The sequence below is a fragment of the Denitrobacterium detoxificans genome (assembly GCF_001643775.1).
Classification (GTDB): domain Bacteria; phylum Actinomycetota; class Coriobacteriia; order Coriobacteriales; family Eggerthellaceae; genus Denitrobacterium; species Denitrobacterium detoxificans.
The window spans coordinates 57,672-115,342 of sequence record NZ_CP011402.1; the positions used below are offsets into that span (position 1 = coordinate 57,672).

31 protein-coding genes (2 of these 31 cut by a window edge) are annotated in these 57,671 nt (G+C 61.1%); 17 read left to right on the forward strand and 14 right to left on the reverse strand.

Annotated features, from left to right (window positions below):
• Positions 1–15,325 carry the final stretch of a BspA family leucine-rich repeat surface protein gene (locus AAY81_RS10325; RefSeq protein ID WP_066659853.1) on the forward strand. Its footprint begins 30,197 nt before the window's first position, so the window shows 15,325 of its 45,522 coding nt (coding positions 30,198–45,522); its start codon lies off the left edge, out of view; the stop codon is at positions 15,323–15,325.
• A 370-nt stretch (positions 15,326–15,695) separates the two neighbouring features.
• On the opposite strand, the gene AAY81_RS00120 is transcribed toward AAY81_RS10325, so the two are convergent.
• Complete coding sequence (locus AAY81_RS00120) at positions 15,696–15,884, reverse strand: 4Fe-4S binding protein (protein WP_066659855.1); 189 nt, start codon at positions 15,882–15,884, stop codon at positions 15,696–15,698.
• 452 nt (positions 15,885–16,336) lie between these two features.
• Here AAY81_RS00120 and dnaK point away from each other — a divergent pair, with 452 nt between their 5' ends.
• The 10 genes from dnaK (at position 16,337) to AAY81_RS00165 (ending at position 27,691) form a co-directional block, all read left to right on the forward strand.
• Positions 16,337–18,247 (forward strand): molecular chaperone DnaK, encoded by a 1,911-nt coding sequence (dnaK, locus tag AAY81_RS00125; protein ID WP_066659856.1) that lies wholly within the window; start codon positions 16,337–16,339, stop codon positions 18,245–18,247.
• Between the two features lie 2 nt (positions 18,248–18,249).
• A complete protein-coding gene (locus AAY81_RS00130; RefSeq protein ID WP_066659857.1) occupies positions 18,250–18,867 on the forward strand; it encodes a nucleotide exchange factor GrpE in 618 nt (205 codons plus the stop codon).
• Between the two features lie 423 nt (positions 18,868–19,290).
• Complete coding sequence (locus AAY81_RS00135; RefSeq protein WP_066659863.1) at positions 19,291–20,217, forward strand: DnaJ C-terminal domain-containing protein; 927 nt, start codon at positions 19,291–19,293, stop codon at positions 20,215–20,217.
• On the forward strand, positions 20,217–20,594 hold the full coding sequence (locus AAY81_RS00140) for a heat shock protein transcriptional repressor HspR (protein WP_143117297.1): 378 nt from the start codon (positions 20,217–20,219) through the stop codon (positions 20,592–20,594). The genes AAY81_RS00135 and AAY81_RS00140 overlap by 1 nt, the downstream gene beginning before the upstream one ends.
• Positions 20,595–20,713: 119 nt before the next feature.
• Positions 20,714–23,356, forward strand: coding sequence for an ATP-dependent chaperone ClpB (gene clpB, locus AAY81_RS00145; RefSeq protein ID WP_066659869.1), 2,643 nt, complete (start codon positions 20,714–20,716; stop codon positions 23,354–23,356).
• Positions 23,357–23,491: 135 nt separating this feature from the next.
• Positions 23,492–23,629 (forward strand): hypothetical protein, encoded by a 138-nt coding sequence (locus AAY81_RS10330; protein WP_156501468.1) that lies wholly within the window; start codon positions 23,492–23,494, stop codon positions 23,627–23,629.
• Between the two features lie 3 nt (positions 23,630–23,632).
• Complete coding sequence (locus AAY81_RS00150) at positions 23,633–25,165, forward strand: TrkH family potassium uptake protein (protein ID WP_066659875.1); 1,533 nt, start codon at positions 23,633–23,635, stop codon at positions 25,163–25,165.
• Positions 25,165–25,767, forward strand: a complete 603-nt coding sequence (locus AAY81_RS00155; RefSeq protein WP_066659878.1) for a hypothetical protein — start codon at positions 25,165–25,167, stop codon at positions 25,765–25,767. Before AAY81_RS00150 ends, AAY81_RS00155 begins: the two co-directional genes overlap by 1 nt.
• Positions 25,767–26,735 (forward strand): ribosome small subunit-dependent GTPase A, encoded by a 969-nt coding sequence (rsgA, locus tag AAY81_RS00160; RefSeq protein ID WP_066659880.1) that lies wholly within the window; start codon positions 25,767–25,769, stop codon positions 26,733–26,735. Before AAY81_RS00155 ends, rsgA begins: the two co-directional genes overlap by 1 nt.
• A 116-nt stretch (positions 26,736–26,851) precedes the next feature.
• The gene (locus AAY81_RS00165; protein ID WP_066659882.1) at positions 26,852–27,691 is read left to right on the forward strand and encodes an amidohydrolase family protein; all 840 of its coding nucleotides are present in this window, start codon (positions 26,852–26,854) and stop codon (positions 27,689–27,691) included.
• 474 nt (positions 27,692–28,165) lie between these two features.
• Here the strand turns inward: AAY81_RS00165 and AAY81_RS00170 are convergent, their stop codons facing one another.
• The 5 genes from AAY81_RS00170 to AAY81_RS00190 form a co-directional block, all read right to left on the reverse strand.
• Entirely contained in the window at positions 28,166–31,558 is a 3,393-nt protein-coding gene (locus AAY81_RS00170) for a UvrD-helicase domain-containing protein (protein WP_169815763.1), read from the reverse strand.
• 6 nt (positions 31,559–31,564) lie between these two features.
• Positions 31,565–34,408 carry a PD-(D/E)XK nuclease family protein gene (locus AAY81_RS00175; RefSeq protein WP_066659890.1) on the reverse strand — a complete coding sequence of 948 codons (2,844 nt, stop codon included), beginning with the start codon at positions 34,406–34,408 and terminating at the stop codon, positions 31,565–31,567.
• Between the two features lie 908 nt (positions 34,409–35,316).
• Positions 35,317–36,294: a zinc-binding dehydrogenase gene (locus AAY81_RS00180; RefSeq protein WP_143117299.1), complete on the reverse strand. Its 978-nt coding sequence runs from the start codon at positions 36,292–36,294 to the stop codon at positions 35,317–35,319.
• 50 nt (positions 36,295–36,344) lie between these two features.
• Positions 36,345–37,409 carry a radical SAM/SPASM domain protein, ACGX system gene (gene acgM / locus AAY81_RS00185; RefSeq protein ID WP_066659892.1) on the reverse strand — a complete coding sequence of 355 codons (1,065 nt, stop codon included), beginning with the start codon at positions 37,407–37,409 and terminating at the stop codon, positions 36,345–36,347.
• A gap of 63 nt (positions 37,410–37,472) precedes the next feature.
• Complete coding sequence (locus tag AAY81_RS00190; RefSeq protein WP_066659895.1) at positions 37,473–37,664, reverse strand: hypothetical protein; 192 nt, start codon at positions 37,662–37,664, stop codon at positions 37,473–37,475.
• Positions 37,665–37,802: 138 nt separating this feature from the next.
• Between AAY81_RS00190 and AAY81_RS00195 the strand changes: the two genes are divergently transcribed.
• Both AAY81_RS00195 and mscL read left to right on the forward strand, forming a co-directional pair.
• Positions 37,803–38,141, forward strand: coding sequence for a winged helix-turn-helix transcriptional regulator (locus tag AAY81_RS00195; RefSeq protein ID WP_240480595.1), 339 nt, complete (start codon positions 37,803–37,805; stop codon positions 38,139–38,141).
• Positions 38,142–38,253: 112 nt separating this feature from the next.
• On the forward strand, positions 38,254–38,676 hold the full coding sequence (gene mscL / locus AAY81_RS00200; protein WP_066659901.1) for a large conductance mechanosensitive channel protein MscL: 423 nt from the start codon (positions 38,254–38,256) through the stop codon (positions 38,674–38,676).
• A gap of 74 nt (positions 38,677–38,750) precedes the next feature.
• Here the strand turns inward: mscL and AAY81_RS00205 are convergent, their stop codons facing one another.
• Together AAY81_RS00205 and AAY81_RS00210 are read right to left on the reverse strand one after the other, a co-directional pair.
• A complete protein-coding gene (locus tag AAY81_RS00205) occupies positions 38,751–39,383 on the reverse strand; it encodes an IMPACT family protein (protein ID WP_066659903.1) in 633 nt (210 codons plus the stop codon).
• Positions 39,384–39,397: 14 nt separating this feature from the next.
• A complete protein-coding gene (locus AAY81_RS00210; RefSeq protein ID WP_066659906.1) occupies positions 39,398–40,573 on the reverse strand; it encodes an iron-containing alcohol dehydrogenase in 1,176 nt (391 codons plus the stop codon).
• A 248-nt stretch (positions 40,574–40,821) separates the two neighbouring features.
• On the opposite strand from AAY81_RS00210, the gene AAY81_RS00215 reads away from it, so the two are divergent.
• Positions 40,822–42,954, forward strand: a complete 2,133-nt coding sequence (locus AAY81_RS00215; protein ID WP_066659909.1) for a DUF7657 domain-containing protein — start codon at positions 40,822–40,824, stop codon at positions 42,952–42,954.
• A 3-nt stretch (positions 42,955–42,957) separates the two neighbouring features.
• Here AAY81_RS00215 and AAY81_RS00220 read toward each other — a convergent pair whose 3' ends face one another.
• The 4 genes from AAY81_RS00220 to AAY81_RS00235 all read right to left on the reverse strand — a co-directional run bounded on the left by AAY81_RS00220 (position 42,958) and on the right by AAY81_RS00235 (position 47,895).
• Positions 42,958–43,374: a PaaI family thioesterase gene (locus AAY81_RS00220; RefSeq protein ID WP_066659911.1), complete on the reverse strand. Its 417-nt coding sequence runs from the start codon at positions 43,372–43,374 to the stop codon at positions 42,958–42,960.
• Positions 43,375–43,407: 33 nt separating this feature from the next.
• On the reverse strand, positions 43,408–43,848 hold the full coding sequence (locus AAY81_RS00225; protein WP_066659914.1) for a MarR family winged helix-turn-helix transcriptional regulator: 441 nt from the start codon (positions 43,846–43,848) through the stop codon (positions 43,408–43,410).
• 91 nt (positions 43,849–43,939) lie between these two features.
• Positions 43,940–46,735: an AAA family ATPase gene (locus AAY81_RS00230; protein ID WP_066659917.1), complete on the reverse strand. Its 2,796-nt coding sequence runs from the start codon at positions 46,733–46,735 to the stop codon at positions 43,940–43,942.
• Positions 46,732–47,895: an exonuclease SbcCD subunit D gene (locus AAY81_RS00235; RefSeq protein ID WP_066659919.1), complete on the reverse strand. Its 1,164-nt coding sequence runs from the start codon at positions 47,893–47,895 to the stop codon at positions 46,732–46,734. Before AAY81_RS00235 ends, AAY81_RS00230 begins: the two co-directional genes overlap by 4 nt.
• Positions 47,896–48,069: 174 nt before the next feature.
• On the opposite strand from AAY81_RS00235, the gene AAY81_RS00240 reads away from it, so the two are divergent.
• The gene (locus AAY81_RS00240; protein ID WP_066659921.1) at positions 48,070–51,465 is read left to right on the forward strand and encodes an ABC transporter ATP-binding protein/permease; all 3,396 of its coding nucleotides are present in this window, start codon (positions 48,070–48,072) and stop codon (positions 51,463–51,465) included.
• A gap of 806 nt (positions 51,466–52,271) precedes the next feature.
• Complete coding sequence (locus tag AAY81_RS00245) at positions 52,272–53,579, forward strand: trigger factor (protein ID WP_066659928.1); 1,308 nt, start codon at positions 52,272–52,274, stop codon at positions 53,577–53,579.
• Between the two features lie 220 nt (positions 53,580–53,799).
• On the opposite strand, the gene AAY81_RS00250 is transcribed toward AAY81_RS00245, so the two are convergent.
• Together AAY81_RS00250 and AAY81_RS00255 are read right to left on the reverse strand one after the other, a co-directional pair.
• Positions 53,800–54,600: a MerR family transcriptional regulator gene (locus AAY81_RS00250; protein WP_066659931.1), complete on the reverse strand. Its 801-nt coding sequence runs from the start codon at positions 54,598–54,600 to the stop codon at positions 53,800–53,802.
• A gap of 125 nt (positions 54,601–54,725) precedes the next feature.
• Entirely contained in the window at positions 54,726–55,949 is a 1,224-nt protein-coding gene (locus AAY81_RS00255) for an MFS transporter (protein WP_066659933.1), read from the reverse strand.
• 324 nt (positions 55,950–56,273) lie between these two features.
• On the opposite strand from AAY81_RS00255, the gene AAY81_RS00260 reads away from it, so the two are divergent.
• Positions 56,274–57,671, forward strand: partial view of an FAD-binding protein gene (locus AAY81_RS00260; RefSeq protein ID WP_066659936.1) — the 5' portion only. It continues 306 nt past the right edge of the window; 1,398 of the gene's 1,704 nt are visible here — the first part of the coding sequence; it begins with the start codon at positions 56,274–56,276; its stop codon lies off the right edge, out of view.

Here is a 57,671-nt window from a genome sequence, read left to right on the forward strand (position 1 = left end):
GAGCCAGAGCGGCAGGTCGTTCACCACCGTGGCACGCGGCACGGTTACGGGCGATGGCAACCTGGTGCTGGAGATCTACCTGCACGCCATCGTGTACGATCTGACGTACGATCCCGGCAGCGGCACGTGGACGGGTGCGGGCGCGCGCGTGCCTGAAGTCCAGTATGGCTACACCGTCACGCCGCTCCCCGTGGCAAACGATGCCACGCGTTCCGGCTACACGCTGGTGGGCTGGACCACTACGGAGTCTGCGAGCGTGACCTATACCAGCTCGAAGACGGGTGCGAGCGTTACCAAGGCGGTTACCACGAACACCGCTTCGGGCGACGAGGCGCTGGCCATCTACGCGCTGCTCTCCGGCGATGCCGCAACGTATGGCTTCTATGCGGTGGGCGGCCAGTTCACCATGCCGCATGCCGACACCACGCTCTATGCGGTCTGGATGCCCAACCTGGTCAATTACACGATTTACCGTTACGCACTCAATGCCGAGAAGACTGGCATTGCCAGCACGCTCACGCAGGAAACGCGCCAGGCACGCGTGGATACCTGGGTGAGCGCCACGGGCACCGACACCACGTACAGTGGCTACCATTACTACGAGAACAACCTTACCGATCCGTTCAGCCTGAACGTTACGCAGATTCAGGTGAACGCGGGCGGCACGGGCACGGATGCCCTGAAGCTCTTCTTCACGCAGGATGCCGATACGGCCTACACCATCATGTATTGGAAGATTACGGGCGAGGGCACGCGTGAGGCGCTGAACGTCGTCTACGATTCCGCCACGGGCACGTGGGGCAATGCGCTGGTGCGCACGGGTTACGCCGACACCACGGTGAATGTTTCCGAGGACGGCACCAATACCGCTACGTACTACTACGACAACCAGGTGGTTGCCGACGACTCCGCCACGTATGGCACGCTGGGCTACAAGTTCAGCAAGAGCTACAACGACGGCACGTACGCCACGCGCTACGAGGGCATCGTGAACGCCGCTGGCACGCTCGTGCTGAATCTGTATTACGAGGCCATGTCCCGTTCGCTCGTGTACGACCTGGGTAGCGACGGCCAGTGGACCGACGGCGACAAGACGCCCACCCCGGGCCCGAATTCCGAAGCCGTGATTACCCTCGCCGGCAGCAACGACGTGTACCGCTACGGCTACACGTTCATGGGCTGGTCGCGCACCTCCGGCGCCACCACGGCCGATGACGACCTGCTGGCCACGGGCACGCTTTCTTTCACCATGCCCACCGCTGAAACCACCACGCTCTACGCGGTGTGGGCGCCTTCCGATTCCACCTACGTCGTGGAGTACTGGAAGCTGCGCGGCGACGGCACGCTGGAGCATGTGACGTCCGAGGATGCCACGGCTACGGGCACGACCGGCACCACGGCGAACGTGAAATCGCCCGTCGACTACACCGCGCATGTCATCGCCGGCTATGAATACGCCGCGAGCATTTCCTACAACGGCTCCACGCTGTACTCCTACGGCGAGCCGGGCAATACCGACGACGGCATCATTACCGGCCACTCGGCCAACGCCACCACGGGCGTGCTGCACGTGAAGCTGTACTACACCGCTTCGAGTACCGCCTACACGGTGGAGCGCTGGGTCGTCACGGGCGATGGCACGCTGCTTCCCGTGAAGGCCGACGGCACCGTTGATTACAACTGGAACGGCACCGATGACGTGAGCTCCTACTGGATGAGCCACTCCAGCTACACCGATGCCAACGCCAACGCGCAGGCGAACAACGATTCCGCCACGGTTGGCTGGGATGCCGCCACGCATACCTACTACACGGCCGACGACGTGGCCATTACCGGTTACGAGTTCGCGCCTCATGGCACGTACGTCTCGAAGGGCGACGCGGCCGAGACCAAGTACTACACCGAGGCCATTGGCACCATTTCCGCTACGGGCGACCCGCTGGTGCTGAAGCTGTACTACCGCGCCATCAGCATGCGCCTGACGTTCGACAAGGGCACGGGCGATGCGTACTCGTGGTATCCGAACGAAGATCCCTCGGGCGACCATATGGCTGGCGACTCGGTGACGCTGCCCACCGCCAACCAGACGCGTCGCACGGGCTACACGCTGCGCGGTTGGGTGGAGCTGCCTACGGCGGCCAACCCCGATGACTACACCATCCAGGTGACCTACGGCTCCGAGACGCGTACTTTCAAGGCGTCCGATATCACCTCGCTCATGGGCAATTGGGCCATCGAGTTCCTGAAGCTCGTTCAGAGCGGCGATAATGGCCAGTACCTGGTGTTCACCTATGGCGGTGCTTCCGTGAATCTGCCGTACTACACGGCCGCTTCCGTGATTAGCATGCCTACGGTTCCCACCACGATGTACGCCGCATGGGAGCCCAACCAGCGCACGTCCTACGTGGTTGAGTACTACAAGCACAAGGGCGACGGTACGATGGTGAAGGTCGACACCGAGACGTACTACGGCTACACCGACACCACGGCCACGTTCGACCCGAGCACTGCCGCCAACAAGTACGATGGCTACCATCAGTACTCCACCACGCCCGACGAAGAGGGCTACAAGCTGGATGCCGATGGCTACGTGCTCGACACCACGGGCGCGCGCATCACCGATGGCACCAACCCGTACCAGCAGATCCTGGAGGGCAACATCTCGGCCACCACTACGCTGGCCCTGAAGCTCTTCTACGAAGCCGACTTGGTGCACTACGTAGTGCGTTGGTACAAGTGGACGGGCGCCGAAACGTTGGTTCGCGAGTACCAGGAAGTGCGCAGCGGCAAGGTGGACAGCCAGGTAGACGTGCTGCCCGGCGACAAGACGCTCACGAAGGACGTCGACAAGGGCTATGACTTCACGTCATATGCGTGGAGCTCTACCTTCACGTACACCGACGAAGATGGCGTGACGTCGAAGAACATCCTTTCGGCCACCGTGGGCACCACGCCTCTGGGCTCCGTCACGGTGAACGGCGTAGATGTTGACTACTACACCGAGCTGGCCCTGTACTACGTCTCTCAGGAAATCACGCTTACGCTGGAGATTGGCGCGGGCAGCTGGTACAACCCGTCGTACGCTTCGCAGAACGTGCGTGCCGACTACCCGAACTACCCGCTTCCCGGATCCGACGTGCTCGAGCGCGCTGGCTACGAATTCAAGGGCTGGACGGCAGTTTCCGACTACACGTTTGCTGCCGACGCGGCTAACTATGCTGCCCAGACCTTCACCGTGAATACGGCGGAGGGCAGCATTTCCCGCGCGGTCTACGAGGCCCTGAACGCTGCTGGTGCCATTATCACTGGCACTTTCAACCTGGGTACCGAGAACACGACGCTCTATGCGGTCTGGTACGCGCTTGACACGACGCCTTACACCGTGCGCCACGTGCGTGTCGATGGCAACGGTAACGAGAAGACGGTCATCGTCGATACCTTCACGGGCATCACCGACGACACCGCCGTTGCGGAAGTCTACACGAGCAATTCGGGCACTACCGCCGCCAACTACCCGTCCTTCGTGGGATGGACGTACGGCGACGTGGTCACCGTTGCTGGCGTTACCAAGACCAGCGGCAACAACCAGTCTGGCACGTGGGCTCCGGGCACCGGCAAGATCGTGGCTGGCAACCCGAAGCTGATCATCACGCTCTACTACGCGCCCAACGGCTACACGTTCACGCTGGATGCGGGCACGGCCTGGTCGACGCTTCCCGCAACGTGGACCGACGGCACCACGGGCAACAAGGTCGATACCGACCATGCCACTGAATACAATGCCACGCTTCCTGGCACCACCGCGGTCGATCGTCCCGGCTACACGCTGGTGGGTTGGACCACCGATGCCGCTGCGGCAACCGAGCGTGCGGGCCAGGCGGCGATTACCTACGCCGATAGCCTGGGCGACCTGCTGCTTGCACCGGGTTCCATCTACAAGCTTCCCGCCAATGCCGAGAACGCCATCACGCTGTATGCGGTGTACAAGCCCATCGCCGACACGCCGTACGTGGTCGAGCACTATAAGGTTGTCAAGGATGCCAATGGCAACATCATCATTACGAAGGTGAACACGGATAACCTGACCGGCACCACCGACACCACCGCTACCGCAACCGCCCACAACGTGAACACCGAAGCGGCTTGGGCTGGCTATACGCTGGTGGGGGACAATGCCTCTATCTACGGCTTCGCGGATGCCGACTTCGCTGGCTACACGGTGAAGGTGAACGGCACGGTTGATGCTTCGCCCACGGCGGCGGCGTACACTACGCACCTGTCTGGCAACATCAGCAAGGCCGAGCCTCTGGTGCTGAAGCTGTTCTACGTGGCCAACGACACCACGACATTCACCATCGAGCGCTGGTATCTCGATCCCACGGGCCAGTACACCACCAAGATCGGCACCGACGTCGTGGGCCAGGCTACCACTGACACTTCGATTACCCTGAATGCCGAAGGCGACATCGTGACCGGATCCCATGCGGGCTACTCGATCACGGGTGGCTATGCGGTCATCGCCGGCTACAAGATGAAGAACGACCTGACGGTTGGCACGTACAGCACGGCCTACGCCACGGCAGCTACCACCACGGTTACCATCACGGGCAACGGCCTGGCCAAGTTCGTGCTCCTGTACGCGCCCGACGTGGCCACCTTCAACGTGGAGTACTGGAAGTACACGGGCGACGGCAACATCGTTCCCCTGAATGCCTTCACCGTGAACGGCTCTACCACCAACACGATCGTCGTTTCCGGCGAGGACATCCTGACCAGCTACACGGCCATCGTGAACCGCGGTCAGAGCGAAGTCGCCGGCGAGGGCACGGGCTCGGTGTACCGCCACCTGAATTACGCGGCGGGCGAGAGCTACGCTCCTTCCGGCAGCTACACCATCGACTACAGCGCGTTCGTCGGCTACACCTTCAACGCCTCCTTCAACAAGCGTGGCGCCAACGGCGTAACCAAGGCGACGGTCTTCACGGGCGTTATCGCCGCCGATGGCAGCCTGACGCTGGTCCTGGTGTACGAGGCCGATAACCTGCAGCTCAACTTCGACCTTGGCACGTACGGCAACAAGGCCACGACTTCCACGTACGCGATGCCCTCCACCGTGAAGGCCGAGAGCACCGTGACGCTGCCCGTGGCTGCCGACGTTACGCGCGATGGCTATAGGCTGGCGGGCTGGACCACCGAGGCAACCTACACGTTCACCAGCGGCACGTATGCTGGCGAGACCCTTACCGTGGCCGATGCCAAGGGATATCGCGCCAACGCGTTGAAGGATGCGCTCTCTGCGGCGGGCCTGCTGTACACCACCACGTTCCCCATGGGCGTGGAGGCCGACACGCTGTATGCGGTCTGGGTGACCACCAATGACACCGACTACTCCGTGGCCGTCTATCGCATCAAGGGCGACGGCACCATGGAATACACGGGCACGAAGGTCTACCACGACGGCGTGGCCGACGAGACCGTTTCCCCGGCACAGAGCCCCGTGGGCACGTATGATGGTTCGCTGACTGGTGCCAACATGGAAGGCGACACCTACAAGGTCATCGGCTACACCTGGATCGCTCCCGGCACTAATGTGGGCGACTACGGCACGGGCATGCCCACCGAAACCGACGGCACCAAGGTCGTGGCTGCCGATGGCTCGACCGTCCTGAACTTTATCTTCACCGCAACGCAGGTGAGCTACTATGTGGCGCGCTACCGCGTCGACGGCGACGGAAAGACCTACCTGGTGGATGCTTCCGGCAACGACGTCATCCATAACGGCAACACCGTTACCGTGGAAGACGTTACGGCCGACCTGGATACCTACAAGGGCTACCTGATCGCCTACACCGGCTACGCCGATGCTGCCGTGAACGTGACGGCTGGCGTGGCTTGGGTGTACGACACCTCCACGAAGCCGTATACGTACAAGAGCGACGACAACCAGGATAACGTCGACGTCCAGGGCGGCACGCCCAACGCCACGTACAGCCCCACGTACGAGGGAACGACCGCAACGGGTTCCGTCGAGCGTGACGCCACGTCCGTCTTCTCGCTGTTCTACGTACCCAGCACCTTCACCGTGAAGGTTATGCCGAACAACGGCACCTGGGCTACGGGTTCGGGCGCCTACGATGGCGATGGCAAGCTCTCCTTCGCCGACGACGTATGGCAGGGCCGCCTGGCTTCCGGCACGTCGCTCGTGGTGCCCACCGCCACGCAGCTTACGCGCGCGGGCTACATGCTCGATGGCTTCACCACCGAAATCGGCGGCGACGTGGTTGTCGTGGCTGGTGGCACGTACTCCACGCCCATCGGCGCCATCACCCTGTATGCTCACTGGGCTGCGCTTCCCAGCTACTACAAGGTCAATCACGTGAAGATCCACGGCGACGGCAGCACCGAGGTCGTGTGGAGCTACCGCACCACCGGCGATACGGGCACCACGGCTCAGGAGGCTGCAAAGCCCGCCAACGATACCACCGCGAATGCCAAGGACCAGGAGAGCGGCACCAAGGTCTTCAACTGGAACGGCTACGACTTCCTGGCCGACACCGCTTCGTTCACCTACCGTGACGAAAACGGCGTGCTGCATACGGTGACCACGACGCAGAACGCGGAAATCACCGCCGACGGCGGCCTGGTGCTGAACCTGTACTACACGCCGCGCACCGACACCACGTACTTCGTGGAGCGTTGGCTGCTGAACGGCGACGGCACGCTTTCGCCGCTCGATGCCAATGGCAACGTCATGCGCGACCCGGCTACGGGCCTGCTCATTGTGACCACGCCTGAGGCCGTGGCCGCCGACCCGACCCTGTGGGAGACGTATCGCAAGCTGCATACCGGCCGTACCGACGCGATGGTCTATGCCGATGGCGTGGTGCCCGCGGATGCCAGCCAGGGCGCGGTGCCTTCCACCGAGACGCTGGGCTACAACCTGGTGAACGACGCCATCGACATCGAGGGCTACATCTATCTGGGTCATAACCAGAGCCATACTATCGAGGGCAAGACGGTTACCACGACCTCGCGCGACAACCTGAACGGCGACGGCACGCTGGTCCTGCGCCTGTTCTACTACGCCGACACGCTCGTGCTCACCTACGAGTCCGGCTCGCTTTCGCCCAACGGCACGTTCACGCAGAACCATGCCGCGGACGACACCTTCGCGCTTCCCACGGAGTCCACCGTGAAGCGCACGGGCTACGAGCTGGTTGGCTGGACGACGCTGCAGAGCGTGACCGTGAATGGCCAGACGATTGACGTGAACGAAGCTACCGGCAAGAACGCCTTCGACATCATCACGTACCTGAATAGCCAGAACGCGCTCATCACCGCCACCTACGGCAAGGTCTACTTCCTGGATGGCGCGACGTACCTGATGCCCACCACGAACCGCACGCTGTACGCGGTGTGGAGCCCGATTCTGATCGACTACACGGTGGTCGTGAAGAAGGTAACGGGCGAGGGCGAAGTGGTGCAGGTTTCTTCGAACGTGTATCAGACGTGGGCCGACACCATCGTCCACGCCGATAGCGCTCCCGTGAGCGGCGCCGATGCCTATGGTTACCTGAACAGCACGGGTGTTACCAGCCGCGATGGCGCAGCCGATGCCACGCCTTCCATCGCGAACGCCATTACGGGCTACACGTACCTGGCTCACGGCCTGAATGCCTACGGCGTGGAGGGCTGGAACGTCACCATCGACGGCGGCGACGTTACCACCTACGCATGGGATTACGTGGGATACGTGAGCGGTGGCATTACCTACACGCTGTTCTACCTGGCCGACGAGGTGAAGATTACCCTGAACACCGGCGCTGGCTCCTGGGATACCACCACCGCCACGGGTGCTAGCTGGAACGGGACGAACCCGAAGACCTACCGCGTCGAGCAGGAAATTCAGCTGCCTGCCTACAATACCGTGACGCGTGCGGGCTACACGCTGGTTGGCTGGGCGCGCAGCAGCGATGGCGCTTCCGCGACGGGTCGCGCTTCGCAGACCACGGCTGCTACGCTGGCCGCCATCACGGGCGACGAATTCTACGCGGGTGGCGCGCACTGGACGCTGGTAGCCACGTGGAACGGCAGCGCGTACGTATATGCCACCGACATCGCCTACCTGGTGCCTTCCGCCAACCAGACGCTCTACGCGGTCTGGCGTGCCAACGACGACACGACCTATTTCGTCGACCATATCCGCTTCGACGGTAACGGTACCGAGAAGGAGACCATCACCGATACCCTTACCGGCATTACCGACGAGGTCTACCCGCTCACGCAGTACACGAGCGCCTCGGGTGTGAATTCGGCGAACTACTCCGCGTTCGTGGGCTACACCTTCAATCCGAGCTTCAGGGATGCTCTGAACGTCCTGCACACGAGCACGCTTACGCCCACCGATGCGATTACCGGCAACGGACTCATGCGCTACACGCTGTATTATCGTGCTGACGACCTGACGCTCGAGCTTGATCCGGGTGCGGGCGCATGGGGCACTACCGACTACAGCTCGACCACGCACCAGGCTGAGTCGGCCTTCAACCTGCCCACAAACAATGACGTGAGCCGCGCTGGCTACACGCTCGTTGGCTGGAGCACCGATCCTTCGGGCAAGGCTGCCACTGCCGATGCTTCCCAGAGCATCGCCGATGCCCTGGCGCTGATTACGGGTAACACGCCGCAGAACGGCGGCGCGAACTACACGCGCGTTGCCACCACGCCCGATGGCATCACCTACACGTTCTATACGCCGGGCTACACCATGCCCACCACGAGTCAGAAGCTCTACGCAGTATGGCGCGCCAATAACAACAGCCTGAACTTCGTGGCTGGCACCTACGCCACGCCCGCGGAGGGCCAGGGCACTTCGGCGCTGCACTCCACCGATTCGCAGTTCACGCTGCCCACGGGCGACGCGTTCACGCGCGGTGGCTACACGCTCGTTGGTTGGACGACGTATCCCACCTACAACGGTGAGTCGGTAAACGAGAGCACGGGCGTTGCATCGCAGAACATGGCCGACGCCATTGATGACGTAACGGGCGGCACGGCTGCTGGTGGCGCGTACTTCACCTTGGCCAACGGAACGGCCCTGTATCAGATGCCCACCAACCGCAGCGTTACCCTCTACGCGGTATGGCGCGCCAATAGCGACACCGAATACTACGTGTATCGCTACAAGGTGACGGGCGATGGCGTGCTCGTTCCCATCGACGAGAATGGCAACGAGGTCGTTGACGGCCAGAACAAGATCACGCACGTGGGTGTTACTGACGAGCATGCCGATGCCGAGGGCAACAACGACGTGCCCAACGCGCATGTGACCAATGACAACACCAACGTGGATGGCTACACGTACCTCTCGCACGGCAACAGCGTCACCGACGCCGACAACGTGCCCCACACCACCAGCTCTTCCGGCAGCATTTCCGGCGACCCCGCCAATCCGCTGAAGATGTACCTGTACTACGAGGCGAACGAGAATACGCTCAGGCTGGTCCTGGGTGGCACGACCGACGCTCCCGCCAGCTGGAAGTCCGGCAGCGAGGGCAAGGCCGTTACCACGCACACCACGCAGAGCACCACGGTGCTTCCCACCAATGCCGACGTCCTGCGTCCCGGCTACACGCTGGTTGGCTGGGCAACCGATGCGGCTGGATCCACGGCCGAGGGTCTGGCTTCCCAGGAAACCGCCAACCGCCTCGCCTCTGCCACGGGCAATGACTTCGCCCATGGTGGCGCGAACTGGACGCTCGTTGCCACGTGGGATCCCGTGAACAAGACGTACGTCTTCGTGGATGCCGACGATGTCGAATACCTGATGCCCACGCTTTCCGAGCGCGTGCTTTACGCGGTCTGGCGTGCGAATGACGATTCGCCCTATACCGTGAATCGCTATTACGTGGATGGCAATGGCGTGATTCATCCCATCGAGACGCTCACGCATTACGGCGTGACGGGCGAGGTGGCCATCGCCGACGCTGCTACGCTTGATCCGACCAAGCCGTGGTACACGCAGGATAACGACAGCATCACCGGCTACGAGTACCTGACCAACGGCATGTCGCGCACGGTGTCTCATACCGACGATTCCGTAACCACGGCTGTCGACACTACGGTAACCACCACGTCGCGTCTGAAGATTAAGCTGGCCGCCGATGGCAGCATCCTCACGGTGCTCGACCTGTACTACGTGCCCGTCACCAAGACGATCACGTTCGACAAGGGCAACGGCACCTGGGCTGCGGGTGGCGACAAGAGCGGCACCTACGGCACCGATGAGGAATTCCTCACGCCTGGCGCTGATGCCATCAGCCGCGAGGGCTATGAATTCATCGGCTGGTCCGCCGAGCCCACGGTAACGCCTGCGGGCGGCAGCCCGATCTACGTGCACACCAGCACGGGCGACGACTCGCGCACGGCCGCCGACCTGGCAGTCGGCCTGGTCTATGATGCCGCAAAGGCCGCCGAGTTCGGCGTGGCCTACACTGCGAAGGGCGGCGCCTACCTGGTGCCCACCACCAACCAGAACATCACGCTGTACGCAGTGTGGAAGGCCATCGTGAACACCATTACCTATGAGGGTGGTTCTGGTACGTGGGCCAGCGGCGTTGATACCAGCGTCCAGCATTCCACCGACGACGTGTACAACCTGCCCACGGGCAGCGATATCACGCGCGAGGGCTACACGCTGGTTGGCTGGACGACCGAACCTACCGTGACGCCTGCTGGCGGCACCCCCATTTCCGTGAACACCAGCACGGGTGAGGATTCGCGCACGGCGGCAACGCTCGCTCAGAACCTGAATTCCGACGCAACGCTGATTCCGGACTTCGGGGCTCGCGGCAAGGCCTTCACCGCCGCGGGTGCGGCATTCTCGACGCCTACGAACAATAACGTTACGCTCTACGCCGTCTGGCGCGCCAATGACGTTACCTATACCGTTGAGTACTGGGTCATCCTGGAAGATGGTACCGCCATCCAGATGAAGATCGGCCCGGACGGCAAGACCCCCGTGGTCGACCGCGATGCCAATGGTTTGATCGTCCGCACGCATTCCGGTACGTACGCTACCGACAATCGCGTAACGTACACGCAGGGCGTGCCCCATGAGACGGCGAAGGCTGACTTCACTGGCACGGATACCCTGCCTTACACGAACAACGACATCAAGACGGTTGCTGGTTACCAGTACATCGTCCACAACGATAGCTACAAGGGCTACACCACCGTGGCTCAGGGCGAGATTCTGGCCGACGGCACGTTGCACCTGGTGCTGTACTACAAGCCCGCCATGGAAACCGATGGCACCTTCACCAACGAGCTCGAACTGGTGGGTGGCAGTGATTCCAGCTGGGCTGGTAGCAAGACCTATCATTACTCCAGCGACTCCTCGCACGTGCTGCCCAACGGCACGGGCGCCGACGCCATTACGCGTGACGGCTACACGCTGGTTGGCTGGACCACGCAGCCCACGGTGAACGTTTCCGGTTCTGCGGTTTCGGTTACCGAGTCCACGGGCTGGGCAAGCCGCTCCGCCGCAGCAATCGCCGCCGCGCTCACCGGCCGCGCAAGCGACACGGGCGCCGTGTTCACCGCAGCCAACGGCACGTACGTGATGCCCACCAACGCCAAGGTCACCCTGTACGCCGTATGGCAGGCCAACACCGACACGCCGTACTACGTGGAGCGTTGGATCATCACCGGCGATGGCGTGGCCATTCCCCTGAAGCAGGACGGCACCATCGATCGCGATGCGTCTAAGAACGTCGTTTCCCACGATGCCGCATGGGCGGTCACGCAGCGCCTTGCCTACGCCGGCACCACCGATGAGGAAGCCTGGGCCGATGCTCTCGATTCTTCGGTCACGTACCGCCATGCCGACAACCTGGCCGTCGAGGGCTACACCTATGTGACGCGCGGCAATAGCTACCTGGGCTACACCACGGTGGCACGTCACAACCTGGACGGCGATGGCAACATGGTCCTGGTGCTCTACTATCAGCCCGTCACCATTTCCGTTACGCTCGTCGAGGGCAGCGGTTCGTGGAGCCCCTCCACCGACACGTGGTCCGGCACCTACAAGACCGACCAGACCTTCGACCTGCCCAGCAACAGCGACATGACGCGCACCGGCTACACGCTGGTGGGTTGGACCACCATTCCCACGCAGGGTGGCGTGAACGTGGGTACAAGCCAGGGCATTCCGTCGCGTACGGCTGCCGATGCCGCCGCGGCCCTGGCGGGCAACATCGCCACCACCACGGGCGCCGAATTCATCGCCGCAGGCGGCACGTACACGGTGCCTAGTGCATCGCCCGTTACCCTGTACGCGGTGTGGAAGGCCGACAATGATACTCCGTACTACGTGGAGCGCTGGGTCATCACCGGCGATGGCGTGGCCATCGCCCTGAACCAGGACGGCACGGTTCCCTATGGCACCGATGGTAATCCCGTCGAGCATGCCGAGGGTTCCGCGTGGGTCGTCGCGAATCGCCTTGCCTATGCGGGCATCACCGACGAAGAGGCATGGGCCGACGAGCTCGATGCTGCGACCACGTATCGTCATGCTGACAACATTGCCGTTGCAGGCTATAGCTTCATCGCCAACGGTTCCGCCTTCACCGCTCCCGGCGGCAAGGTATACGCATCGTTTACGCGTGACGATATCGCCCCCGATGGCACGTTGGTGCTGAAGCTGTACTACGCGTATGGCAACCTGACCACGTACGAAGTGAAGCATTGGCGCATCACCGGCGACGGCACCATCAAGGAGCTCATCACCGACGCTGACATCCAGGGCGTTGACGCAACCGTGGGCGCATCCGATACCACGCATACAGCGACGGTTCTTACCGATGATGAGAACGAGTCGCGTCCTGGCTACGCGTACAACGAGGACTTCGTTGGGTACGAGTTCGTGGGTACTGCCGTTGACGCGGAGGGCAATGTGTACACGAGCGTCACGAGTGGCAACATCGCCCACGACGGCAGCCTGGTGCTGAACCTGTACTACAGGGCCAAGACCACCATTGAGCTCATTCTCGATCCGGGTGCTGGCACGTGGGTCAACCATAACGCCGATGCCGATGGCGTCGAGCAGGCCGATGGCACGAAGAAGAGCAACCATTCCAGCGAGTCTTCCTTCCGCCTGCCGGGCGTGAACGATGTCCATCGCGATGGCTACTACTTCATCGGCTGGTCCAACGTGCCCGATGGCTCGCGTACGATTGGCAATATCTCGCAGACCACGGCCGACGGCCTAGACGATGCGGCCGACAACTTCCATGGCGCGGGCATCGATACGAAGACCGGCATGGGCGGTTCTTCCACGAACGGTACCTGGCTGATTGTCTTCGCCGACAGCAGCGCCGAGGGTGGTTACACCTACACCAATCCGACGTTGTACTTCATCTCGCCCGATGGCATGTTCCTGATGCCCACCACCTCCACCATCCTCTACGCGGTGTGGGCGGCACGTAACGACGTGGATTACGAAGTGAGCCACTACCTGGTAGACGTGAATGGCATCGCCCATGAGGTTATCGCCGACCAGGAGCATCCGAACCCGGCGGCCAATGCGACCACCGATGAAGAGGTTTCTAGCACGGCGAAGCCTGATGGCTACTATCCTGGCTACACCTACGTGCCTGGCTACGCTACGCCGGTCCTGGATGAGGATGGCAAGCAGAAGCTCGACGAGTACGGCAATCCGATCTACACGTTCGTGGTTGACGCCGATGGCAACAACGTGGGCACGGGCCTCGAGGCTGCGAACCTGAATGGCGACGGCAGCACGCACCTGCGCTTCTTCTACGTGGCCAACAGCGATACCAAGTACTACGTGGAGCGCTGGGTCATCGACGGCGACGGCAATCTGGTTCCCGTGGCGGCCGACGGCACCATTCCGCATGACGAGAACGGCGCAATCATCATCAACGATGAGGCGTGGGCGGAAACGCAGCGCATCGAGCATGAGGGCACCACCGACGACGAGGCGTGGGCCGACGAAGACGTTGAGGGCTACACGTATCGCAACGCCGACAATGTGGATATCCCGGGCTACGAGTACGTGCCCCATGGCCAGGTGGTCACCGATGCCGAGGGCAACGAGTACGTGACCGTGGCGCGCGCGATTATCGCCGGTGACGGCACCATGGTGCTGCGTCTGTACTACAAGGCCATCAGCAACGAATTCATCCTCGACCCGAACAAGGGCATCTGGACCGATCCCGATGCCGAGCCTGCCGAGGAGGAAGAGCCTCCCGCTGACGAGACTATCGAGGAGAAGGCGGCTCGCGAAGAGGCTGCGGCCATCGCCAAGGCTGGCGGTACGGTGCCCATCGATAGCGACTATCGCAAGCCTATCGTTACCAACCCCGATACCGACAGCGTTATCAAGCTGCCCACGGCCGAGGATATCTCGCGCAATGGCTACACGCTGACTGGCTGGGAAGACGCGGATGGCAGGATTTGGGATCCGGGCTACCTGTACACGATTCCCGCCAACGGCGGCACGCTTACGGCGGTCTGGACGCCCATTACGTACCACATCACCTTCGACCCGAACGATCCGGTTGCCCAGGGCAAGATGGATGACATCGAGTACACGTACGGCGAAGAAGACTTCAAGCTCCCCGAAGAGGGCTTCACGCGCCGCAACGGCACGTTCCTGGGCTGGGCGCTGCACGAGGGTGCCACGGTACCCGACTTCACGCCCGAGCAGCTCATGGAGGCTCTGCTTGAGGCTCAGAAGTCTGGCAAGCTGCCTTCCGATGCCACCATCGACGACCCGAATACGGCGATGTTCCTGCTCGCCGCGATGGCCGGTACCGGCACGGACATTACGCTCTACGGCGTATGGGATGTGGAAACGCATACCGCCTCGCTGGGTGGTGGCACCGTTGTTATCACGGGCTACGACGATGATGGCAACCCGATTTACCAGGGCACCTACGATGGCGGTAACGTCACGCTGCATACGCATGATATCGAGCCCGGCTTCACGCTCTCGCGCGATGACGTGACGATTGACGTCCACGACGGCTGGTACCTGAAGGGCTGGTACGTCACGCAGAACGGCGTGACCACCTACTACGAGGATCCCGACGCGATCTTCAACATCACCATGGATGCCGACACCATCTTTGAGCCGGTGTTTGGCAACTACGCGGCGGAGGCCGGCTACGCGGGCTACGGCTACGGCGACGTGCTTCCGCGCACGGGCGATGCTAATTTCGCTTGGTTGATTATCCTGATGGCGACCGCGTTGGCGCTGCTGTGCATCGCGCGTCGCAAGATCACCCGAAGGGATGGGTGATTATCTCGATCGGTCGCGTTCGTGTCACCCATAGCGAACGAGGACCATATATACAGTGGCGTCCGTCTCCTTTAACGGCCCCGGTGACGGACGCCACGCCCTTCCTTTCGGAAGGGGGCACCCAGAGCCATGGCGCCAGGTGCCTTGCCCCGCATTATAGTGGCCCCCAAGCCGCGGGTCGAGGTGCCTGGCTCCATGGCTCTGCCTATGCTGTGTGGCAGGGGGCGGGTGACAGGGGGACGTACCTGCTGTCACCTGAAAACGAAGGTGACAGCAGGTACGTCCCCCTGTCACCCGCTGCCCCCTGTCCTGGGCATAAAAAAGAGCCCTTGCGGGCTCTCCCTTGCCAGATTGGCTATGCCGTGGCGCGCTAGTCTTCCGAAATCTCGGTGATAGCGCCCATGGGGCACTCTTCCAGGCATTCGCCGCATGCGATGCAGGAATCTTCGTTGGCGACTTCCACCGCGCCGCCGTTTACCTCCAGAACGCCCTGGGGGCAGGCATCTACGCAGATGCCGCAACCGATGCAATCATCCGTGCTGATAAGGGGACGTGCCATGATGGCCTCCTTCTATTCATAGGTCCCTAACCCATGTCTGCTTTCTCCATGCGCCCAAAATAGCATGACTCCGTTTCTTTGCAAGGCAATTTTGAAAAAAAGCCCTATGTGGCTTTGATTGGCGGTGAAGTGGAACCAAAACCCCCGCATTACGTAACATGCCTGTGAGCAGGTACATTTATGAAAATGGGCATAACGGGGGTTCTGTGTCGCAAAAGTTACGGAATGGTTGCGACTAAGGTCTTGTGAGATCTTGGGGCGCATGCCCACGATGTCTTTGCCCAGCTCAGAGGTGGTATAAATATTTCTTACCGCTCTGTTTTAGGAAATTTGACAGAGGGAGACTTAGATTTTATAGTGCCGTTATGCAAAGAAAGCTTGCCAGCGCCCGCATCGGCATCTCGCAAACTCGGGCCGGGCAGCGCAGCAAGTACAAGGAAAGGAACAGCATTATGGCAAAGATCATCGGCATCGACTTGGGTACTACCAATTCGGCCATGGCCGTCATGGAGGGCTCCGAGCCCGAAATCCTGGTCAACGCCGAAGGCGACCGCACCACGCCTTCCGTGGTCGGTTTCCGCAAGGACGGCGAGCGCGTGGTTGGCAAGGCCGCCAAGAACCAGGCCGTTACCAACCCCGAAAACACCGTTTCCAGCGTGAAGCGCTTCATCGGCCGTAGCTTCAGCGAAACCGGCGAAGAGCAGAAGACCGTTTCCTACACCGTGAAGAACGGCAAGGACGGCCGCGCCGTCGTCGACATCGACAACAAGGATTACATGGCCGAGGAAATCTCCGCTATGGTGCTCCAGAAGCTGAAGAGCGACGCCGAGAAGCAGGTGGGCAGCCCCATCACGCAGGCCGTAATCACCGTTCCCGCGTACTTCAACGACGCTCAGCGCCAGGCTACCAAGGACGCAGGCAAGATCGCCGGCCTGGAAGTCATGCGCATCATCAACGAGCCTACGGCTGCTGCTCTGGCCTACGGTCTCGACAAGACGAACAAGGACGAAAAGGTCCTGGTATTCGACCTGGGCGGCGGCACGTTCGACGTGTCCGTGCTCGAGCTGGGCGACGGCGTCTTCGAGGTGTGCTCCACCGCTGGCGATAACCACCTGGGCGGCGACGACTGGGATCAGCGCATTATCGACTGGATGGCCGACAAGTTCCAGCAGGAAAACGGCATCGACCTGCGTGGCGACAAGATGGCCCTGCAGCGCCTGAAGGAAGCTGCCGAAAAGGCCAAGATCGAGCTTTCCAGCACCACGCAGACCAACATCAACCTGCCCTTCATCACGGCAGATGCCACGGGCCCGAAGCACCTGGACTACACGCTCACGCGTGCCGAGTTCGAGCGCATCACGCATGACCTGCTCGAGCGCTGCAAGCAGCCTGTCCAGCGCGCCCTTACCGACGCTGGCCTTTCCACGGGCGATGTGAATGAGGTTCTGCTGGTTGGCGGCTCCTCTCGTATGCCCGCTGTGCAGGAACTGGTGAAGACGATTACGGGCAAGCAGCCCAACATGAGCGTGAACCCCGACGAGGTAGTTGCCATGGGCGCTGCCGTTCAGGGTGGCGTTCTGGCTGGCGACGTTGAAGGCATCCTGCTGCTCGACGTTACCCCGCTGTCCCTGGGCGTTGAAACCATGGGCGGCATCATGACCAAGATGATCGAGCGCAACACCACCATTCCTACCCGCAAGACGGAAATCTACTCCACCGCCGCCGACAACCAGACGAGCGTTGAGATTCACGTCCTGCAGGGCGAGCGCGAGATGGCTGCCGACAACAAGACGCTCGGCAAGTTCCAGCTCTCTGGCATTCCGGCTGCCCGCCGCGGCATTCCCCAGATCGAGGTTACGTTCGACATCGACGCCAACGGCATCGTGAACGTTTCCGCAAAGGACCTGGGCACGGGCAAGCAGCAGCAGATCACCATTTCCGGTAGCACCGCCCTTTCCGATGACGAAGTCGATCGCATGGTGAAGGACGCCGAGAGCCATGCCGAGGAAGACGCCAAGCGCAAGGAAGAAGTAGAAGCTCGCAACAACTGCGACTCCCTGGTGAACGCCACCGAGCAGACGCTGCGCGACCTGGGCGACAAGGTTCCTGCCGATACCAAGCAGGCTGCCGAAGACGCCGTGAAGGAAGCCAAGGAAGCCCTGGCTGGCACCGACATTGAAGCCGTGAAGACTGCTACCGAGAAGATGCAGCAGGCTGGCTACAAGCTGTCCGAGGTCGTCTACAGCCAGCAGCAGGCTGGCGCCGACGCTGCCGCGGGCGCTCAGGGTGCCGCCGCCAACAACGATGGCCCCATCGAAGCCGATTACGAGGTCGTCGACGACAACAAGAACGAAGGTAAGTAAACATGGAAGAGGCCAAGGACAACACCAGCGAGGTCGCCTCGGAAGAGGAAACCACCGCCCAGCCCGAAGCTGCTTCCATCCCGTCCGACGCCGAGGCCGCTACGGCGGCCCCGGCCGACGCCCCCAGCGACGACGCAGAGCCTTCTGCCGAAGACGCCCTTGCCGCCGCGCAGGCTGAAGTGGCCGAGTGGAAAGACAAGTACATGCGCCTGCATGCGGAATGGGACACCTACCGCCGTCGCATGAACGAGCAGCGCGAAGAAGAGAAGAAGCGCGCATGCGAAGGCATCGTGAGCGGGCTCATCCCCGTGCTCGACGACTTCGAGCGCAGCATCGACTACGCTGCCAACAATGGCGAAGCTGGCCTGCTCGATGGCGTGCAGAAGGTGCACACCAAGTTCGCCGACGTGCTTGCCAAGGCTGGCGTGGAAGTGATCGACCCGGTTGGCCAGGCGTTTAACGCGCTCGAGGCCCAGGCCGTCGCCACGGTGCCGAACCCCGAAGTGCCCGACGAGACCGTGCAAGAGGTCTACCAGAAGGGCTACAAGATGGGCGTGAAGGTGATTAGGCCAGCAATGGTGACGGTGGCTACTGGCGGGCCTGCGCGCGAGAAGGAGTAATCCGCTCCCGCTCGTCCGCGGGGGTGGGTCCCGGGCCCTTCCGGGACGCCCCGCTCCGCTGCTCGCGTGGTTTCGGCCCCGCACGGGCCGAAACCTACGCTCGTGCGCTGCGCTGCTTCATGTTTTTACTTGCGCTTGGCTGAGCCAAGCGCGGGGGTTGGTGTTCAGAGGGTCCCGGAAGGGCCCGGGACCAACCCCCGCTACGGGGAACAACCCGGATTCTCTCGCGGAGGCCCTCCGGTGAGGGAAGGAATCCGGGGCTGCTCGTGAGGTGACTCACGGGCGGATGCGCTTCGCTGTCCGCCTTGATGCGAGCGGGTTTTGCTTGCAGGGTCGTGGGTTTGACTTACGGGCGAAGGCGCTGCGCTGTTCGCCCTGATGGAAGTTTTGGTTTGGTTGCGTATTTGAAAGAGGTGAAACGTTATGGCAACTCCGGATTACTACAAGACGCTGGGCGTTTCACGGAACGCATCGGCCGACGAGATTAAGAAGGCGTATCGCAAGCTGGCTCGCAAGGAGCATCCCGATGCCGGCGGCGATGAAGAGAAGTTCAAGCAGATCAACGAAGCCTACGAGGTGCTGGGCGACGAGAAGAAGCGCAAGCTGTACGACCAGTATGGAACGGGCGATGCCAATAAGATTCCCCATGGCTGGGGCGGTGGCAATCCGTTCGGTGGTGGCGCAGGTGCCGGGTTTGGCAGCTGGGCCGACATTCTGGAAAGCATTCGTCGCGGCGAAGGCGCATTCGGCGGCTCGTGGGATTTCGGCGACTTTGGCGGCGCGCAGCGCGCCCCGCGTCCCATGAAGGGCCGCGATATCAACGTCACGTTGAAAGTCACGTTCGATGAGGCCTTTGCCGGATGTGAGAAGCGCGTGAGCGTGCGCGTTCCCGGTCGCGAGGGTACGCAGACCTTCACCTGCAAGGTGCCTGCGGGCGCCGTGGAAGGATCGCGTCTGCGCTTCCGTGGCCAGGGCGAACCGGGCTCCAACGGCGGTGCCGCAGGTGATTTGCTGGTAACCACGCACATCGAGCCGCACGAGCTGTACACGCGTGACGACGCCAACGTGCTCATGGACCTGCCCGTTACCTTTGGCGAGGCCGCCCTGGGCGCATCGGTCGACATTCCCGCTCCCAATGGCAGCAAGGTTCGCGTGAAGGTTCCCGCTGGCGTGCAGGAAGGCACGGTGCTGAAGGTGCGTGGCGCGGGCGCTCCCCGCGTGCAAAGCGCCGAATCGGGCGATTTGCTCCTCACCGTGCACGTGAAGGTGCCGCGCGATCTGAACGACGAGCAGCGCAAGGCCATCGAGGCATATGAATCGGCAACGGAAGAGCAGGTGAGAACATGGTAATGGACGATCGTGATCGCCCCCTGTACATGATTTCCGTGGCAGCTGAGCTTGCCGGCGTGCATCCGCAGACGCTGCGTTCGTACGAGCAGAAGGGCCTGGTAACGCCCAAGCGCACCAGCGGCAACACGCGCATGTACTCGCAAGCCGACATCGAACGGCTCGAGCTCATCAACGAGCTCACCGGCGAGGGAATCAACCTGGCTGGCGTCATTCGCATCCTCGACCTGCAGGGCCGCGTCGCCGAACGCGACGAGGAACTCGATTCCCTGCACAAGAAGGTGCGCCGCCTGGCCGACCGCGTGCACGAGCTGGAAACGCGCGAGAGCGTTACGTCGCTCGTGGTCGCGCAGACCAACTCGCTTCGCCGTCTTCCCTGACCATGACGACCAAACGGGCCCCGTTCCGTTTGGTCGATTCTTTAGCACCCTTTTATTGCCCGTGCATTCTGCTACCGGGCACATCCCTCATCACAGCAACCTCGAAGGAGGTATAGACCATGAACATGGGAAATCTTCAGAAGCTGGCCATCACGGCGCAGGAGGCGCTGCAGAACGCGATGTCCATTGCCAGCGACGCCGGTTCGGCGCAAGCCGAGCCTATCCACATGCTGAAGGCGCTTCTGGAATCGCAGGAGAATAACCTGAATGCCATCGTGAAGCGTATCGGCGCCGATGCGGGGCAGCTTCTGCGTAACGTGAACGACAAGATCGCTGCCATGCCGAAGGTAAGCGGCGGCGGCATGATGGGCATTTCCGGCGCCCCGAGCATGCAACTCATGAACGTGCTCGACGAGGCCGTGAAGACTGCCGAAAAGATGGGCGACACGTACGCCACCAGCGAGCACTTGCTCATTGCCCTGGCAAGCGACAAGGGCGACGCGGGCAAGATCCTGAATGCCGCGGGCGTTACGCGCAAGAACATCGAAGAGGCCTACGAGGACCTGCGTGGTGATACGCGCGTTACCGACCAGACCGAAAAGGCCCAGTTCGAAGCGCTGGAAAAGTATGGCCAGAACCTTACGCAGCAAGCGCGCGAGGGCAAGCTCGACCCGGTTATTGGCCGTTCCGAGGAAATCCGCCGTACCGTGCAGGTGCTTTCCCGCCGCACGAAGAACAACCCCGTGCTCATTGGCGAGCCGGGCGTTGGCAAGACGGCTATCGTGGAGGGCCTGGCCCAGCGTATCGTCGCGGGCGACGTGCCCAGCAGCCTGCGCGACCGTGATATCATCGCGCTCGATTTGGGCTCGATGATGGCCGGCGCCAAGTACCGCGGCGAATTCGAAGACCGCCTGAAGGCGGTGCTGCGCGAGGTGAAGGACTCCGACGGTCGCATCATCCTGTTCATCGACGAGCTGCACACCATTGTAGGCGCAGGTAGCACGGGCGATAGCTCGCTCGATGCCGGCAATATGCTCAAGCCCGCCCTGGCACGCGGCGAACTGCATGCCATCGGTGCCACCACGCTCGACGAGTATCGCAAGTACATCGAGAAGGACGCTGCCCTCGAGCGCCGTTTCCAGCCAGTCGTCATCGGCGAGCCCACGGTGGAAGACACCATTGCCATCCTGCGTGGCCTGAAGGAGAAGTACGAGATTCACCACGGCGTGCGCATTACCGACAGCGCCTTAGTGGCAGCGGCGAACCTTTCCAATCGCTACATCTCCGACCGTTTTCTGCCCGACAAGGCCATCGACCTCATGGACGAGGCGGCAAGCCGCCTGCGCATCGAAATCGATAGCATGCCGGAAGACATCGACCTGGCTAATCGCAAGCTCACCCAGATGCAGATCGAGGAGCAGGCGCTTCTGAAGGAAGACGACGCGGCGAGCCGCGAGCGCCTGGCGGCGTTGCAGCGCGAGATTGCCGCGGCGCGTGAGGACCTCGACGCTCGCAAGGCCGAATGGCGTAACGAGAAGGACGTCATCGTGCACGTGCAGGAGCTGAAGACCCGCATCGACGATGCCCATGCCGAAGAGGAGCGCGCCACGCGCGAGGGAAACCTGTCCCTGGCCAGCGAGATTCGCTTCGCCCGCATTCCTCAGCTTCAGAAGGAGCTGGCTGCCGCCGAGCAGGAGCTCAACGAGAAGCAGGCGAGCGGCGCCATCCTGAAGGAAGAGGTAACCGACGAGGAAATCGCCGAGGTGGTTTCCGCCTGGACGAACATTCCCGTCTCGAAGATGATGCAGGGCGAAATGGCAAAGCTTGCTGACTTGGAAGATAGCCTGCATCAGCGCGTGGTGGGGCAGGACGAGGCCGTGGCCGCCGTGGCAGGCGCCATTCGTCGCAATCGCGCGGGCCTTTCCGATCCCGACCGTCCCATCGGCAGCTTCCTGTTCCTGGGCCCCACGGGCGTGGGCAAGACGGAGCTGGCGAAGGCCCTGGCAGAATACCTGTTCGACACCGAGCGCGCCATGATCCGCATCGACATGAGCGAATACATGGAGAAGTTCAGCGTGCAGCGCCTGATTGGCGCACCTCCGGGATACGTTGGCTACGACGAGGGCGGCCAGCTGACCGAAGCGGTGCGCCGTCGCCCCTATAGCGTCATCCTGCTCGACGAGATCGAGAAGGCCCATCCCGATGTCTTCAACATCCTGTTGCAGGTGCTCGACGATGGCCGCCTTACCGATGGCCAGGGCCGCGTGGTGAACTTCAAGAACGCCATCATCATCATGACGAGCAACGTGGGTAGCCAGTTCATTCGCGAATTTGCGGAGCATGGCGACGAGAAGCAGATGCAGCAGGCCATCGACGGCGCGCTGCGTGGAACGTTCCGCCCCGAATTCCTGAACCGCATCGACGATACGGTGATCTTCAACGCGCTGTCGCTGGGCAGCATCGAGCCCATCGTAAACCTGCAGTTGGAAGACGTGCGTGCCCGCCTTGCGGAACGTCGCATCCACCTGGTGGTAACGCCGGCGGCCATGCAGCAGCTCAGCCTGGATGGCTACGACCCCGTGTTTGGCGCGCGTCCGCTGAAGCGCCTTATTCAGAAGGAGATCGTGGACCGCATTGCCAACGAGATGGTGCGCGGCAACGTGATGGAGGGCGCAAAGGTCACCATCGACCTGAACGACGAGCTGCGTTACGCTGCCACCGTCGAAAACCCCGATCCCGAGCCTCCGCGCTTGGAGGCCTAGGCGTCGCTCTGCCTGCTCTGCAATGGGGTGGGCGCCCGACCGAAATAAGCGTTTCCCAAGGACCAGACGGCTTACGTGGCCGTCTGGTCTTATTCTCTCCACATCCTTGGCATCGATTCGCGATAGAATGCCAGCATGCGAAAGATTCAGCGCGAACAGGTAACTGGTATGGGGACGTCCGTTATGGGCGTATGTATCCTTGTGCTGTCCACGCTGTGCTTTGTGGTGGTGCTGGGCATCATCGTGGTAGCGGTCAAGTTTGTCATCGGATAGGACATGTGGCAGCGCTATACATTCTATGACTTCCGCGTAATCGCCCATTACCTGGGCGTATTGCTTACGTTGGTGGGCATCGGCATGATCGTGCCGCTTGTGGTGGCGTTCGCGACTAAGGAATGGGAACCGGCTCATCGCTATCTGTTCTCGGTGGGCTTGGCGCTCACGCTTGGTTCCGCGCTGCGCATGGCGCGTATCGAACCCGGTCGCTTGAATAGGCAGCAGGCCATCGCAATCACGAGCTTCGCATGGCTCGCCGCGGCCCTTATGGGTGCGGTTCCGCTGGTCATGAGCAATCACTACGGTTCGTATCTCGACGCGCTCTTCGACGCCATGGCGCTGTTTACCACTACGGGTGCGTCTATTGTTTCCCAGCCCGACCATCTGTCCTATGCCGATAGCATCTGGCGCCTGGTCACCATGTATTCGGGTGGTTTGGGCCTGGTGGTCGTTGCCATGTCGTTTGGCGTATTTGGCGCGGTAACCGATTCTAGCCTGTACGACTCGGAAGGCCACAGCGAGCATGTGCTGCCCAACGTGGTGCAGACGGCTCAGTTCACCATCAAGCTATCGCTTGCCGTTATTGGCGCGGCGTCTGTCGTGCTCATCGCTTGCATGCTGGCACATGGCATGACGCTTGCACGTTCGCTGTTCCATGGCGTGTTCATGGCCGTTTCCAGCTTTATGACCGTGGGCCTTTCTCCCAATAGCACCAACGTGGCGTATTACCACAGCGTCGTCATCGAAGTGGTGCTCATGGTGCTCATGCTGCTGGGCTCCATCAACTTTAGCCTTCAGAGCGAGGTGATCAAGGGCCGCATCGAGGCGTTTCTGCATGACATGGAAATTCGCTCGGGTGCGCTGTGGATCATGATCATGCTCGCCATCTTCGCTGCGAGCATTGCCGGCGTGGCATTGCTCAGCAATGCGCCCACCATGTTGCGCATGGGCTTGTTTACGTTCGTTTCCGCGTCTACCACTGCGGGCTTCGCAACGCTTACGAGTAATCAGCTCAATGCGGTGTTTCCTTCGGGCGCACTGTTGGTGCTGGCCATCGCCATGGCCATCGGTGGCTCTTCGGGGTCCACGTCGGGCGGTATCAAGTTGCGTCGTATCGTGATCATCGGCAAGTCCGCAATCGAAACGATGAAGATCACGGCTTCGCCCGATTCCGCGCGCATTCAGACGAGCTATTACCACATTGGCCGCATGCGTCTGGGCGCGGCCGAGGTGAAGGAAGCCATGACGGTATTCATCATGTTCGTATTGGTGTATATCGTGGGTGCCCTTGCGGGCATCGCCCTGGGCTACGATGCCGTTGATGCGCTTATGGAAAGCATCGCCATGGCCAGCAACGGCGGCATGTCGGCGGGCATTACCAGTGCTGGCATGCCCATTGCGCTGAAGGTCATCTACATCGCCGAAATGTGGGCGGGCCGTCTGGAATTCGTAACGCTGCTGGCCGTGGGCATTAAGATTCTGGTGTCGTGCAAGCCGCGCCTGGCGTCTCGTGCGCAGAAGGGGGACCGTTGATGAGCGACAAGCTGAAACGTGCGCTTGCTCTGGTGGTTGCCGCTGTCATCACGTTCGTCCTTATGAGCGTTCCTACTTGGGCGCAGGCATGGGCCGTGGATGGCAGCGACGAGGGCGACAACCTTATCAACACCCAGCAGATGCCCGACAACTCGTTCCTGTACGACACGAGCATTTACGACCTGGTGAATGGCGATGCCTCACTCGATAGCACTACGGTGCAAGTTGTTGGCGAGGTCGTGGGCGACGCAGTGAACGACACCGGTACCGAATACGCTTGGATTACGCTTTCCAGCCAGGATGCCTCGCGCGAGGGGACCATCTCCGTGCGCATAAAGGAAAGCGATCTGGACCTTATCGACGTGTACGGCGGCTACGATTCCACCGGAACGACGCTGCAGGTGCAGGGCGAGTTCCATATTGCCTGCACCGAGCACGAGGGCTCGCAGGACATTCACGCCACTACCGTGAAGGCGCTGAAGGCTGGAAGCATTACGCACGACGTGCTCAATCTGAATGACTTCATTCCCGGCATAGTGCTCTGCGGCGTTGGCGTCGTGCTCATGGGTGCGTACTACTATCTGCGAGAAAGGCGGCGGTAATGCGCCTAAAGGCACGGGTAGTGCAGCTCGACCGGGGCTTTCCCCTGGTGCGTACCGAAGATGGCGCTCAGTTTCGCTGCAAGCATGCCACGGCGCTCGTGAAGGGCAAGAAGCATCGCGCCGTCATTGGCGACGAGGTCATGGTGGAAGCCGATGAAGCGGCAGATATCGCGCAGATCCTGGAAATCCTTCCGCGCCGTTGCTCGCTTGTGCGCAAGGATCCCGCCGAGCGCTCGCTGCCGCAGACGCTTGCGGCCAATTTCGACGTGGTTGTCGTGGCCCATCCTCTATTCGAGCTGAATATCCGCAGGTTGGAACGTGAGTTGGTGCTTGCGCACGAGACGGGTGCGCGCGTGGTGGTGGCGCTTACCAAGGCCGATTTGGCTCAGGATGAGGCGCAGCTTCGCGATACCACCGAGCTCGTGCGTGCTATTGCCACCAATGACGACACCGTGCTCGTGGTGTCCGAATTCGATGCGCCCAGCGTTGAGGCGCTTCGTGCGTGCATTCCCGCAGATTGCACGGCCGTGCTCATCGGTCGTTCGGGCGTGGGGAAGTCTAGCTTGGTGAACTTGCTGGCGGGCAGCGAGGTGCAGCAGACCACTGCCGTGCGCGAGACTGACGGCAAAGGTCGTCATACCACGGTGAACCGCAGCATGGTGGCCGTGCGCGATGGTGGGTGGGTCGTTGACATGCCCGGCGTGCGTGGCTTGGGCCTTTGGAACGCCGATGCGGGCATCGCAGCGGCTTTCCCCGATATCGACAAGGCGGCAATGGAGTGCCGCTTCCGCGATTGCAAGCATGGGGCCGAGCCTGGCTGCGCCGTGCGCGAAGCGGTCGAAGCGGGCCGGATTCCGCCGCAGCGTCTTGAATCGTACCTGCGTCTCACGGAAGAGAACGAGCAGCAGAAACAGCGCAACGAAGAGGCCAGCCGCATTCGCTCGCGCGGTGGCCGTCGCAAGAGATAAGTCCTTTTTCGTTAACTGGCTATTATTTGCATCCATTACGGAGGGCCTGCCTTGTGGTGTTGCGGGTCACTATCGCGTGGTAAAGTAATCGTCGAAACCACGGTGAAAGGATTCCCATGACCATCACGGCACTCGACGGTTCGGTGTATAGGGTTGCCGATGCGCACGCCCACGTCTACAAGGAGAAGATTGCCTCCAAGGCCTCCACGGCCATCGGGGCGTTCTACCGCACCGACATGTATGAGAGCGTGCCCACCGCGTCGAACCTGCTGACGAAGGCGGGCGCCCTGGGCGTCGAGAAGTTTCTCATTTTCAGCGTGGCGACTACGGTGAAACAGGTAAGCAGCATCAACCACTTCATTGCGGATGAGGTTGCCAGCGCCCCCGATAGCTTTTTGGGCTTGGGAACCGCTCATCCGGATATGCCCGATTTCGGAGTGCTCTTCGATGAGCTGGACGAACTGGGCTTGAAGGGCATCAAGCTGCATCCTGATATGCAGTATTTCAACATCGACGACCCGCGCATGATGCCGTTGTACCGCGAGGCTGCGAAGCGCGGGTTGGTCATGTTGCTGCACGTGGGCGACGAGCGTTACGACTACAGTGCGCCCGAGCGCCTGATGCGCGTGCTCGAGGAAGTGCCCGAGCTGAAGGTGCATGCCGCGCATTTCGGATGCTGCCGCATTTGGAAGCGTCGTCCCCTGGTGATTGAGGCGGCGGTTCGTGCAGGTGCCAACATCGCCTTCGATACGAGCAGCATGCTTGGATGGGCTTCGGTGGAAGAAGCGCGCTACCTGGTCGACCATCTGGGCGTCGATCACATCATGTGGGGTACCGATTATCCCATGTGGAGTCCCGAAAACGAATTCGCGCGCCTTCTGGCCCTTGGTTATAGCCACGAAGAGAACCAGAAGATGCTCTACGACAACTTCGCCCGCTTTTACGGCGTGGACTAACCTTCCAGCCCGGAATACCGAGCTTTCGCAAAGCTGAAAACGAGCGGGACTATAAACTCGACCCGCGATGCCGAGCTTTCGCAAAGCGAAAGCAAGCGAGCGCAGGTTGCCCAACCCGCAGGTCCACCAAAGTAGCTGAGAGTACAGCTGGCGAGCGCGATAGGCGCGACAGGCGAGGGAGTTGGCTTCCGCCAACGACCGAAGCACGGAGCCGCCTAGCGTGCCGCCAGATGCGGTCTCAGCGGTGCAACAAAAAAGGAGCGCTGTCTGCAGTTCAGCGCTCCTTTAAGTTTCTGAGAAGTGCGACGGGGAGGGTTTAGAGGGGGGGTAGCCCCGTCGCATCAGGGACAGTTTGGATAATACGCTCCTGTTTTCGCATAGGTACCCCTATCACGAAGCGGTCACAGTGCGCGCGTGACAATACACCCCAGGGTGTACCACGCGGTATATCCTGGGGTGTACGAAGCGCAAATCCTATTGTTCGATGATCGCTCGAAGCTCTTCGAAATCGGATTTCTCGAAGGAGTACACCACTTCCTGAGGCTGTCCCGAGCGAGCTGCATCTTCCTGCTCAACGCGTACAAAGTGAGCTTCTACCTGGGCAAACCCTGCCTGCAGTGCGGCATAGGCGTAGCATTGCGCCTGAAGCAGGTGCTTGTCGTGCAGGGCTGCAGACGTTTCCGCCTGGCTGCCACCCGTCTTGTAGTCCACGATAAGCGCGCTAGAGGCTGCATCGTCGTAGCAGAGCAGGTCGATTTCGCCTTCCAGGATACGCTCACCAATGGCAGCACTGAAGGGTACTTCGGGGTCGTGATGTGCATACGCGAAGCTGCGCTCCTTGATGTCTGAGCGTAGCCAGCGCGTAAAGGCCTTGCGTAGGCGTTCGACGTCGAAAACGCCCCAAGCTGCGGCGAAGCGTTCAAGCGTTTCGGTTATGTCCGCTTCTGAAGGAATGCTTTCCTGCAGGGCGAGCCATTCGCAGGCCATGTGCAGCGCCGACCCGAACGACGTAGCCTTGTCGGCATCGCTGGCGGGCTGGTCGCTGCTTGTGGGCTCGATGGGCTCTGCGGGTTCGCCGGCGGGTTCCTCTTCGTGCGCATGCACAACGCCATGGGAACCTTCCGGGGCGATGGACGAGTACGAGAAGAAATCGTCGTGCATGCTCACCGCTACCGTGCGGGGCTGGGGTGGGAACGAGAAGTGCGGAATGACGAGCGTTTCCTCGCGCTCTTCCTGCTCAGGAGCGGGTTCTTCCACGGCACCCTCTTTGCTCTCGATGGTGTCTTCTTCCGTCTCTTCCTTGTCGGGGTCATACACCCGGTTGCGCGTGAATGCGAGCGGCTCGCTGCCGCCGTATTCCAAGGTGCAACTGGAAGCGGGGAAGTCGGGCTGGCCAGGGCAAAGGCCTGCCAGGATGTCGCCCAGCACCTGCTTGTACGTGCCTTCTTTCGTGATCGCGTGCTTCATGCACACGATAAGGCCAGCGCTGGCACGCGTGGCGGCCACGTAGAAGAGGCGCTTCTTCTCCTCGTATTCGCGTTCCGCGTTGATGCGCTTGATGGCGCTTGCGTGCTCGAGCTGGTTCCGTGCGTCGTGGATGCTGAAATCGTCCTCTTCGTCGGACTTGATGCCGCTCGTGGAGAATGCTGCGAATACGGTGCCCTCGTCGGCGAGTACCGCGGGCTTTTCCCCGCGATCGCGCGTTTCGTAGCAGTCGACGACGGCAACGATGGGGAATTCCAGGCCCTTCGAGGAATGCACGGTCATGATGCGCACGGCCTTGGATTCTTCCGTGGAAAGCGCTCCCGGTTTTTCGCCTCCCAGCTGCGCGGCATCGCTCATGGCCTGCGCGCAGCGGGCCATGTCGTAGCCGTTTTCGCTCGCCTTGTCGCTGACCATACGCGCGAACTTCAGGATGTCGGCTGCTTGCGCACGGCCTTCGGCGCCCTTTGCCTCCAGGCGCGAAAGCCAGCCGGATTCGACGACGGTTTCCAGGAAGAGCTTGCCCGGTTCCACGACGCCCAGCTTGTCCCAGGCATGGCGCAGCACCGTTCCGGCATGCTCCATAAGCGGGGACTGTGCCATGGGCGCACGGTCATCGTAGAGCAGGCCCTTGGAAAGGTTCTGCCTGATGTAGGTGCCTTGCGGCTCGGTCTTGTACGTGGCCAGATACAGAAGGTCGGTGGAGGACACGGGCAGGACGTCGCTGCTGAGCACTACGAACAGGCTTTCCGTGTCATGCGGGTTGGCCAGTACCTTCAGCAGGCGCTGGCACGTGCGCACGTGTTCGCCTTCGAAGAACTTCGAGCCGCCCGTAATGACGCATTCCATGCCCTGGTCGCGCACGGCCTGGGCGTAGACGCCCGCCGCGGACGTGGCCCCCATGAGGATGACCATTTCTCCGGGGCTGTGGCCTGCGTCGGCGAGGCTCCTGAAGCGCTGCGCGATGAGCTCGGCTTCCTTTTGGGTGGCGAAATCCTTCCCGCCTTTGGAGGGGTACTCGGTGAGCATGACCTCGATGCGCGGACCTTCGCCCCTCCACGGCCTGCCTTCGGTTGCCGCCTCCAGGTCGAGGAAGTCTTCGGTGAAGTATCCCTTGCGTCCGCAGACGGCGCGCACGAATGCAAGCACATCGCCGTGGCTGCGGAAGTTGTGCCCCAGCTCCTCGCGATGGGCGGCAACGGGGGAAAGCCCCAGCATGTCCTGCTTGTGGCGCAGGTACACTTCGACGTCGGCACCTTGGAAGCGGTAGATGCTCTGCTGCGAGTCGCCTACGGTGCACAGGTGCGTCTTGGCGGGGCCGGCGATTTGCTCGATCATGTCGATCTGCAGCTGGCTCGTGTCTTGGAATTCGTCCACCATGATCAGGCGGAATCGTTCGGTGTATTCCTTCGCGATATTGGGGTGCTCGCGGAACGCGCGCAGCGTGGTCCGGATGAGATCGCCCGTGTCGATGTACGCCTGCGCGGCGAGCCGGTCGTGATACGCCTCATCGACTTCGGTGGCCAGAAGCATGAGCGCTTCCATGTGCGGCACCTGGGCTTCTGCCTTGCAGATGCCCGCGCATTCCGCAATGCAGTCCTTGAGGTCGGTGGCCTTCTTGCCGCCCAGGCCGCGCTTGTTTACGCCATCCAGGATGTCGGCAAGCGCGCTCGACGAAACCTCGCCGGATTGGAGCATATCGCGCAGGTCGTCGGCGAGCTTTTCGGCGGTTTCCTTGTTCTTGTCGGTGCCGGCAACCTGCAGGTCTTCGCAGAGCCCCAGCAGCTCGCGGGCGAGCTTGCCCGCGTCGGTGGCCTTCGGGCCCAGGTCGAACGCCTGGAGCCCCTTGGTCTGGCTGGCGGCCGTGTTCAGAACCCTGCCCACCATGCTGCGCACGTTGTCGATGTCGGCTTCGTTGATGAGCGCGTCGAAGCGCGTATCGCCTTCTTCGCGTATGCGCACGAGCACGGTCTCTATGGCCTGCTCAAGCGCGCGTGCTTGTTCGTCGCCCATGACGAGCTTGAAGGCCGGATCGATGCCCAGCTCCAGGGCGTGCTCGCGCAGGATGCGCCCGCACATGCTGTGAATCGTGGAGATCCAGGCGGCGTCAACCTTCAGGGCCTCCTCCACCATGCCCTCCTTGCGCAGCACCTGGCGCACGCGGTCCTTAATTTCACCTGCGGCTTTGTTGGTGTAGGTGATGATGAGGGCCTGGTCGATGGAATCGAGGAAGGGTTTGCCGTCTTTTCCCGAGCCAGGCAGGAGCGACCACGCCACGCGTTGTGTAAGCGTGAACGTCTTGCCGCTGCCTGCGCCCGCGCAGATGAGCAGCGGGCCTTCGAGGTAGGTGATTGCGTTGTACTGCCCTGGTTTGTAGCCAGTCATATCCATTTATATACTCCGCTTCTCCAGGCGTTCCGTGCAGTTGCCCACGGGGCAGTACTTGCAGGCGTCTTTGCAGATGGGCTGCGCGTGGATCACGCCCTGCGCCAATTCCTCTATGCGTTGCGCAACGAGTTGCTCGCTGCGGTTGATGAGCTCGTCGAAGGTGCGGACATCGCACCAGGGTACCTGCGCGCAAGTGGCGTCGGCGCCCTTCTTGAAGGGCAGCTCTTCGAGCCCAATGATGCGGGAGTCGTAGGCGCCTTGGATTTCGCAGGTGAGCGGGTTGAGGTACAGCGTTCCTACCACCTGCAGGCCCAGCAGGTCGCGCACGACCTTCGCATACATGAGTGCCTGCATCTTGTGGGGCAGCACGAATGTGGTTGGCGCCGGTTCGTCTTTCGCGGGTTTCTCGTGCAGGCGATATGCCTTGGAGAGAGACGACTTGTAGTCGATGACGAATGCGCGCCCTTGCTCGTCGACGTCGATTCGGTCGACACTGCCGCAGATGGTGCATCCGGCATAGGTAAATGGCTCGGCATCGCCATATCGCCATTCGTAGTACTGGGGCGTGAACGAGGGCAGCAGCATCGTTTCGTATTCCAAGTAGTCCTGCAGCATGGGCAGGATGGCGTCGCGTGCGCGGCGCTCCGATTCCGTGATGGGCACGTAGCGGCCCTTGCCCGGGCTCTTTTCGAACTGGTGCTGCGCCGTTTCCTCGAAGACCACCTGCATGAGGTTGCGGGCGTCCTCGAGCGTTTCCTCAGTGACCTTGGGCGCGATGGTCTGCTGGAAGCGTGCATAAAAATGCTCCAGCGTACTATGGATGAAGTTGCCGCGTTCGACCTTGCTAAAGGATTCTTCGAGCGTGTCGAGTTTTAGGCGGCGCTTGGCGAACCACTGGTAGGGGCATTCCAGGTAGCTTTCGATTTGCGAGGGCGAAAGAGCCAGGAGGTCGCTTGTTTCCTGCCCGCGGTTCTGCCCGAGGGTGATGAAGGAGCGAGCGCTCGCATCGATTTCTCCGATCACGGGTGCGTCGGCTTCCCGCTCGGTGGCTAGGGCGCCGTTCGTGGCGTTTGCCACCAGGGCTTCCTCGCCGCGCACCGCTGCGAATGGTACGAGCGATTGCGGAATGCGCAGCTTCTTGTTCGTGTCGACGTCGCTTGCCAGGCTGGCCCGATAGCAATCGACGAGCTCCTCGAAGACGCTTGCGGGTTGCAGCTCTTCGGTCTGGCCATCGTGCAGGGCGCGTTCGAGCACGAGCGTTTCCCGTGCCACCGAACAAGCAAGCGCGTACGTGCGACGCATGGTAGCGAGCGGTGTGGCCGGACGTACGCAACCCCACGTGCGCAGCAGCGTGCTGAGCGCGTCTTCGGGTTCCTTAATGGGGTACACGTTGGCGCAGAGATTGCAGATGATAACGGTGTCTGCCGAGGCGGCGGGAAGTTGGGCGCAGTCTTCGAGCGAGATGAAGCGCACGGTGGCTTCCGTATCTTCGCTTGTGGAGCGCGACGTGGGAATGGAGGCGCCTTCCAGCGAGCGAATGGCTTCCTGCCACGAAAGGCCCCAGCTGCTGGCTTCGCGGCATGCCTCGCGCGCCTTTGCGAGCACGGCGGGGGAGTTTGTTGCGGGTCCAACGCCATAGGCGCTGATGGGAGCTGCGTAGGCGGCAAGTACGTCGAACGCGTCGTCGATGCGTCCTTCTTCGAGCAGGCCGATGACTCCCTGAAGCGATTCGCTGGCGTTGTTGGCCAGGTTGCTAAGCACTTCGGTAGGCTGGATGAGCCGGTTGTTCCTGCGACTTTGGTCGGAGCGGAACGCCGAGACGATGTTGACGCCCGCGAAGATGTTGAGTGCGTAGTCGGCGGCCAGCAGCAGGTCGGTATCGCTTGCGTTCACGAGGCCAGCCAGGTTGAGCAGATGGCGTCCCATGGGGGTTGCGCCGAAGGGCATGCGGTCGGCGAACGAGCAGCTGATGCCCGACTCGACGAGTGCGGGAGCAAGCGCGTCGAACGCTTGCGCGGGGCTCTTGCACGCTACGATCACCGTGCCCTGCTGTGCGAACTGCTCGATTGTGATACCGATGAGCGGCAGTTCCGCAGTGGGGCCCATGGGGAAGGCCATGCGCACGTGGCCTTGCGCTGCGATGGCGGCATCGTCTTTCTGCCTGCAATAGAGCATGGCAAGCAGACTGCGCAGCTCGTCTGCGCGGTCTTCGTTGCCGGGTTGTGCGGCGGTGTGGAACTGGGCCGCGGCGCCAGCTGCCTCGAGCAGTTGGCATTGCGCGTGCGTGAGGTCCTCTTCGGCAACGTCTACGACGATGGGCTGATAGGCACCAAGTGCGTCGCGCTGGGCCAGGAGTGCGCATGCTTCGCTTGCTTCGATGAGGTTGCGTTCGCGTAGCAGCGCCCGGTAGGCGATGACCGTTTGGGCAACGTGCAGCTCTTCGGCGGAAAGGACGCAGCCTTCCGTTGTTGCGTAGGGCATTGCCTCGGCGGCGCATCGCTCGAGGAGCTTGAGCGTTCCCTCGGTGGGGTTCTTGCTCCACACGTGCTCGTGCGCTGCCTGCCTCATGGCGAACGTGCGCGTAAGCGGGCCGACGATGGCGGAGCCGTCGCCATGGAGCATCCAGAGCTCTTCGACCCATGCGGGTAGCGTGGTGACGGCGACGCCGAACCCGCAGCCCTCGCGCGCGAGCGTGCGTTGCCAGGAAAGCTGTTGCGCGTAGCTTGCGCAAAGAAGCACGGGCCGCCGCCCTTGCGCTTTCGCGCTGCGGATGGACTGAATGATCGCGGCGCGATGCTGTGCCGGCGTATCGTTCAGATGGGTGGGTATGGTGTACATGGAATTCATTCTGATATTGTACCCCGCGAGTCTGTGCCGACTGTCCCATTTTCGTCCGAGTTACGCTCACTGCTGCGGCTTTTTCGGCTTTGGCCGAATTGGGAGCCGCAATGGACCAAATGTGTATCCCCTATGGAGGATAGTGCATAATATATGAGGGTGATGAGTGGTTGAGCAGGCTTTTCACCCTCTTCGTGCTATGAGGGAGCATGGGAAATACTCCTCTAGGGGTGCTGTGCAGTGCCAATTTTTTTGGCATTATACAGTCATCGGGTTCGACGGTCTCCCTCAATCTTTTCCCGTCAGCCCGACGGATTGGTTCAATCCGAAAGGCGTCGCAGAGACCACCTCCTCCCTCTCTCCCTCGGTCTCCGACGTCCCTCCTCCTCTTGCCCCTGTCCCTTCTCTCTCGGGACGGGGGCCTTCTATTTCTGGGTCGTCCGCTGAGAGCGCATCTGACGGCACGCTAGACGCTCCGTGCTTCAGTCGTTGGCGGAAGCCAACTCCTTCGCCAGTCGCGTCTATCGCGCTCGCCAGCTGTACTCTCAGCTGCTTTGGTGGACCTGTGGGTGGGGCGTGCCGCATGCCCGCTCGTTTTCGGCTGAGCCGAAAACTCGCCTTTTCGGGTTGGGGTGCTCCATCCCGCTCGCTTTCGCTTTGCGAAAGCTCGGCATCCCGGGTTGGGTTTGTGGCCCCGCTCGCTTTCGGCGGAGCCGAAAGCTCGCCGTTGCGGGTCGGGTTCGTGTTGTCCCGCTCGCTTTCGCGGGGCGAAAGCTCGCCGTCTCGGGTTGGGGCGATTGGGTCTCGCTCGCTTTCGCTTTGCGAAAGCTCGAGGCCTCGGGTTGAGGATTGCGTCCCGCTCGTTTTCGGCGTTGTCGAAAGCTCGCGTTGCGGGTTGGGTGGTTGTTTGATTGCCCTTAGTCGTGCACGATGACGATTTTGCCGCCGGTGCCGGCGTCTTGTTGGGCGAGGGCAGAGGGGAGGTCGGTGAAGGGGAACGCGGTGTTGTAGAGGGGGCGCAGGTTGTGGTCGCCCATGAAGGCGAACAGCGCGTCGAAGAGTTCTTGGGTGGGGTAGTTGCTGAAGTAGCCTGTTAGGTAGACGCCGTTGGGGATGTCCTTGATGGGGTCGAAATCGTTCAATGCATAAACGCCACCGAGTATGCCCGTCGAGCATACGATGCCGCCATGTTCCACGGTGCGTAGCGTATCGCGGAGGTCTCGTGGCCCCACCAGGTCGAGCACCTTGTTCGCGCCCATTGCCTTGCCGGCTAGATGGCCTTCGTCGAGTATGGCTTCGTTAGCTCCTGCTTGGCGTAGCAGTTCCAACTTTGTAGTGCGGTGCGTCGTGGCCATTACCTTTACGCGCAGGGCCTTGGCTAGCTGGACTGCGGCGTACCCCAGCCCGCATGTCGCGCCGCGTACGAGGAGCGTATCGCCCAGTTCCAGCTGCAGGCATTCGAATAGCGATCCCCAAGCGGTTAGATACGTTTCGGGGAATGCTCCGAGTTCCGCCCACGGCCAGTCGATATGGTCGGGGACGCGCATGATGTTCTTGCGGGGGAGCAGGGCGTACTCGGCGTACGATCCGTCGAATTCGCGGCCCATGCCGCCCATGCATGCCACCACGCGCTGATCTGCTTCAAGGTCGGTGTCGCCGGGGTTTGTCACCACGCCAGCGCATTCGATGCCGGGGACGACCGAAGGCGCAATCCATGGTTCGCCCATTTCCTCCAGGCGGACAAGTCGTTCAGCGTTGTTCAGGCCGAATGCCCTTATTTGCACGAGCGCCCATCCGGGTTTGACCTCGGGTACGGGTATCTCCGTTAGGCGTGCTTCGCTGCCAGGTGTCACGCGGTCGATTTTGAGCGCGCTCATGGTCTTGGGGATGTGCATTGCAGGCTCCTTGTTCGTGCGGGTCATGCAATTACGGTCATTACGCTGGGTTATGCAACGTGGGTCGATGGAGTATCTTCCAGGTCCTTCCAGCATTGCGGGTCGGGCGCGTACATGTTGCCCGTGTAGCCAGCGGCTACGGCGGGGCAGCCCCTGCACCAGCCGAGCAGTTCGCAGTGTGCGCACTTCTCGAAGCGGTCGAAATCGCGAAGCGCTTCCATCTTGTCCCCTAGGAAGATGTCGCGCGGATGCTCCTCTAGTACGTTTCCGACCAGGCTTTCCATGCGGCGACATCCATATACGTCGCCGGTGGGCGTTATCGTCATGTGGCCCGTTGCGCAGTGGCATCCATCGTAGATGCCGTTCGGTTCTGCGTTTTCGGGAATGCGGAAGCGTCCCTGCTCCCATTCCAGCAACGTCCATAGGTGGTCCTTGCGTTGGAACGTGGTGGCGCATCCGGCTGCTTCATGGGCGTCGATGCGTTTTTGGCAGCGCAGCAGGAAGTCGCGGTACGCAAGAGGCTCGATGTGGAACTCGTCGCGGCGCTCGCCCGACGTGGGGCAGTAACGTCCGAATGCGTATACGCTTACGTTACGCTCGGCCATGAGGTCGATGAGGTCGGGAATCTCGTCCATGTTCGCCGACGATACGGTGGTCATGACGGCGGTCCAAATGCCCGCCTCGTTCAGCAAATCGATGGCGTCGAGCGTGCACGCGAACGAACCCGGCATGCGGAAATCGTCGTGTGTGCGTTCCAGGCCATCGAGCGAGAGCTGGTACTTACGGCACCCGAGGGCTTTCAGGCGAGCGCAAACGCTGGGCGTGAGATGGAAGGGGTTTCCCATAATCGCCCACCGCACGCCTGCATTGTGCAGCAGTTCCGCGATGCGCCAAAAGTCGGGATGCAGCAGCGGATCGCCGCCCGTTAGGTAGAAGTACGGCTCGCGGTTGAATGCTTCGCACATTTCAACGCACTGCTCGAATACGCTCACCACTTTGCTGTAGGGCATGCTCTCGAGGTGGGTGCATGCGCCCTCGGCGAAAATGTAGCAGTGCTTGCAGCGCTGGTCGCACTCGTCGGTTATGTGCCACTGTATGGCGAAGCTTGGTTTCATCGTTCCTCCTGGGGAAAACGGCGCGCCGTTGTGGCTTTGGCAGCGGCGCGCCCACCTTCCTGCCTACTGGGGGTCTGCGCTGCCGCAGCCGCCAGACTTCGGGTCGGCCGAGCCGCAGCCCGCCCATGCCGGATCGGCGCTGCCGCAGCCGCCGGACTTGGGGTCTGCGCTGCCGCATCCGCTCCACTTCGGGTCTGCGCTACCGCAGCCGCCAGAGATGCCCCAGAGGGCTACGCGCTTCAGGTTTTTGCTCATGTCATGCCTCCTGATCGGTTGCTGCCCCTCCCTGCGAGGGGCTTGTCTTAACCGTACGGGGCGAGTGTTTTGACCACAAGAACGCACTAATCTATTATGTACTTACAAAAAGTAAGTACCCCTCCGAACGGAAGGTTAATGATGCTCACTGTAGACGAGCTTCCCGACTGCCCCGTTGCCACCACGCTGCGCCTCATCGGCAACAAATGGAAGATCCTCATCATTCAGCGCCTGCTCGATCGCGCCTATCGCTTCAACGAGCTGTGTCGTTCCATCGATGGTCTTTCCGAGAAAGTGCTTACCGACAATCTGAAGGCGCTCGAACGCGACGGCATCATTACGCGTACGGTATATCCCGAGGTCCCCGTGCGCGTCGAATACGCTCTTTCCCCTGTTGGCAACTCCATGCGCCCCATCATCGCGAGCATGCAGGAATGGGGCCTTGGCTATCAGGAGACCGTGCGCAAGAGTTCGTAATTCCCGGGCGCCCCATTCGCTTTAGCATCGTGCAAGCTTGCGGAATGCCGTTGGCGGTTTGGCGGAGTATACTTAGCCAAAGGGTTAGGCGGAGTTTTCGAAAGGGGACGGCATGAAGAAATTCATCCAGGAATTCAAGGAGTTCGCTTCTCAGGGCAATGTGATGGACATGGCCGTTGGCATCATCATCGGCGGCGCGTTCACCAGCATCGTCTCGTCGCTCGTTAGCGATGTCGTCATGCCCGTCATTTCGTTGGTTACCGGTGGCATCGATTATTCGGCCATGAAGGTTACCTTGGGCACGGGTGCCAATGCGGCTTCCATCAACTACGGCTCCTTCATCAATGCCGTTATTACGTTCCTGCTCGTTGCGCTGGTTGTGTTCTTCCTGGTGAAGGGCATAGCCAAGATGAAGGGCATCGCGAGCAAGGAAGAGGAAGAAGCCCCGACCACGAAGACGTGTCCCTTCTGCAAAGAAGAGGTGGCCATCGAAGCCACGCGCTGCCCGCATTGCACGAGCGAGCTTTCCGAGTAGCGACCGACACATAGAATAGCGCGCCCCACCTTGCCAGTGGCAGGGTGGGGCGTTTTGCATTTTGGTGATTGTTGCTAGAAGCTGGCGTCGAAGGGTTCGGTCACGCTGAAGCATTCTTGCCCGCGGCAGAGCTCGCGGAGCTTCTGCAGCAGCGGCTCCTGCGTGCCGTTGAGCATGCGCAAGCGCACGGTGACTTCGCTTGTGTAGCTGGTGTCGACCGTCTTTGCTCCCGCCGCTGCCGCGATGTGCGCAAGCTGGTCGTGCAGCGTGTAGGGAATGGTGACTTCGATGTCGACGCAGCTGGAAATGACGGCGATGGTGGCGGTCTGAACGGCCTCCTGCGTAGCCTGCGTGTAGGCGCGCACGAGCCCGCCCGTTCCCAGCAGCGTGCCTCCGAAGTAGCGCGTGACCACGCATACCACGTTTGTGAGCTCGGCGCCTTGCAGCACCTGCAGCGTGGGCATACCCGCGGTTTTCTGTGGTTCTCCGTCGTCGGAATAGCGCACGCGGGGCATACCGCCGTCCTCGGCGCGAATGATGTACGCGTATACGTTGTGTCGCGCCATGCGATTGGCGGCCTTGATTTCCTCTAGGAACGCGAGCGCTTCCTCTTCGGAGTCGACATGGGCGAGCTGGCCGATGAAGCGGCTTTTCTTCGCTTCGATTTCGGCCGTGGCACGCCCCTCTATGGTCTTGTAGCCTTCCACGTTCGGTGCGGCACCTAGTCCAGCGCGATCTTGTAGATCTCGCGGGCGTCGTCCATGGTCAGCTTCATGAAGCTGCCGAACACCTCGCCCTTGTTCGCGCGCAGCGTGGGGATCATCTTCTCGATGTCCTCCTCGTGAACGCCCAGTTCATCGAGCGTGGTGGGCATGCCCAGGCTGGCGAAGAACGCGCGCGTGGCGTCGATGGCGTTGTAGGCGTCGGCGTCGACATCGCCCGTGGGTACCAGGCCGAACACTTCGGCGCCGTACTGGATGAAGCGCTGCGGATTCTCGCTGTACACGTATTCCATCCAGGCGGGGAACATTACAGCCAGACCAGCGCCATGCGTGATGCTGGTGTTCAGCGCGGAAAGCTCATGCTCCAGGCCATGGGTGGCCCAGTCTTCGTGACGGCCCATGCCCGCAAGGCCCTGATGGCACAGCATGCCAGCCCACATGATGTTCGCGCGGGCGTCGTAGTTTTCCGGGTCTACCAGCACGCGGGGCGCTTCGGCGCGAATGGTCTTCATGAGCGACATGTTCAGGTTGTCGGTGACGGGCACGTTGCCCACGTCATCGAAGAAGCGTTCCAGCAGGTGGCAGTACATATCGGTAATGCCCGCAGCCGTCTGATACGCGGGGAGCGTGAACGTGAGCTCGGGGTTCATGAAGGCGATCTTGGGGCGCATTTCGTTGCGGCCGTAGCCCGTCTTGCGGCCCAGCTCGTCGTTGCTGATGACGCTGTTCTTGGAGCCTTCGCTTCCGGCGGCGGGAATGGTGAGCACCACGGCGATGGGCAGTACGCCTTCCGGATCCTGCTTCGTCTCGTAGAAATCCCACACGTCGCCGTCGTAGCAGGCACCCAGCGCCGTTGCCTTGGCGGAGTCGATGACCGAGCCGCCGCCCACGGCGAGCACCCAGTCGATGCCCTGTTCTTTGCAGATGGCAACGCCTTCGCGCACGAGCCCGATTTCCGGGTTGGCGCGCACGCCGCCCAGTTCGACGTACTCCACGCCAGCTGCGGAAAGCGATGCCTCGACGCGGTCGATCAGGCCGCTCTTGCGAGCGCTTTGGCCGCCAAACGTGAGCAGCACCTTCTTCGCGCCGCGCTCCGCCAGCATGGGGCCAACCTTTTCTTCCGCGGCCTTGCCGAAGACGAAATGGGTGGGGGAGACGAATTCGAAGTTTTCCATACGTTTCCTTTCCATGAGGTTTGCGTATCAGTATAGCCGCCGCGCTTGGCGTGTCGGCTGGGTGTTGCGGTGTTGGCATATTACACTCGTTATTCGCATTTCCCGCTCCCAGGCGACGGGCAATCTTTGGGTGGGCGGTATAATGCGGCTATTGCTTTCGCAAAATATGAGGTGCAAGAGGAGGAGCGTTGGTTCTCGAGGTGGTTAGGGAATGTGGCTCTAGGGTCCGAAAGCTCCCCCTTCTCTCTTTGGCGTGCGCCGTTTCCGCGCTGTTCATCGCCGTGTATATCGAGTTGTTCCACGAGGCGTGCGTTGTGTCGCGCGGGGCTGCCAGCTATGGGTTGCTGGCAGGTGAAGTGACCCTGTCGGCCGTGCTGCATGTGCTCGCGCTTGCCCTTATTGCGTTCGTATTGTTCGAGGCCATCTCCCAGCAGCGCCGATTGCTTGCGTGGCTCTTTCGCCATCGCGTTGCCCTCTGCATCGGGGTCGTTGCGCTCTGCACGCTCGTGGGCCTGAGCGGGTCTTCGCTCGCGCAGTGGGACGTGCTTACCGGAACGTCTCCGCGTGGCACGTTGCTGGGAATGTCGCGCGCCCTGCGCAGCGACGAATGGGCGGTGAACACGGTGTTCGCTGCTGCACAGCAGGGCACGGGCTTCCAGGCCTGGTCAACGGCCATCGCCGACGGCTCCGATGTCACGATGGTGTATGCCCAGCCGTGTTGGGCCCTCGCCACGCTCTTCCGTCCCTTCTTGTGGGGCTATCTCTTCTTCGGCTTCTCGCATGGCCTTGCGTTCTTCTGGTCGGCGCGTACGGCGGCGCTGTTCCTCGTGTCCCTGCAGATGGGGCTCCTTATCACGCGGGATCGTCGTGGCCTGAGCTTTGCCTTTGCGCTGCTCGTCACCTTCAGCCAGAGCGTGCAATGGTGGTATGCGGTGAACGGCACGGCCGAGCTTCTCATCTTTGGACAGGGGCTCGTTCTCGTCCTCCATCACTTCCTGGAAAGCGAGCGCCTTTCCCGAAGGTGGATGTGGGCTGCCCTGCTTGCATGGCTTATCTGCTGCTTTGCGCTCATTCTCTACCCTGCATGGCAAGTGCCTGTTGCCTACGCATGTGGCGCGATGGGTGTGTGGCTGATCGTTCGACACGTTCGGTCGAATCGCGCCCGCCCGTCCTTCCTCCGGTTCTATCTGCTGCCGCTCCTGTGCAGCATGCTGGTGTTCGCCGGTCTCGTGGGCATTGTGCTCTTCCAGGCGCAAGACGTCATTAGCGCCGTGCGATCCTCGCTGTATCCGGGTTCTCGATTCGAAACGGGCGGTGGCGTGCTTCGTTACCTGTTCGGATGGGGCTACGGTCTCTTCACGCCCATTGCCGAAGCCGACTTCATGCCCGCCGATGGCAGCATGAACGCATGCGAGTATGTGAGCATGTTTGGCTTGTTCCCCTTGGGGATAATCGTTGCGATCGTGCAGCTGGTACGCAAGCGCGATGGCCTGCTCATTGCAGTGCTTGCGGTGTACGCGTTTTTGGCGGCGTACGGCATCATCGGATTCCCCGGATGGCTCGCGCGCATCAGCCTGCTCAGCAACGTCACGTTCACGCGTCTTTTGCTCGTGCTGTCGTTTCTCGATATCGTTCTGCTCATGCGTTCGCTGGCTCTTGCAGCACAGGGGGAGGCCCCTGCGCAACCGCGTCCCTTTGCATGGGCGGTCGTTCTTGGGGCGAGCGCCCTTTTCACCGTGGTCATTGCGTTTTGCACGTTGCAGACGATTACGGCGAACAAGCGCATGCTGTTCATGGGCTTGATGGCCTTGCTCGTCTTCGTTTGGGTCGTCGTGGTGCTTGCGGTTATGTTTGCGCGTGGGCGAAAGGCTCTGCATGAGGGTGCTTGCGTAGCCGTGCTTGCCTGTGCCATTGCGCTGCCTGGCTTGTGCGTTAATCCTCTTCAGCTGGGCGCCGATTCGCTTACGGATAGCGCCATCGGCAACGTGGCATCTCAGATTCAGGAACAGGAAGCCGGCACGTGGATTGCCGATGCGCCGTGGCAATCGCAGCTCGTCATTGCTCAGGGCATTCCGTGTCCTGCGGGCGTTTCCACCTACCCCCATATTTCATACTGGAGCACCATCGACCCTGATGGAAGCTTTGTTGATGCGTATAACCGATATGCGTGGATAGCTATTGAGGCCACGGATGGCGCGTGCGAATTCGAGACGACGCGTGCCGACTGCTTCACGGCGCGCCTTGCCCTGGCCGACGCGCGTGCGCTGGGCGTGAGCTACTGGCTCACGTCTTCCGACCTGATAGCGCTGGCAGGGTCGTCCGATGCTCCGCAGCTCGTTGGATCCGTCGAGGGGACCGATCTCAAGGTGTACAAGCTGTAGCGTTTAGTCCTGAATGGGGCCCAGCAGGAACATGGTGTGGGTGGACTGAAACAGCAGCTTGCCCGTTTCCGCCTGGCGCGAGGTGACGCGAATCACCGCGGTGGAGCGTCCTGCGTGGATGGGCTCCGTTTCCACGACAACCGTGCAGCAGGGCACGGCCTTGATGAAGTTGATAGTTGCCGTTTGACATACGTTGTTGAAGCCGAGCGAATACGTTGCGAATCCGCAGCCGATTTCGCCGATGAAGTATCCCATGCCTCCATGGATGCCGCCGTGGTAGTTCGAGAACGACGTGGGCACGTCTACGGTGAATCGCACGTAACCCGGCTTGGGTACCTCGTCGATAACGATGGCATCTTGCAGTTCCTGCTGCGGCGGAATGTTGCAGCGGAGCTTCTCAAGCAGTGTGGCGTTGTCCATGTGGTCCTCCCAGCGCGTTGTTTCGCGTGATACCTATTCGTCGGAGGCGTCGAGGCCTTCCATCGTCTTGTAGAGCAGGCTGTAGAGCGTTGAAGCTTCTTCCTTGGTGAGGGGCACGCATGCAGACATTTCGTTGGGGATCTTCGCGGCTTCCTTTTCCATTGCGCGGCCCTCGGCGGTGAGCTTCACAATGACGTTGCGCTCGTCACGCTTGTCGCGCACGCGTTCTACCAGGCCCTTTGACTCCAGCTTCTTGCAGAGCGGCGTAAGCGTGCCGCTGTCGAGGTGCAGGCGCTGCCCCAGTTGCTTTACCGACGCACTTTCCTGTTCCCACAGGACCATGAGGGTGATGTACTGCGTATAGGTAATGCCCAGCTTATCGAGGTGCGGCTTGTAGTGCTTCACCACGTCGCGCGCGGCGGCGTAGAGGGGGAAGCAAAGCTGGTTTTCAAGTTTGAGCTGGTCGTATGCCATGATTCACCGTGCTTCCTGAAGGTTGGGACGCGTATTTGCCGTTACGTTCAATGTATTTGAAGTCATTATAGAGTACAAAATTGAATTGGTTTTAGAGGGTTTTCATCGAAATGTTACTTCCATTATGACTTTTCTGCACGACAATCTGATTCTCGATACGCTCGCGCAGTTCGTCGATGTGGGAAATGATGCCCACCATACGGTCGTCGCGGCTAAGCTCGTCGAAGATGCGCAGGGCGAGTTCCAGCGTATCGGGGTCGAGCGATCCGAATCCCTCGTCGATGAACATGCAATCAAGCTGTATGCCACCTGCTTCGCGTTGGATGACGTCGGAAAAGCCCAGGGCCAGGGATAGGGACGTGAGGAAGCTTTCGCCGCCGGAAAGCGTGTTTACATCGCGGCTGGTGCCGGTGTAGGCGTCGCGCACGTTCATGTCCAGGCCGGTCCTGCTGCGGTTGTCTGTGCTCGTGGTGCGCCGTTCGAGCGCGTAGCGACCTTCCGACATGATGGTCAGGCGCTCGTTTGCGGCGGCAAGCACCGTTTCGAAGTAGAGGGCCTGCACGTAGGTTTCCAGGGAAAGCTTTCCGGCGCGCCCTGCGCCGTTGCCGCTTGCCAGGTCCGCCAGCCGTGCGATGGTGGCGTACTCGTTGTCAGCGTTGGCACCGCGTGCCACGAGGTCGGAAAGGGCGCGGGCGATTTCCTCGTTCGTCTTGATGCGATGGCGGGTGTTCACGTAGGCGTTGCGCTGTTCCTCGATGAGCTCTTGGAGCTTTGCCGCCTGTTCGCGCAGGGGGTCGAGCGCTATTTCCGGCTTGCCGTCGATCTGCTTGGCATAGGTTTCCGTGCGTGCCTTGGCTTGGTCGAATGCTTCCTTGCGCGTGCGGTAATCCGCCTTGGCGTGCTCATAGCGCTTCGTTTCCTCGGCAAGGTCATTCGCGAGCTGCGCGATGCTCTCCTGCGTATCCGCGACGTCGGAGCCCAGGTGGCGTTTTACCTGTTCGTCGAAGGAGATACGCTCCGTTTCGTGCGCCGCTTGGGCGGTGGCTGCGGCCGTGTGCGCTACCTGATGCGCCTCGCGTGCCTTTGCGAGCGCGTCTTCGGCGGCGGCGAGCGCTTCACGTGCCGCGCGCTCCTTGGCTCGCAGGCTCTCGGCATGGCGATTGCTTTCCTGTGCGGCGCGCAGTTCTCGTTCGGCTGCCTGCGCATGGCCCTCGATGGAGCCTGCGGCATCCTGCAGGATGGCTTCTGCTTCGTCTACGGTTGCCGGGGTGGTGCCGCATACGCGTTCTACCTGGGCCAGGAAGGCCGTTTCGGCGGCGCTGCATGCCGCGTTCGCCGCCGCCGCTTCTTGCGAAGCGCTTTGTCGGTTCGCGGCTGCCTCGTCTTTCGCTGCCTTCAGCGCGTCGACGTGCTCCTGCGTGGGTGCCCCTTCGGTGAGCGTGGCCTTGTGGGGGTGCTCGGTCGATCCGCATACGGGGCATGCGTCACCTGCGGCAAGCGTGCGTGCCAAGATGCCTGCCTGGGCGGCGAGGAATGCGTCTTCAGCCTCGTCAGCGGCTTGTCGTGCGCTCTTGTACTCGGCATCTGCCAGGGAATACGCTTGCGAAGCGCGTTCCTTGGCCGCTTGCTTGCCTGCGAGTGCCTTGCGTGCGCGTTGAGCTTCGCGCGCGTCATGCTCCTTGCGCAGAGCGTCGTCGAGCGCAGTTTGCGCCTTCTGCACTTCGGCAGCGGCATCGGCGAGCTTGTCGACCTGCGCGCGAAGAGCGTCCGCCGTATTGCGCGCCTCTTCGCGTTCCGTTTGCGCTGTTGCCAGGCGCGCACGTGCAGCCTCTTCGGCTTTCGCTGCAGATGCGCTTTGTGCCGCCAGCGAGGCGAGCTTTTCGCTTTGCTGCGTGAACTGCGTAAGGAATTCCTCCTGCTTGGCGCGTTGGGCGCTGCCCGCTTCAAGCCGTTCGTAGAGTTCCTGCGCCTTGGCGAGTGGTTCTTCGTGTTCGGCAAGGTAGGCTTGCGCCTCCGCGCATCCTCGGCGGGCGTCCTCGATGCCCTTGGCTTCGCCAAGCGTCTGGTCGACCTTCGCCTTTTCTTCGGCGAGGCGCTTGCCCTCGGCGGTTTCGGCGGCGTTGCGTTCCTTGTCGGCCTGCAGGGAGCGCTCCAGCGCTTCGATGATGGTGGGGCAGAGCGGCAGGATGCGCTCTGCTGCTTGCCATGATTCCAGATAGAAGGCGGGGTCACCCTCGGCTGCGACGATGCGCTCCACGTGCGAACGGGCCTTGTCTTCCAGCGAGGCAACCTGCTTTTCCAGGGCGTTCTTGCGGTCGGAGAGCATGCTTTGCACGCGCTCGTAGAGCTGTGTGCCGAAGATGCGGCGGAAGATGTTGCCGCGCTGCTTCGTGTCGGCGGTGAGCAGCTGGCTGAAGTCGCCTTGCGCGATCATGACGATTTGGCTGAACTGATTTGCGCTGATGCCGAGCATGTCCTCGATGGCCGCGTTGACGTCGGTGGGCTTGCTGGCTAGCACGCTGCCATCGTCTTCGCAGGTAAGCTCGGCCGTTGCAGGGCGCTCGGTGAATCCGGTTCCGCGCTTCTTTGGGCTTCTGTGGGGCGGCGTGCGGCGCACGGCGTACGTGTTCCCGCCGTGCGTGAAGCGCAGCTGCACGTAGGGTTCCGTGGCGGGGTCGGCAAAAGCGCTGGCCAGGGTGTTTTCCGAGCGACGCTGCCCCGATGTTTGGCCGAAGAGCGCGTACTTAATGGCGTCGAACAGCATCGTCTTGCCGCTGCCGGTGGGGCCGCAGATGAGGAAGATGCCGCTGTTGATCGCATCGAAGTCGATATGCTCTTCCTTGGGGTAGGGGCCGAATGCGGCCATGTCTAGTTCCAGCGGCCTCATTGGGCGCCCCCTTCCTCTTCCTCGCGTGCTTCCTCGATGATGACGTGCAGCAATTCGCGTTGCTGTTCCGAAAGCGCTTCGCCGGCCTGCTGTTCGTAGTAGTCGCTCACGACCGAAAGGGGATCGCGTTTCCGCACGTTATGCGCCACTTCCTGCGTATTGCCAGTGAACGCCTCCGCATCGTGTGCGAAGTCGAGTTGCATGACGTTCGGGTAGAATTCGCGCACCTTCGCCATGGCATCCATGAGCGCCTCGTCTTCGAGCGTGATGTGAAGGTAGTCATCTGCGTGCGCGTCGGTCTGCGCGGCCGCTCGCAGGTCTTCGAAGGTGCAGCGTACTTCGCGAAGGGTTCGCTCCTCGGGAAGCGGCACGCTGGTGACCTGCGCATTTCCTGATTCGTCTATGTCCACGATGTCCACGTGCTTTTGCCTGCCCGCTTCGGAAAACGAATACGGGTACAGGCTGCCGCTGTAGCGCACGGTATCGCGGCGCACGCGCTGCGGTCCGTGAATATGGCCCAGCGCCACGTAGTCGAACGCATCGAACACGCGCGCCTCCACGCTGTCGAGCCCGCCAACCACGATGGTTTCCGATTCGCACGTTTCGGGCTTGGTTTCGCCGTCCACCACGAATTGGTGCGCTACCAGCACATTTGCTGCATCGCTGCGCAGTGGCTGATGGTGCGCGGCGCATGCCAGCGCATCGGTGTAGCTGGCGATGGACTCCGCCTCGTTGGGATAAGCCGCGCGTACGTGCACGGGCCGCACGAAGGGAATCAGGTGAAAGCGCGCTGCGCCCGTGGCGGATTCCATGTCGATGAACTGCGGTTCGCCCGAAAAGGGCTGGGCAATGCATACGCGTTCGGCGCTCATGAAGCGGGCACCGAAGGCAAGGCGCTCGGCGCTGTCATGGTTGCCGGCAATCATGATGACGGTGATGCCCGCATCGGTTGCCTGCTCCAGGAAGTGTTCGAGAGCACCAAGTGCCCAGGTAGGGGGCACGGGCTTGTCGTATATGTCTCCCGCCACCACGATGGCATCAACGCGTTTTTCGCATGCGATGCGCACGATATGCTCCAGTGCGCGTTCCTGCTCTTCCTTTAGCGAAAAGCCGCGAACGCGTTTGCCTATGTGCAGGTCTGCGGTGTGCAGGAATCTCATGGGTCACCTCGATAGTTGTGTCGAGCCTCCATTATGCCATGTGAAAGATGGCGATTCGGTTGCAGAGTTCTGCTGGGGTCATCTGCGATGCTATGTCTTTCTATAATGGGTCCCCAATATTGTCTAGTGTGCGATTGAATAGAGCACATGCGGTCTAGGATGGGTTGGTATCGCATGATTGAAGTAAAGGGCTTGAGAAGGTCCTACAAGACGGGCGATTTCGTGCAGAAGGCGCTCGACGGCGTGACACTGAACTTCCGCGATAACGAGTTCGTGGCGGTTTTGGGTCCCTCGGGTTCGGGCAAGACCACGCTGCTGAATATTCTGGGTGGCTTGGATCATGCTGATGGTGGCGATATCGTCATCAACGGCACGTCTACCAAAGATTACCGTTCGAGCGATTGGGACACCTATCGCAACCATCGTATTGGCTTCGTATTTCAAAGCTACAATCTCATTCCTCATCAGACCATTCTCTCGAATGTCGAGCTAGCGCTGACGCTTTCGGGTGTGGGGCGCGCGGAGCGAAAGCGCCGTGCTGCTGATGCTCTGGCGGAAGTGGGTCTGGGCGATCATTTGCATAAGAAGCCTAGCCAGCTTTCCGGTGGTCAGATGCAGCGCGTTGCCATCGCCCGCGCGTTGGTGAACAACCCCGATATCGTGTTGGCCGACGAGCCTACGGGTGCACTCGACACTGAAACGGGCATCCAGGTTATGGACATCCTGAAGAAGGTTGCCGACGACCGCCTGGTCATCATGGTTACGCACAATCCCGAACTGGCCGAAGAGTACGCTACGCGCATCGTGCGCCTGGCCGATGGTTGCATCATCAGCGATAGCGATGCGTTCAATCCGTTCAACGATTCGGCTATCGTGGGCGTTCCGGACCCCGCCAACGAAGCGGCGCGCGCCGCCGCTACTGCCGCTGCGCTCAATGCGGCAACTGCCGTGCATGTGGACGACCCTGGGCAGGGTGCAGGCGGCAAGGAAAAGAAGGCCTCGATGGGCTTCCTTACCGCGCTTGCTCTTTCGTTCAATAACCTCATGACGAAGAAGGGGCGTACGTTCCTTACCGCATTTGCGGGAAGCATCGGCATCATTGGCATTGCCGCCATCTTGGCGCTTTCCAACGGCGTGAACAATTACATCCTGGATACCGAGGAAGAGGCGCTTACCAGCTATCCGCTTACGGTAACCAAGAGCAGCTTCGACGTATCGAGCCTGCTCACGGCCACCATGGGCTATACCACGGGCAGCGATTCGGAAGGATCGGGCGACGGGGAGTTCTCTACGTCGAACAGCATTCCCGAGTCCACCATCATGACCGACATGTTCGCCAAGGTGAAGAACAACGACCTTTCCGCGTTCAAGCAGTACCTGGAAAGTGGCGAAAGCGGCATCGACGAGTACGTGAACACCATTCAGTACGATTACGGTATCGAGGTAAATGCCTTCTCACCCGATACGTCTTCGGGCGTAACGCAGCTCAATCCCTCGTCCATGAAGTCGGTCTTCCAGAACGGCATCTCCTCGAGTGCTCTCTCCAGCAGCTCGGGCATGTCGTCGTTCGATGAGATGCTCGACAATCGCGAAATGCTCGAAGATCAGATGGACGTAGTTGCCGGGCGTTGGCCCGAAAACTACAACGAAGCCATACTCGTGCTCAATTCCTCGGGGGCCATTAGCGATTACACCCTCTACAGCCTGGGCGTGTATGACACCTCGGTCATGGAGGACATGGTCAAGCAGGCATTGAATGGCGAAGAGGTGGTCGTTCCCGAAACGTCGGGCGACTTCACGTACGACGATGCGCTGAACCTGTCGTTCAAGGTGGTTCCCGCAAGCTCCATGTACCGATACAACGAGGAGCAGGGCACCTGGACCGATATGAGCAAAGACGAAGAGTACATGAAGGAGCAGGTCAACCAGGGCATCGACTTGAAGGTCGTGGGCGTGGTGAAGCCCGCTTCCGCATCCAGCTCCGCGGTCCTCAACGAGGGCGTGGCGTATACGCCCGAGCTCACGCAGAAGCTCATGGAGATGGCTTCGTCCTCCGATATCGTGAAGCAGCAGCTTGCGAGCCCCGACGTGGATGTGTTTACGGGCAAGACGTTCGAGGAGCTGCAGGATAGTCAGGCGTCCGATTTCGATATGAGCTCGATGTTCAAGGTCGACGAGGAGGCGTTGTCGAACGCATTCGGGTTCGATTCGAGTTCCCTCGATTTCTCGGGCATGGACCTAAGCGGCATGGATATGTCGAGCATGGATTTGAGCGGGCTTTCCCTTGATGCGAGTTCGCTTGATATGAGCGGAGTGGATATGTCGGGTCTCTTCGATTCCGATACCATGGCCGCGCTCATCGCGAATGCGCCGCAGCCCGATTTCTCGCAGATGAATCCTTCGATTAACGATGAGCAGCGTGCAGCCATAACGGCCGTTTCCGGGCAAATCACCGGAGGCTTTGCGCCCTATGTGATTGCGCAGGGAGGCACGCTTGCCGATTTCCAGGATTCCGCGAAGATGCAGCAATATTGGGCTGCGTATCTGCAAACCGAATCGGTGCAGCAACAGGTTGCCCAGCTGAATGCGCTCATGGGTCAGGCGTATGGTGAGGCTCTGCAAACCGCCATGCAGGACTACATGACCAACCAGTACGCCCCCTACATGCAGCAGGCTATGGGCAATCTGATTTCCCAGGCTGCGCAAGCCATGGCCACTGAAATGGCCACGCAGATGGCCACGCAGATGGCGGCGGCAACGGGTCAGCTGGGATCGCAGCTCTCCTCGGCCATTGGCAGTTCGCTTACCAGCCAGATGTCGGGCCTGTCGGATAGCCTGCAGAGTGCGTTTTCCTTCGACGCCGACGCCTTCGCGCAGGCCATCCAGTTCAACATGACTCAGGAAGACCTGGTGTCGCTGCTGACCAACTACATGAATGCCGATGAGCTCACGTACGACGGCAACCTGGAGAAGCTGGGGTACGCCAGCTTGGACAACCCCGAATCCATTGGCATCTACCCGAAGGACTTCGCCGCGAAGGAGAAAGTGCTTTCCATCATCGATGGCTACAACCAGCGTATGACCGACGAGGGCAATGACAGTCGCACCATCCAGTACAGCGACATCGCCGGTACGCTCATGAGCTCGGTTACCGACATCGTGAACATGATCAGCATCGTGCTCATTGCTTTCGTGAGCATTTCGCTCGTGGTGAGCTCCATCATGATCGGCATCATTACTTACATTTCTGTGCTCGAACGCAAGAAGGAGATTGGCATCCTGCGCGCCATGGGCGCCAGCAAGGGCAATGTTGCCAATGTATTCAACGCCGAAACCATCATCGAGGGCCTGATCGCCGGCGTGTTCGCCATTGGCTTCGTGGTGCTGGTGAGCATACCCGTCAACGCGATTGTTGCCGCATCGTTCGACGTCGAGAACGTGATGATTTTGCCCTGGGTATCGGGTCTCGTGCTCATCGGCGTGAGCGTGCTGCTCACGTTCGTCGCGGGGCTGATCCCCTCGGGCAACGCGAGTCGTCGCGATCCTGTGGAGGCGTTGCGCACAGAGTAGGGCAATCAACCCGTCCGCGGCGGGGCGGGCGAGCCCCTGCGGCACGCCTCGCTCCGCTGCTCGCACGGCGGTGTTGTGGGGTTGCTTGGTCCCGAGGGGTGTTTCCCTCGGGACCTTTTTGGTTCTGAGGGGTTAAGCCGTGCTCGTGCGCTGCGCTGTTCAGGAGTTTTGTACTGGCGCTGTCCCGGGGTTGGGGCCGTGGGCGGCGAGAACCCTTCGGCTTGCGCCTTCGGGTTCTCTTCGCCCGCGGCCCCAACCCCGGGAATCAGCGCTTTGGTTGGTGTTCACAGGGTACCGCAGGGGCTCGCCCGCCCCGCCGCTGCGTGTTGCGGGTTGCGGAACCCGGGGCCGGTTGTGGCCAACCTCACGGGCGGACGCGCTGCGCGGTCTGCCCTGTTGCGAGTGGGTCCCGCTCGCCGGGTCGCGGGGTTGCCTCACGGGCGCGGACGCTTCGCTGCGCGCCCTGCTGTGGACGGGTCCCGCTTGCGGCGGGCGGCCTCACGGGCGAAGGCGCTTCGCTGTTCGCCCTGCTGCGACGGGGTTCCGATCGGCTGGGGCGTATCCACGGGCGATTCGCTGCGCTCTCGCCCTGCCGCGAGTTGGTTGGGGCCGTGGGGCCACGGGCGCGGACGCTTCGCTGCGCGCCCTGCTGCGACGGGGTTCCGCTCGCCGGGTCGTAGACAACCCCGCGGGCGTTCGTTTCGCTCGCGCCCTGGTGCGAGTTGGTTCTGCTCGCCGGGATTTGGGGCTTGGAGGGATGGTTTACTGTTATCCTATACGCGGATTATTTAGACGAGAGGATTGTTATGGCTATTGAGATTCTGTCTGATGAGCTGGTGAATGACGGTCATGTAATGCGCGTTACGGTGCGCATTCCGGCTGGCGATAAGGCTTCTATGGTGCGCGAGGGCCTGCTGGGTTTGGCGCAGGAGGCTCGTTTGGCTCCGGGTGAGGGTGGCGAAATTCGCGCGGCTCTCGAGGACAAGTTTGGCGCCGAGAATGTGGCTGCTGGTCTTACGTCGTACGTGGCTTCCATGGCTGCGCCTGCTGTGGTGAACCAGAAGAACCTGCATATCATGTTTACGCCGCAGTCTACGGTTGAGCGTGTGGATGGCCTGTTCGACGAGAATGCGCTCGAGATGAAGATCGATCTCATTCTGCGTCCCGAATACGAGCTCACTGATTATTCGCCCGTGCATGTGAAGCGCCAGTCCATCGAGATTACCGACAAGATGGTTAGCCTGCAGATTGCCCAGGAAATGGAGCGCTTTGCGTCCTTCGAGGAGGCTGGCGGCCCGCTCGAGGTGGGCGATTACGCCATGTTCGACATGACCACGCAGGTCAATGGCGAGGAAGCGGCCAGCCTTTCCGGCAAGAACTCGCGCATTGCGCTCGTGAGGGGCGAAATGCCCGACGGTTTCATCGACGCTGTCGTGGGCATGATGCCGGGCGACGAGCGTACGTTTGATTTCACGGCCAAGCTGCCGGGTGCTCCCGAGAACGCCGCTCCCGATACGTTCAACGTGCGTGCGAAGCTCATCGAGAAGCGTCTTCGCCGCGTTCCCGAACTTACCGACGAGTTCGTGCGCGAGAGCATGAAGGGCGCGGGTGTGGGCGAAACCGCTGAAAGCTTCCGCGCTGCCGTGAAGGAGCGCATGGAGGCTCAGCTGGCTCAGCAGCAGAAGCTGCAGGACGAGAACATGGTCGACGCCGAGCTGGCCAAGCGCCTCGATGCGAACATTCCCGACCTGTACCTGGAAAACACCCATCGCGACATTCTGCAGAACATGCAGGCAAACCTGGCTGCGCAGGGCATGACCATCGCCCAGTACGCTCAGCAGCAGGGTGCCAACGAGCAGCAGTTCAGCATGATGATCGCCATGCACGCGCATGAGTCGCTGCGACAGGGCTTTGCGCTCGACGCGTATTTCCGCCATATGGGCCAGGAAGTCACTGATGCTGACATCGATGCCGCCCTGCATGAGATGACGCCCGGTCACGAAGAGCAGGCGCGTGCCAACTTCGACAAGAACGGCGCCTGGTTCGTGGTGCGCGAGACGGCTGCTCGCCTGAAGGCTCACAACGACGCCGTTTCCAAGGCCATCTTCGAATAGCAAACATCCCATACAAGCAAAGGGCGCCGGTCGCGATGTGCAGCCGGCGTCCTTTTTGCGTTGCGATATGCGGTTATTTGCTCTTCCTGCGCAGTACCACGAACAGTACGACGATGATGAGCAGAATGATGAGTAGTTCGGTCACGCCGAATGGTCCGATGCGCATGGCGCTCCTATCGTTTGCCTTCAGTTGCGTCCATTATACGATGGGGCGTGCTGGCTATTCCTCAATAGGCACGTAGATGTTCTCTACGTCGGTGCCCTTGCCGTCCAGGTTCAGGAACTGGGGTGCCGTGAGGATATCGCCGGCTATCTTCAGGTTGTGTTCTCGCAGATAGCGGCGCAGCGGCTCGTAGGATGAGCCTTTCGTGCCCTCGGAGCGCGTGATTTCGCGCCGCCAATACACGCAGGGGCCCAGCGGCAGCAGACGCGCGTGCTGGCGAGCGTTGCGCGAAAGCAGATGCGCATCGGTTTGACGCACGCCGATGATGTAATTGGGTATTACCGTGTGCGCTTCCGATTCCACGAGATTGCTCTTGATGATGCGCATGCACTGCGAAGCTCCAAGCAGGCCGTAGAACTCCGCGATGGTTTCCTGTCGTTTCATGGAAACGGAGAAGTCGCGCTTCACGGACGCCTGGATGTACAGGCAATCGGGCGCATTCGTGAGCGAGAAGACGTTATCGCCTTCTCGTTGTTCGATGTAGCCGAGCGCGTTCGTGATGGTGTCCACGCGTCGCTTCAGGATCTCGATCTGCTCTTCGATGTTGTCCTTGCGCGATGCAAGGCTGGTCAGAAAAGCATCGGTTGCCTGAGGGCTGTCGATGTAGTTGATAGCCTCGTCGATGCTGAAGTTGTACGAAAGCAGCTTGCGGAATGCGTTCATGCGAAACGCGTCTTCGGGCGAGAAGTCACGATATCCGTTATCCTCGCGCGGTGATTGCAGCAGTCCTCGTTTCTCGTAGAAACGAATGCTTGACTGGCTAAGGCCTGTCATGGCCGAAAATTCCTTGATATGCATGGCCCCTCCCAAGACGGCATATCTGTCTCCCCTATAAGACAAACTACACCTTAAACCAGCTTTAAGGTCAAGAAAATCCCTACCCAAATAGGGGCGGGGGAAGAATGAAGCTGCAGTAGGCTTGCCTATGCTTCGATGGGCGCGCGCCAGCGATTGAGCGTGGCGACGACGATAACCATGGCGGCAACGGAAAGCACGAGCAGAATGACGTATGTGTAGAAGTAGCTTCCCAGCAGGTCTTTGAGCGGGCCAGGGAGGAAGTTCATGACCAGGCCGCCAATGACGTACACGACCTGGCAGTTCTTGATGAATTTGCCGCGTCCGTGTTCGGGCGCCAGCTCCAGCGACCACTCCGACGTGCCCACGGTGCCCAGCGCCATGCCCGCGCCGAAGAATACCGAGCCCGCAATTGCGAACAGGGGATTCACGACTACGGCAGCGCACAGGCAGAGGATGCCCGCAGTCTGCAGGCCGAACATGATGGCCGTTGCGCGTGCCGTGTCGATCTTGTCGAACAGCTTTCCGGTGGCGTATTTCGAGATGGTCAGGCTCACGCCGGCCACGGAGAGCATGGCGGCGGCGAAGAAATCGTTATATCCCGAGGTCGTAAGGTATACGGAAAGGTACGTGAGCGCGCCCATGCAAATGCCTCCCACGGCGGCAAGCGCCAGGAAGAAGCGGTTGCGCGTCCTGTTGGGCATGGGGATGGGCTTGTGATGGGTAACGCGATGCGCCTTTTCGGCGGCGGTCGCTATGTGCTTGTGCTTTTGCATCCCCATGGCGGAGGGGTCGTTGCGTAGGAACACGCCGATAATGGCTGCAATGATGAGCGCCATATATGCCTCTACGATGAAGGCAATTTGCAGCGAGATATTGCTGATGATGGCCACCACGATCACGGGAATAACGATGCTCGCCACGCCGCTGCCCACGGTGGCAAAGCCGATAGCGCTACCGCGATCGCCCTCATACCACCTGTTCACGAGCATGGTCATGCCAACCATGCCGCCAAAGCCGTAGCCTGCGCCCGCCAGAATGGCGCCAATGATGAACATGGGCATGGCCGTGGCGATGGAATAGGCGAAGAAGCCCATGGCCGTGAGGATGGTGGCGAAGCACACGCCCATGCGTGCGCCAAGCAGGTTGAAGTAGCGGTCTACGAACAGCATGGCCACGATGGTGGTAAGCGTGCGAACGGCCAGAATGATGGACCCGCCCGTGTTGCCCACGGCGGGCATTGCCACGATGTAGGGCTGATAGACGCTGAACGACGTGCTGGGCAATCCGATGTTGGCAAAGATGAAAAGGAAGCAGCAGAGCGTGATGACCTTTTCGTAATGGTCCTTCATGCGGTGGTCTGCTCTCCTTTCCGTATTCGTGAGGGGAAGCAGCGGAAAACCACTGCGAACCCCGCGTCTTGCATGCCCCCATGTACTGCAATTCGTGCGATGTGCGCAAATTTGCGCGTCTGTTATTTGTAACGCTTGCGCGCGCGTACATGAAGGGATTTTTTCCACTTTAGCCTAACGAAGCAGCACCCCGTGTGTCAAAAATCGCGTATTCCCAGGTCATAAACTTTTTCTCGAAAAGCTATTGACCCTCAACCAGCTTCAAGCACTACGGTGTCTTCATATGTTCCACACAACTTAACACAGGGAGTAGGGAGGTTTTGCATGGAACGCATGGAGGGAAAAGAAGTAACGTCGGCGATTAACGTAGATATGAATCGCCGCGGATTCCTGAAGGGCGCCGCGCTTTCCGCGCTCGGCATTGCGGGCATGGGCGCGCTTGCTGGTTGCGGTCAGGCCAAGTCGGCCAACTCTTCCAGCTCGGACGATTCGTCCAAGGCTGCCGAGGAATTCAAGGCTGACGAGACCCGCGAAGCGGATATCGTGGTCGTCGGCGCTGGCGCTGCTGGTATGATGGCTGCTCACGTGGCCGCTCAGGGTGGTGCGAAGGTCGTCATCCTGGAAAAGGGCGCCGATTACTCCGCGCCTAATGGCATGTACGTTTCGGGTCCGTTCGCCGTGGGCACCGACGTGCTCCAGAACAAGGAAGGCGGTACGACGCTCACCGTCGATGACGCGTTCTACCACGTCATGGAGTACTCCCACTGGACGCCCAATCCGGCTCTGCTGCGCCGCTGCCTGGAAGAGTCGAAGAACGCCGTGGCCGAGCTCGAGGGCATTGGCTACACCTTCAAGGAGACGAACTTCCGCTTCGAGACTCCGTTCGTGGGCGAAAAGGGCGGCTTCCACCTGATCACCATTCCGTCCGATGAGCGCGTGAAGCTGTGGGAGAGCTCCGTCGAGGCCGATGGCATCGACATTCAGTTCGATACCGAGTTCGTGTCGCTCGTGGTTGACGACAAGGGCAAGGTCACGGGTGCGAACTGCACGAAGAGCAAGAAGAACATCACGTACAACTGCAAGGCCGTAATCATGTGCGCAGGTGGCTATCTGGGCAATCGCGACCTGCAGGAGCGCTTCCTGCATACGCGCAAGCTCAACGTTGCGCGTGGCGGCGATAGCATCTGCACGGGCGACACCATCCTGGCTGCCGAGGCTGCGGGCGCTGCGCTCGACAAGACGTTCGGCTACTGCCCCTGCGAGTACGGCGGAACCAACAGCCTGGCCTCCCGCCCCGCCAAGCAGGACAAGTTCGACCAGAACACCGCCTTCAAGTTTGGCCTGTATGGTTGCCTGCTGGTGGACGCCGAAGGCAAGCGCTTCATCAACGAGGGCCTGCTGTGCGACTATCCCATGAGCTACGGCAGCGAGCAGATCATCTTGAACGCCCCGTGGTACGCCGTGGTCGACCAGGCCTACGTGGATGCCATGAAGACCCAGGGCTTGTACGAGTACACCACCGCCAAGGGTGCTACCAGCGAAAACTGGTTCATCGGCAACTACTTCAAGGATCGTGTGCTCGAGAATCTCGATTCCGATATCGAAGAGGGCATCAAGGAAGGTTGGTGCTACAAGGCGAATACGCTGAAGGAGCTTGGTGAATTCTTCGGCCTCACCGATCTGGAGGAAACGGTTGCCCAGTACAACAAGTACTGTGACGCG

Excerpts from the sequence above, each read along its gene's own strand:
- AAY81_RS00120 (WP_066659855.1), bottom strand. The coding sequence starts at position 15,884 with ATGGCACGTCCCCTTATCAGCACGGATGATTGCATCGGTTGCGGCATC.
- dnaK (WP_066659856.1), top strand. The coding sequence starts at position 16,337 with ATGGCAAAGATCATCGGCATCGACTTGGGTACTACCAATTCGGCCATG.
- AAY81_RS00130 (WP_066659857.1), top strand. The coding sequence starts at position 18,250 with ATGGAAGAGGCCAAGGACAACACCAGCGAGGTCGCCTCGGAAGAGGAA.
- AAY81_RS00135 (WP_066659863.1), top strand. The coding sequence starts at position 19,291 with ATGGCAACTCCGGATTACTACAAGACGCTGGGCGTTTCACGGAACGCA.
- AAY81_RS00140 (WP_143117297.1), top strand. The coding sequence starts at position 20,217 with ATGGACGATCGTGATCGCCCCCTGTACATGATTTCCGTGGCAGCTGAG.
- clpB (WP_066659869.1), top strand. The coding sequence starts at position 20,714 with ATGAACATGGGAAATCTTCAGAAGCTGGCCATCACGGCGCAGGAGGCG.
- AAY81_RS10330 (WP_156501468.1), top strand. The coding sequence starts at position 23,492 with ATGCGAAAGATTCAGCGCGAACAGGTAACTGGTATGGGGACGTCCGTT.
- AAY81_RS00150 (WP_066659875.1), top strand. The coding sequence starts at position 23,633 with ATGTGGCAGCGCTATACATTCTATGACTTCCGCGTAATCGCCCATTAC.
- AAY81_RS00155 (WP_066659878.1), top strand. The coding sequence starts at position 25,165 with ATGAGCGACAAGCTGAAACGTGCGCTTGCTCTGGTGGTTGCCGCTGTC.
- rsgA (WP_066659880.1), top strand. The coding sequence starts at position 25,767 with ATGCGCCTAAAGGCACGGGTAGTGCAGCTCGACCGGGGCTTTCCCCTG.
- AAY81_RS00165 (WP_066659882.1), top strand. The coding sequence starts at position 26,852 with ATGACCATCACGGCACTCGACGGTTCGGTGTATAGGGTTGCCGATGCG.
- AAY81_RS00170 (WP_169815763.1), bottom strand. The coding sequence starts at position 31,558 with ATGACTGGCTACAAACCAGGGCAGTACAACGCAATCACCTACCTCGAA.
- AAY81_RS00175 (WP_066659890.1), bottom strand. The coding sequence starts at position 34,408 with ATGAATTCCATGTACACCATACCCACCCATCTGAACGATACGCCGGCA.
- AAY81_RS00180 (WP_143117299.1), bottom strand. The coding sequence starts at position 36,294 with ATGCACATCCCCAAGACCATGAGCGCGCTCAAAATCGACCGCGTGACA.
- acgM (WP_066659892.1), bottom strand. The coding sequence starts at position 37,409 with ATGAAACCAAGCTTCGCCATACAGTGGCACATAACCGACGAGTGCGAC.
- AAY81_RS00190 (WP_066659895.1), bottom strand. The coding sequence starts at position 37,664 with ATGAGCAAAAACCTGAAGCGCGTAGCCCTCTGGGGCATCTCTGGCGGC.
- AAY81_RS00195 (WP_240480595.1), top strand. The coding sequence starts at position 37,803 with ATGATGCTCACTGTAGACGAGCTTCCCGACTGCCCCGTTGCCACCACG.
- mscL (WP_066659901.1), top strand. The coding sequence starts at position 38,254 with ATGAAGAAATTCATCCAGGAATTCAAGGAGTTCGCTTCTCAGGGCAAT.
- AAY81_RS00210 (WP_066659906.1), bottom strand. The coding sequence starts at position 40,573 with ATGGAAAACTTCGAATTCGTCTCCCCCACCCATTTCGTCTTCGGCAAG.
- AAY81_RS00220 (WP_066659911.1), bottom strand. The coding sequence starts at position 43,374 with ATGGACAACGCCACACTGCTTGAGAAGCTCCGCTGCAACATTCCGCCG.
- AAY81_RS00225 (WP_066659914.1), bottom strand. The coding sequence starts at position 43,848 with ATGGCATACGACCAGCTCAAACTTGAAAACCAGCTTTGCTTCCCCCTC.
- AAY81_RS00230 (WP_066659917.1), bottom strand. The coding sequence starts at position 46,735 with ATGAGGCCGCTGGAACTAGACATGGCCGCATTCGGCCCCTACCCCAAG.
- AAY81_RS00235 (WP_066659919.1), bottom strand. The coding sequence starts at position 47,895 with ATGAGATTCCTGCACACCGCAGACCTGCACATAGGCAAACGCGTTCGC.
- AAY81_RS00240 (WP_066659921.1), top strand. The coding sequence starts at position 48,070 with ATGATTGAAGTAAAGGGCTTGAGAAGGTCCTACAAGACGGGCGATTTC.
- AAY81_RS00245 (WP_066659928.1), top strand. The coding sequence starts at position 52,272 with ATGGCTATTGAGATTCTGTCTGATGAGCTGGTGAATGACGGTCATGTA.
- AAY81_RS00250 (WP_066659931.1), bottom strand. The coding sequence starts at position 54,600 with ATGCATATCAAGGAATTTTCGGCCATGACAGGCCTTAGCCAGTCAAGC.
- AAY81_RS00255 (WP_066659933.1), bottom strand. The coding sequence starts at position 55,949 with ATGAAGGACCATTACGAAAAGGTCATCACGCTCTGCTGCTTCCTTTTC.